Source organism: Streptomyces albus subsp. albus (assembly GCF_000725885.1).
Lineage (GTDB): Bacteria > Actinomycetota > Actinomycetes > Streptomycetales > Streptomycetaceae > Streptomyces > Streptomyces albus.
In genome coordinates, this window is sequence record NZ_JODR01000003.1 from 228939 (window position 1) to 284874 (window position 55936).

The 55936-nt window shown below is 73.2% G+C and carries 51 protein-coding genes, 7 tRNA genes and 1 pseudogene (2 of these 59 only partly in view); 21 read left to right on the top strand and 38 right to left on the bottom strand.

Annotation, left to right across the window (positions count from 1 at the left end):
- Both IO40_RS0104385 and IO40_RS0104390 read left to right on the top strand, forming a co-directional pair.
- On the top strand, positions 1-1503 hold the 3' portion of the coding sequence (locus IO40_RS0104385) for an elongation factor G-like protein EF-G2 (RefSeq protein ID WP_031174901.1). It extends 705 nt beyond the left edge of the window; 1503 of the gene's 2208 nt are visible here — the last part of the coding sequence; its start codon lies beyond the left edge, outside the window; it ends in the stop codon at positions 1501-1503.
- A gap of 128 nt (positions 1504-1631) precedes the next feature.
- Complete coding sequence (locus tag IO40_RS0104390; RefSeq protein WP_016467743.1) at positions 1632-3311, top strand: hypothetical protein; 1680 nt, start codon at positions 1632-1634, stop codon at positions 3309-3311.
- Positions 3312-3336: 25 nt separating this feature from the next.
- Here the strand turns inward: IO40_RS0104390 and IO40_RS0104395 are convergent, their stop codons facing one another.
- From IO40_RS0104395 to IO40_RS33120, 5 genes are all read right to left on the bottom strand, one after another.
- Positions 3337-3876, bottom strand: a complete 540-nt coding sequence (locus tag IO40_RS0104395) for an HIT family protein (protein ID WP_016467744.1) — start codon at positions 3874-3876, stop codon at positions 3337-3339.
- Between the two features lie 88 nt (positions 3877-3964).
- Entirely contained in the window at positions 3965-5947 is a 1983-nt protein-coding gene (gene thrS, locus IO40_RS0104400; RefSeq protein WP_031174902.1) for a threonine--tRNA ligase, read from the bottom strand.
- Between the two features lie 261 nt (positions 5948-6208).
- Positions 6209-6280 (bottom strand) — tRNA-Val (locus IO40_RS0104405).
- Between the two features lie 153 nt (positions 6281-6433).
- Positions 6434-6508, bottom strand: a tRNA-Val gene (locus IO40_RS0104410).
- A gap of 88 nt (positions 6509-6596) precedes the next feature.
- The gene (locus IO40_RS33120; RefSeq protein ID WP_041968492.1) at positions 6597-6941 is read right to left on the bottom strand and encodes a TIGR02611 family protein; all 345 of its coding nucleotides are present in this window, start codon (positions 6939-6941) and stop codon (positions 6597-6599) included.
- 199 nt (positions 6942-7140) lie between these two features.
- On the opposite strand from IO40_RS33120, the gene IO40_RS0104420 reads away from it, so the two are divergent.
- Together IO40_RS0104420 and IO40_RS0104425 are read left to right on the top strand one after the other, a co-directional pair.
- Positions 7141-7554: an SsgA family sporulation/cell division regulator gene (locus IO40_RS0104420; RefSeq protein ID WP_016467747.1), complete on the top strand. Its 414-nt coding sequence runs from the start codon at positions 7141-7143 to the stop codon at positions 7552-7554.
- Between the two features lie 271 nt (positions 7555-7825).
- Positions 7826-8389, top strand: a complete 564-nt coding sequence (locus tag IO40_RS0104425) for a CGNR zinc finger domain-containing protein (protein ID WP_016467748.1) — start codon at positions 7826-7828, stop codon at positions 8387-8389.
- 90 nt (positions 8390-8479) lie between these two features.
- Here the strand turns inward: IO40_RS0104425 and IO40_RS37905 are convergent, their stop codons facing one another.
- Positions 8480-8641, bottom strand: a complete 162-nt coding sequence (locus tag IO40_RS37905; protein ID WP_016467749.1) for a hypothetical protein — start codon at positions 8639-8641, stop codon at positions 8480-8482.
- A gap of 109 nt (positions 8642-8750) precedes the next feature.
- Between IO40_RS37905 and IO40_RS0104435 the strand changes: the two genes are divergently transcribed.
- On the top strand, positions 8751-9353 hold the full coding sequence (locus IO40_RS0104435) for a hypothetical protein (RefSeq protein WP_041968491.1): 603 nt from the start codon (positions 8751-8753) through the stop codon (positions 9351-9353).
- A gap of 84 nt (positions 9354-9437) precedes the next feature.
- Here the strand turns inward: IO40_RS0104435 and IO40_RS0104440 are convergent, their stop codons facing one another.
- Positions 9438-9905 carry a hypothetical protein gene (locus tag IO40_RS0104440; RefSeq protein WP_031174903.1) on the bottom strand — a complete coding sequence of 156 codons (468 nt, stop codon included), beginning with the start codon at positions 9903-9905 and terminating at the stop codon, positions 9438-9440.
- Positions 9906-10009: 104 nt separating this feature from the next.
- Between IO40_RS0104440 and IO40_RS0104445 the strand changes: the two genes are divergently transcribed.
- Positions 10010-10531: a DsbA family protein gene (locus tag IO40_RS0104445; protein ID WP_016467752.1), complete on the top strand. Its 522-nt coding sequence runs from the start codon at positions 10010-10012 to the stop codon at positions 10529-10531.
- Positions 10532-10610: 79 nt separating this feature from the next.
- Here the strand turns inward: IO40_RS0104445 and IO40_RS0104450 are convergent, their stop codons facing one another.
- The 3 genes from IO40_RS0104450 to IO40_RS0104460 are packed head-to-tail and all read right to left on the bottom strand — an operon-like array spanning position 10611 to position 13438.
- On the bottom strand, positions 10611-11456 hold the full coding sequence (locus IO40_RS0104450; protein WP_016467753.1) for a GNAT family N-acetyltransferase: 846 nt from the start codon (positions 11454-11456) through the stop codon (positions 10611-10613).
- A gap of 42 nt (positions 11457-11498) precedes the next feature.
- Positions 11499-12320, bottom strand: a complete 822-nt coding sequence (locus IO40_RS0104455; RefSeq protein ID WP_016467754.1) for an aminotransferase class IV — start codon at positions 12318-12320, stop codon at positions 11499-11501.
- Complete coding sequence (locus tag IO40_RS0104460; RefSeq protein WP_016467755.1) at positions 12317-13438, bottom strand: chorismate-binding protein; 1122 nt, start codon at positions 13436-13438, stop codon at positions 12317-12319. The genes IO40_RS0104455 and IO40_RS0104460 overlap by 4 nt, the downstream gene beginning before the upstream one ends.
- Before the next feature lie 152 nt (positions 13439-13590).
- On the opposite strand from IO40_RS0104460, the gene IO40_RS0104465 reads away from it, so the two are divergent.
- The 5 genes from IO40_RS0104465 (at position 13591) to IO40_RS0104485 (ending at position 14024) form a co-directional block, all read left to right on the top strand.
- A tRNA-Gly gene (locus IO40_RS0104465) sits at positions 13591-13663 on the top strand.
- Positions 13664-13692: 29 nt separating this feature from the next.
- Positions 13693-13766: transfer RNA gene (locus IO40_RS0104470), tRNA-Cys, on the top strand.
- Between the two features lies 1 nt (position 13767).
- Positions 13768-13839 (top strand) — tRNA-Val (locus IO40_RS0104475).
- Between the two features lie 37 nt (positions 13840-13876).
- Positions 13877-13948: transfer RNA gene (locus tag IO40_RS0104480), tRNA-Val, on the top strand.
- Position 13949: 1 nt separating this feature from the next.
- Positions 13950-14024, top strand: a tRNA-Val gene (locus IO40_RS0104485).
- 61 nt (positions 14025-14085) lie between these two features.
- Here the strand turns inward: IO40_RS0104485 and IO40_RS0104490 are convergent.
- The 3 genes from IO40_RS0104490 to IO40_RS0104500 all read right to left on the bottom strand — a co-directional run bounded on the left by IO40_RS0104490 (position 14086) and on the right by IO40_RS0104500 (position 15842).
- Complete coding sequence (locus IO40_RS0104490) at positions 14086-14376, bottom strand: TFIIB-type zinc ribbon-containing protein (RefSeq protein ID WP_016467756.1); 291 nt, start codon at positions 14374-14376, stop codon at positions 14086-14088.
- A gap of 83 nt (positions 14377-14459) precedes the next feature.
- Positions 14460-15446 carry a phosphotransferase family protein gene (locus IO40_RS0104495; protein ID WP_051173447.1) on the bottom strand — a complete coding sequence of 329 codons (987 nt, stop codon included), beginning with the start codon at positions 15444-15446 and terminating at the stop codon, positions 14460-14462.
- A 186-nt stretch (positions 15447-15632) separates the two neighbouring features.
- Positions 15633-15842 (bottom strand): hypothetical protein, encoded by a 210-nt coding sequence (locus IO40_RS0104500; RefSeq protein ID WP_016467758.1) that lies wholly within the window; start codon positions 15840-15842, stop codon positions 15633-15635.
- Positions 15843-16475: 633 nt separating this feature from the next.
- Between IO40_RS0104500 and IO40_RS0104505 the strand changes: the two genes are divergently transcribed.
- A complete protein-coding gene (locus IO40_RS0104505) occupies positions 16476-17972 on the top strand; it encodes a serine/threonine-protein kinase (RefSeq protein ID WP_016467759.1) in 1497 nt (498 codons plus the stop codon).
- 178 nt (positions 17973-18150) lie between these two features.
- On the opposite strand, the gene IO40_RS0104510 is transcribed toward IO40_RS0104505, so the two are convergent.
- The 9 genes and pseudogenes from IO40_RS0104510 to IO40_RS0104545 form a co-directional block, all read right to left on the bottom strand.
- A complete protein-coding gene (locus tag IO40_RS0104510) occupies positions 18151-18945 on the bottom strand; it encodes a TrmH family RNA methyltransferase (protein WP_031025525.1) in 795 nt (264 codons plus the stop codon).
- Positions 18946-19097: 152 nt separating this feature from the next.
- The gene (gene cobA, locus IO40_RS0104515; protein WP_016467761.1) at positions 19098-20354 is read right to left on the bottom strand and encodes a uroporphyrinogen-III C-methyltransferase; all 1257 of its coding nucleotides are present in this window, start codon (positions 20352-20354) and stop codon (positions 19098-19100) included.
- Positions 20355-20597: 243 nt separating this feature from the next.
- Positions 20598-25679: a nicotinate-nucleotide--dimethylbenzimidazole phosphoribosyltransferase gene (gene cobT / locus IO40_RS0104520; RefSeq protein WP_031174905.1), complete on the bottom strand. Its 5082-nt coding sequence runs from the start codon at positions 25677-25679 to the stop codon at positions 20598-20600.
- Positions 25680-25934: 255 nt separating this feature from the next.
- Positions 25935-27179 (bottom strand): precorrin-6y C5,15-methyltransferase (decarboxylating) subunit CbiE, encoded by a 1245-nt coding sequence (gene cbiE / locus IO40_RS0104525; RefSeq protein ID WP_016467763.1) that lies wholly within the window; start codon positions 27177-27179, stop codon positions 25935-25937.
- Positions 27180-27283: 104 nt separating this feature from the next.
- Positions 27284-28006 carry a GNAT family N-acetyltransferase gene (locus IO40_RS0104530; protein WP_016467764.1) on the bottom strand — a complete coding sequence of 241 codons (723 nt, stop codon included), beginning with the start codon at positions 28004-28006 and terminating at the stop codon, positions 27284-27286.
- Positions 28007-28147: 141 nt separating this feature from the next.
- The gene (locus IO40_RS38565) at positions 28148-28957 is read right to left on the bottom strand and encodes a MetQ/NlpA family ABC transporter substrate-binding protein (protein ID WP_374336740.1); all 810 of its coding nucleotides are present in this window, start codon (positions 28955-28957) and stop codon (positions 28148-28150) included.
- Between the two features lie 51 nt (positions 28958-29008).
- A pseudogene (locus tag IO40_RS38570) lies at positions 29009-29677 on the bottom strand (methionine ABC transporter permease); the annotation flags it as partial.
- Entirely contained in the window at positions 29674-30735 is a 1062-nt protein-coding gene (locus tag IO40_RS0104540; RefSeq protein ID WP_016467766.1) for a methionine ABC transporter ATP-binding protein, read from the bottom strand. The gene IO40_RS0104540 and the pseudogene IO40_RS38570, both read right to left, overlap by 4 nt.
- Positions 30736-31170: 435 nt before the next feature.
- Entirely contained in the window at positions 31171-31824 is a 654-nt protein-coding gene (locus IO40_RS0104545) for an HAD family hydrolase (protein ID WP_016467767.1), read from the bottom strand.
- Between the two features lie 70 nt (positions 31825-31894).
- On the opposite strand from IO40_RS0104545, the gene IO40_RS0104550 reads away from it, so the two are divergent.
- Together IO40_RS0104550 and IO40_RS0104555 are read left to right on the top strand one after the other, a co-directional pair.
- The gene (locus IO40_RS0104550) at positions 31895-32266 is read left to right on the top strand and encodes a hypothetical protein (RefSeq protein ID WP_016467768.1); all 372 of its coding nucleotides are present in this window, start codon (positions 31895-31897) and stop codon (positions 32264-32266) included.
- Complete coding sequence (locus IO40_RS0104555) at positions 32259-32705, top strand: hypothetical protein (protein WP_016467769.1); 447 nt, start codon at positions 32259-32261, stop codon at positions 32703-32705. The genes IO40_RS0104550 and IO40_RS0104555 overlap by 8 nt, the downstream gene beginning before the upstream one ends.
- A 6-nt stretch (positions 32706-32711) precedes the next feature.
- Here IO40_RS0104555 and IO40_RS0104560 read toward each other — a convergent pair whose 3' ends face one another.
- Together IO40_RS0104560 and IO40_RS0104565 are read right to left on the bottom strand one after the other, a co-directional pair.
- On the bottom strand, positions 32712-33206 hold the full coding sequence (locus IO40_RS0104560) for a GNAT family N-acetyltransferase (RefSeq protein ID WP_016467770.1): 495 nt from the start codon (positions 33204-33206) through the stop codon (positions 32712-32714).
- A 465-nt stretch (positions 33207-33671) separates the two neighbouring features.
- Entirely contained in the window at positions 33672-34838 is a 1167-nt protein-coding gene (locus tag IO40_RS0104565; protein ID WP_031174906.1) for a glycerophosphodiester phosphodiesterase, read from the bottom strand.
- Between the two features lie 284 nt (positions 34839-35122).
- On the opposite strand from IO40_RS0104565, the gene IO40_RS0104570 reads away from it, so the two are divergent.
- On the top strand, positions 35123-35803 hold the full coding sequence (locus IO40_RS0104570; protein WP_016467772.1) for a lysophospholipid acyltransferase family protein: 681 nt from the start codon (positions 35123-35125) through the stop codon (positions 35801-35803).
- Between the two features lie 82 nt (positions 35804-35885).
- Here IO40_RS0104570 and IO40_RS0104575 read toward each other — a convergent pair whose 3' ends face one another.
- The 7 genes from IO40_RS0104575 to IO40_RS0104605 all read right to left on the bottom strand — a co-directional run bounded on the left by IO40_RS0104575 (position 35886) and on the right by IO40_RS0104605 (position 43707).
- Complete coding sequence (locus tag IO40_RS0104575) at positions 35886-37454, bottom strand: MFS transporter (RefSeq protein ID WP_016467773.1); 1569 nt, start codon at positions 37452-37454, stop codon at positions 35886-35888.
- Positions 37451-38002: a TetR/AcrR family transcriptional regulator gene (locus tag IO40_RS0104580; RefSeq protein ID WP_030407880.1), complete on the bottom strand. Its 552-nt coding sequence runs from the start codon at positions 38000-38002 to the stop codon at positions 37451-37453. Before IO40_RS0104580 ends, IO40_RS0104575 begins: the two co-directional genes overlap by 4 nt.
- 144 nt (positions 38003-38146) lie before the next feature.
- On the bottom strand, positions 38147-39220 hold the full coding sequence (locus tag IO40_RS0104585; protein WP_031174907.1) for an alpha/beta fold hydrolase: 1074 nt from the start codon (positions 39218-39220) through the stop codon (positions 38147-38149).
- Positions 39221-39329: 109 nt separating this feature from the next.
- Positions 39330-40301 (bottom strand): aldo/keto reductase, encoded by a 972-nt coding sequence (locus IO40_RS0104590; RefSeq protein WP_016467776.1) that lies wholly within the window; start codon positions 40299-40301, stop codon positions 39330-39332.
- A gap of 139 nt (positions 40302-40440) precedes the next feature.
- Positions 40441-41877 (bottom strand): argininosuccinate lyase, encoded by a 1437-nt coding sequence (gene argH, locus IO40_RS0104595; protein ID WP_030407878.1) that lies wholly within the window; start codon positions 41875-41877, stop codon positions 40441-40443.
- Between the two features lie 154 nt (positions 41878-42031).
- Complete coding sequence (locus IO40_RS0104600) at positions 42032-43228, bottom strand: argininosuccinate synthase (protein ID WP_016467778.1); 1197 nt, start codon at positions 43226-43228, stop codon at positions 42032-42034.
- 101 nt (positions 43229-43329) lie between these two features.
- Positions 43330-43707, bottom strand: a complete 378-nt coding sequence (locus IO40_RS0104605) for a DUF488 domain-containing protein (RefSeq protein ID WP_031174908.1) — start codon at positions 43705-43707, stop codon at positions 43330-43332.
- A gap of 216 nt (positions 43708-43923) precedes the next feature.
- On the opposite strand from IO40_RS0104605, the gene IO40_RS0104610 reads away from it, so the two are divergent.
- Positions 43924-44907 carry a bile acid:sodium symporter family protein gene (locus tag IO40_RS0104610; RefSeq protein ID WP_394298474.1) on the top strand — a complete coding sequence of 328 codons (984 nt, stop codon included), beginning with the start codon at positions 43924-43926 and terminating at the stop codon, positions 44905-44907.
- Positions 44908-45149: 242 nt separating this feature from the next.
- Here the strand turns inward: IO40_RS0104610 and IO40_RS0104615 are convergent, their stop codons facing one another.
- The 6 genes from IO40_RS0104615 to IO40_RS0104640 all read right to left on the bottom strand — a co-directional run bounded on the left by IO40_RS0104615 (position 45150) and on the right by IO40_RS0104640 (position 51128).
- Positions 45150-45677, bottom strand: coding sequence for an arginine repressor (locus tag IO40_RS0104615; protein ID WP_016467781.1), 528 nt, complete (start codon positions 45675-45677; stop codon positions 45150-45152).
- A gap of 43 nt (positions 45678-45720) precedes the next feature.
- Positions 45721-46932 carry an acetylornithine transaminase gene (locus IO40_RS0104620; RefSeq protein ID WP_016467782.1) on the bottom strand — a complete coding sequence of 404 codons (1212 nt, stop codon included), beginning with the start codon at positions 46930-46932 and terminating at the stop codon, positions 45721-45723.
- Positions 46929-47873: an acetylglutamate kinase gene (gene argB / locus IO40_RS0104625; RefSeq protein WP_030407874.1), complete on the bottom strand. Its 945-nt coding sequence runs from the start codon at positions 47871-47873 to the stop codon at positions 46929-46931. Before argB ends, IO40_RS0104620 begins: the two co-directional genes overlap by 4 nt.
- The gene (argJ, locus tag IO40_RS0104630; RefSeq protein WP_031174910.1) at positions 47870-49042 is read right to left on the bottom strand and encodes a bifunctional glutamate N-acetyltransferase/amino-acid acetyltransferase ArgJ; all 1173 of its coding nucleotides are present in this window, start codon (positions 49040-49042) and stop codon (positions 47870-47872) included. Before argJ ends, argB begins: the two co-directional genes overlap by 4 nt.
- Positions 49039-50067, bottom strand: a complete 1029-nt coding sequence (gene argC, locus IO40_RS0104635; protein WP_031174911.1) for an N-acetyl-gamma-glutamyl-phosphate reductase — start codon at positions 50065-50067, stop codon at positions 49039-49041. Before argC ends, argJ begins: the two co-directional genes overlap by 4 nt.
- 122 nt (positions 50068-50189) lie before the next feature.
- Positions 50190-51128, bottom strand: coding sequence for an alpha/beta hydrolase (locus IO40_RS0104640; protein ID WP_031174912.1), 939 nt, complete (start codon positions 51126-51128; stop codon positions 50190-50192).
- A 99-nt stretch (positions 51129-51227) separates the two neighbouring features.
- Here IO40_RS0104640 and IO40_RS0104645 point away from each other — a divergent pair, with 99 nt between their 5' ends.
- Positions 51228-51926: a TetR/AcrR family transcriptional regulator gene (locus IO40_RS0104645; RefSeq protein ID WP_016467787.1), complete on the top strand. Its 699-nt coding sequence runs from the start codon at positions 51228-51230 to the stop codon at positions 51924-51926.
- A gap of 53 nt (positions 51927-51979) precedes the next feature.
- On the opposite strand, the gene IO40_RS0104650 is transcribed toward IO40_RS0104645, so the two are convergent.
- Positions 51980-52792, bottom strand: coding sequence for a class I SAM-dependent methyltransferase (locus IO40_RS0104650; RefSeq protein ID WP_016467788.1), 813 nt, complete (start codon positions 52790-52792; stop codon positions 51980-51982).
- A 74-nt stretch (positions 52793-52866) separates the two neighbouring features.
- Between IO40_RS0104650 and IO40_RS0104655 the strand changes: the two genes are divergently transcribed.
- The 4 genes from IO40_RS0104655 to IO40_RS0104670 form a co-directional block, all read left to right on the top strand.
- Positions 52867-53511: a TetR/AcrR family transcriptional regulator gene (locus IO40_RS0104655; protein ID WP_016467789.1), complete on the top strand. Its 645-nt coding sequence runs from the start codon at positions 52867-52869 to the stop codon at positions 53509-53511.
- A gap of 173 nt (positions 53512-53684) precedes the next feature.
- Positions 53685-54443 carry a class I SAM-dependent DNA methyltransferase gene (locus IO40_RS0104660; RefSeq protein WP_041968501.1) on the top strand — a complete coding sequence of 253 codons (759 nt, stop codon included), beginning with the start codon at positions 53685-53687 and terminating at the stop codon, positions 54441-54443.
- Between the two features lie 236 nt (positions 54444-54679).
- Positions 54680-55666 (top strand): aldo/keto reductase, encoded by a 987-nt coding sequence (locus tag IO40_RS0104665; RefSeq protein WP_016467791.1) that lies wholly within the window; start codon positions 54680-54682, stop codon positions 55664-55666.
- Between the two features lie 79 nt (positions 55667-55745).
- A protein-coding gene (locus tag IO40_RS0104670) for a hypothetical protein (RefSeq protein ID WP_158706062.1) crosses the window boundary here: on the top strand, positions 55746-55936 show its 5' end (the start). 442 nt of this gene lie beyond the right edge of the window; 191 of the gene's 633 nt are visible here — the first part of the coding sequence; the start codon lies at positions 55746-55748; its stop codon lies beyond the right edge, outside the window.

The following is a 55936-nucleotide window of genomic DNA, read 5'->3' on the forward strand; positions in this document are numbered from 1 at the left end:
ATCGAGTCGATCATCGCCCAGAGCGAGGACGAGGGACTGATGGACCGCTATCTGGGCGGCGAGGACTGTGACGTCAAAACGCTCGTCGAGGACCTGGAGAAGGCCGTCGCCCGCGGGGTCTTCCACCCCGTGCTCGCCGCCGCACCCGCCCCCGAGGGCGCCTCGCAGGGGCTGGGCACCGTGGAACTGCTGGAGCTGATCACCGGCGGGTTCCCCACCCCCGAGGAGCACGGCATCCCCCCGGTCACCAGCCCCGAGGGCGCGCCCCGCCCGGCCCTGGCCTGCGATGCTGCCGGTCCGCTGGCCGCCGAGGTCGTCAAGACCTCCTCCGACCCGTATGTGGGCCGTATCTCCCTCGTACGGGTCTTCTCCGGCACCCTGCGCCCCGACGAGACCGTCCACGTCTCCGGGCACGGTCTGGCGGACCGGGGACACGAGGACCACGACGTGGAGGAACGCGTCGGCGCCCTCTCGGCGCCCCTCGGCACACAGCAGCGGGTCGTGGAGTCGGCCGTCGCGGGTGATCTGGTGTGCGTGGCCAAGCTCGGCCACGCCGAGACGGGCGACACCCTCTCCGCCAGGGACACGCCCTTGCTGATGGCGCCGTGGGAGATGCCCGAGCCGCTGCTCCCCGTCGCCATCGAGGCGCACAGCAAGGCGGACGAGGACAAACTGTCCCAGGGACTGGCCAGACTGGTCGCCGAGGACCCCACGATGCGGCTGGAGCAGAACCCGGACACCCACCAGCTCGTCCTGTGGTGCATGGGAGAGGCGCACCGGGACGTCGCTCTGGAGAGGCTGCGTTCCCGGTTCGGCGTCCAGGTGGACACCGTCGAGCACAAGGTGGCGCTGCGTGAGACGTTCGCCTCCGCGGCGGCCGGGCGGGGCCGGCATGTCAAGCAGTCGGGCGGTCACGGCCAGTACGCCATCTGCGAGATCACCGTCGAGCCGCTGCCGGGCGGCTCCGGCATCGAGTTCGTGGACAAGGTCGTGGGCGGCGCGGTGCCGCGCCAGTTCATCCCTTCGGTGGAGAAAGGCGTCCGCGCCCAGGCCGCCCGCGGGCTCGCCTCCGGCTACCCGCTGGTGGACGTACGGGTCACGCTCGTCGACGGCAAGGCGCACTCCGTGGACTCCTCCGACGCCGCGTTCCAGACGGCCGGTGCGCTGGCCCTGCGCGAGTGTGCGGCGCAGGCCACGCTGCACCTGCTGGAACCGGTCGCGGAGGTGGAGGTCACCGTCCCCGACGACTACGTGGGCGCCGTGATGAGCGATCTGTCCTCCCGGCGCGGCCGGGTGCTGGGCACCGAGCAGGCCGCGGAGGGCAGTACGGCGGTGCGTGCCTGCGTGCCCGAGATCGAGATCAGCCGGTACGCGGTGGACCTCCGGTCGATGTCCCACGGCACCGGCCGCTTCCGCCGCAGCTACGCGCGGCACGAGCCGATGCCGCGGCAGCAGGCGGCCCGTGTCCGGGAAGCGGCGGGCAGCCCGGAGAGCACTCGCTGAGCACACCCGTACTGAGGCAAGATGTGTGCGGACCGCGCCAGTTGGGAAGCCGTCGTGGTCGGCGGCACTCACCGGAACGCACGGGACCGGGGGCGCCGTGAGCCAGAGCCGAACGGAGTGGGGGCCCAGTGGCCGGATTCGACGATCGCAGCAGTCAGCCCGACGCGGCGTCCGACTTCTCCCCGGGCGCCCAAGTACCCCTCTCGGGACCGGGCCAGGGCGGCCAGACGGCGGCGACCCAGGCACTCGCCTCGGCCGCCTACCGTGACGACGAGGTCGAGAAGCTGATCGAGGCCAACCCCGAGGCCGGCTTCAAGAAACCCAAGATCTCCCTGTTCGAACCGAACCTGGGCGAGGCGTTCGCGCGGGCCGTCCAGACCCGGCTGCTGGGCGGCGCCCGCGCCCCGCTCATCCAGTCGTTCGGCATCGAACCGCAGACGGTCGTCGAGCACTGCCTGGCCGCCACCCGGGTCCGCAAGCACCGCGACGCACGGCTGACGCTGGTCATGGTGATCTTCGGGCTGCTGTTCCTGCCCGGCGTGGTGCTGTGGCTGTTCGCCTTCCAGCTGCGGCGCATGCTCGCCGGGTCCAAGGACCGGCGGGCCGGGGCCATCGGCATGGTGGTGCTGGTGGCCGTCGGGGCGCTGGTGGTGCTGTTCGCCGTCAAACTCCCGTTCAACGGCTTCTGGGGCATCTATCTGCGGGCCATGCTGGTCGCACCGCTGATCGGCGGGGTGTGGGCCAAGCAGATCTGCGAGCGATACGCCAAGGATCTGCGGAGCCGCTGGCAGAGCCTGCTGGGCGGCTCCGGGGTCGGCGCCAAGATCCCCGAGGCGGTGCCGCAGGACCCGGGCGACGCGGGCGCCGAACGGATCCGGCTGGGCCTGGCCAAGGTGGCCGCCGAGCAGGCCAGCAACCTCGTCTACTACGCCGGCCCCAAGGGGATACTCGGCATGGGCACCCGCTGGGGAAGCTGGCAGCTCGCGGAGGAGCTCGTCCCCGCCAAGCCCGGCGGGGAGATCAACCCCTTCCGCAGCTGGGACGTCATCCGCGCCATCCACGACCAGCTCCGCATGCTGGAGCGCGGCCCGCTGCACACCGGCGGCTTCCCCACGCCCTCGATACGGCACTGGATCGTCTCCCCCATCGCCGAGGGCGCCAAGGCGGTCAAGCGCCCCGAGGGCCAGGAGGTCGAGGGCTACCGCATCAAGGACTTCGAGATACAGCGGATCTGCAACGAGCAGCAGTTCGGCGCCGGCAACCGGCACTACCTGGGCGTGCAGTTCGTGCTGTGGGACGGCCAGTTGGTCATCACCCTGCTGATCAGCGTCACCGTGCTGCACCACACGCTGCGCATCGAGGTCACCGGGCACGCGCTCGGCCCGGTGGACGGCCTGTTCACCAGCGGGCCCTCCCCGAAGACGAAGCAGGTCTCCAAGAGCATCAAGTTCTGGGAGACCCGCACGGTCAATCTGCCGCTCGTGGAGACGAAGGAGGTCGTGCGGCTGGCCGCGCGCGCCCCCTTCACCTGGTTCCCGCCGGTGCTGGACTTCCTCGGCGGCAAGCTGTCGCTGCCCGAGCCGTTCGGGCTGCGGCACGCCTGGGCCAAGAAGCCGTGGCGGCACCGTTTCATGGCGGACGACGCCATGCGGGCCGCCACGCCCGTGCTGCGGGTCGTGCACTCCGCGGCCATCAAGGTGCTGGAGGAGAACGGCTGCAACGTGGAGAAGTTCGGCAGCCGTTCGCTCAGCCTCAGCGCGGCGGTGCAGGACGCCAAGCCGGGGAAGGCCGACGTCTACGACGCGTAGCGGGCGCCGGGAGCGGTGGGGCTTCTCACCACTCCCGGGCCAGCATCGCCCGGGTGTCCGCCAGCAGCTGCGGCAGCACCCGGGTGTGGCCCACGACCGGCATGAAGTTGGTGTCGCCGCCCCAGCGCGGCACCACGTGCTGGTGCAGGTGCGCGGCGATGCCGGCGCCGGCGACCGAGCCCTGGTTCATGCCGATGTTGAAGCCGTGGGCCCCGGAGACCCGGCGCAGCACCGTCATCGCACGCTTGGTGAGCTCGGCCAGCTCGGCGGTCTCGGCGTCGTCCAGCTCGGTGTAGTCGGCCACGTGCCGGAAGGGCACGGTCATCAGGTGGCCGCCGTTGTAGGGGTAGAGGTTGAGCACTGCGTAGACGTGCTCACCGCGAGCGACGATCAGACCGTCCTCGTCGGACTTCTGCGGGATGGAGCAGAAGGGACAGCCGTCCTCGGCCCCGGGGCCGCTCGGCTTGTTCTCACCCTGGATATAGGCCATCCGGTGGGGGGTCCACAGCCGCTGGAACGCGTCCGGCGCCCCCACTCCGATCTGCTGCTCCGGCTCACTCGTCATACCCGCCAGCTTATTCTCCTGGCAGCGCCTGACACGACGAGGGGGCGGCCCCGGGCCGCCCCCTCCGGTCACGCGCGTGACGCCGCCGTCACACCTGGACGCGGCGCTCCACCACGTCGGCGATCTCGGCGAGCGCCTCCTCCTTCGGGATGCCGTTCTTCTGCGAGCCGTCCCGGTAGCGGAAGGAGACCGCGCCGTTGGCGACGTCCTCGTCACCGGCGATGACCATGAACGGCACCTTGGCCTTCTGCGCGTTGCGGATCTTCTTCTGCATCCGGTCGGAGGAGGAGTCGACCTCCATCCGCAGACCCTTGGCCTTGGCCGCCGCCGCGAACTCCGTCAGATACGGCACGTGGTCGTCGCCGATCGGGATGCCGACGGCCTGCACCGGGGCGAGCCACGCCGGGAACGCCCCGGCGTAGTGCTCCAGCAGGACGGCGAAGAACCGCTCGATGGAGCCGAAGAGCGCACGGTGGATCATCACCGGCCGCTGGCGGGAACCGTCGGCGGCGGTGTACTCCAGCTCGAACCGCTGCGGCTGCTGGAAGTCGACCTGGATCGTGGACATCTGCCAGGTACGGCCGATGGCGTCCCGGGCCTGGACGGAGATCTTCGGCCCGTAGAACGCGGCACCGCCCGGGTCCATGACCAGTTCCAGGCCCTGCTTCCCCGCGGCCTGGCGCAGCGCCTCGGTGGCCTCCTCCCACTCCTCGTCGGTGCCCAGGAACTTGTCCGACTCGGGGTCGCGGGTGGACAGCTCCAGATAGAAGTCGGAGAGGCCGTAGTCGCGGAGCAGACCGAGGACGAAGGTGAGCAGGTTGTCCAGCTCGTCCGGCATCTGCTCCTTGGTGCAGTAGATGTGCGAGTCGTCCTGGGTGAAGCCCCGGGCACGGGTGAGACCGTGCACGACACCGGACTTCTCGTACCGGTAGACGGTGCCGAACTCGAACAGCCGCAGCGGCAGTTCCCGGTAGGACCGCCCCCGCGCCCGGAAGATCAGATTGTGCATCGGGCAGTTCATCGCCTTGAGGCGGTAGTTCTGCTCGTCGAACTCCAGCGGCGGGAACATGCCCTCCGCGTAGTGCGGCAGGTGCCCGGAGATCTCGAACAGCCGCTCCTTGGTGATGTGCGGCGTGTTGACGAAGTCGTAGCCGGACTCCTCGTGCCGCCTGCGCGAGTAGTCCTCCATCACCTTGCGGATGACGCCGCCCTTGGGGTGGAAGACGGCCAGGCCGGAGCCCAGCTCCTCGGGGATGGAGAAGAGGTCCAGTTCGGTGCCCAGCTTGCGGTGGTCGCGCTTCTCGGCCTCGGCGAGGAACTCCAGATACTGCTTGAGCTCGTCCTTGGTCGGCCACGCCGTGCCGTAGATCCGCTGGAGCTGCGGGTTCTTCTCGCTGCCGCGCCAGTAGGCGGCGGCGGACCGCATCAGCTTGAAAGCGGGGATCATCCGGGTGGACGGCAGGTGCGGACCCCGGCACAGGTCCTTCCAGCACAGTTCGCCGGTCTTGGCGTCGAGGTTGTCGTAGATCGTCAGCTCGCCGGCGCCGACCTCCGCAGAAGCGCCCTCGGCGGCGTTGGCCGCGTTGCCCTTGAGGCCGATCAGCTCCAGCTTGTACGGCTCGCCGGCCAGCTCCTGGCGGGCGTCCTCGTCGGTGGTGACCCGGCGGGAGAAGCGCTGCCCCTGCTTCTGGATCTGCTGCATCTTCTTCTCGATGCGCTTGAGATCGTCCGGGGTGAAGGGCTCGGCGACGTCGAAGTCGTAGTAGAAGCCGTCCTTGATGGGCGGGCCGATGCCGAGCTTGGCCTCGGGGAACAGCTCCTGGACGGCCTGCGCCATCACGTGTGCGGTGGAGTGCCGCAGGATGGCGAGTCCGTCATCGCTGGTGATCTCGACGGGCTCGACGACCTGTCCGTCGGCGAGCTCGTAGGCCAGGTCCCTGAGTTCACCGTCGACACGTACGGCGATCACGGAGCGGTCACCCTCGAAGAGCGCGGCGGCCGTAGTGCCCGTCGTCACCACGCGCTCTTCCCGCTCGGAATCGCGTTGGATGGTCACACGGGCATCTGACACCGGTCTCTCCTGACTCTCACCTGGGGTACGCGGCCGTCGCCGCGCGGTCGGCGCGGCTCGGGGCCGCGCCGTCGAATCGTACCGAGCCACGGCCCCCACCCGCGAAACGGAGCCGGAACGGGAACAGCCCCGCGGGCACCGGCGACCGGACCGCGGAGCGGGCGGCCGAGGCCCGGAGGAGATCGAAGAGGGCGGAAACGAGGAAGAGGCCGCCCCGTCGGAATGACGGTGCGGCCTCGGTGATCTCACGCTGGATCGGGGTGGGCGATACTGGGTTCGAACCAGTGACCTCTTCGGTGTGAACGAAGCGCTCTCCCACTGAGCTAATCGCCCCGGGGTCTCCGCCGGTCGCCCGGCGGCACGTGCAGAACCATACAGTGCGTCGCGCCCTTCATCCAAACCCCTTTCCGGCAGCGGCCGGACGGGCGTTCGGGGCGGAAACACGCCGGGGCCCGGAAGCTGATCGCTTCCGGGCCCCGGGTGCGTTGGTGGGCGATACTGGGTTCGAACCAGTGACCTCTTCGGTGTGAACGAAGCGCTCTCCCGCTGAGCTAATCGCCCGCTGGCCGGATCAACATTACCCCATGTCAGAGGGTGCTCATGACCATCGACCGCGGACCGCGGAGCGCCGGCGGCCCCCTGTCGGCCGTCAGCCCTGCCGGCGGGCGAGCTTGCGTTCCTTGCGGGCGGCCCGGCGCTCCTTCATCCACTGGGTGCCCTCGTGGTACTTGCGTTTGGTCCACCGAAGGACGTGCTGCGCCCAGACGAACTCGGTCGCCCACACCGCCATACCGCCGAATATCACCAGCCACCCGGGACCGGGAAGCGGCAGCATGATCACGCCGCCGATCACGATCGCGAGGCCGACCAGGAAGATTCCGGCCCGCCAGCTCACGTGCAGGGTCCGGGACGCCTGGATGAACGCCGGGGCCCGGGAGCCGAGTGGCTTGTCTTCGCGGGTGCCAAGTGGCTTTTCGTCACTCTGCGCACTCATGTGGGACAAGGTACCCGACCCCTTCGTGTTCTGACGGTTCACTCGTTCGGCCCCCTCTCACAAACGTACAAGAGCCGTATGAAGGATTCGATTCCGGGCAAATCCCTCAGAGGGGTTTACAACCGGCGCGTAGGTGGCATGTCGATTGCGCCGACGTGCGAATCCCCGAGCGCACACTGAGCGAAAGGCCCTGGCGCTTATGAACACAACGGTGAGCTGCGAGTTGCACCTGCGCCTCGTTGTTTCGAGCGAGTCCTCACTGCCTGTACCAGCGGGCCTGCGGTACGACACGGCGGACCCCTACGCCGTGCACGCCACCTTCCACACCGGTGCCGAGGAGACCGTGGAGTGGGTCTTCGCCCGCGATCTCCTGGCCGAGGGCCTCCACCGGCCCACGGGCACCGGGGACGTCCGAGTCTGGCCGTCCCGGAGCCACGGACAGGCCGTGGCCTGCATCGCCCTCAGCTCCCCGGAGGGCGAGGCCCTGCTGGAGGCCCCTGCGCGGGCGCTGGAATCCTTCCTGAAGCGAACAGACGCGGCCGTGCCGCCCGGAACCGAGCACCGTCACTTCGACCTCGACACGGAGCTCTCGCACATCCTCGCCGAGAGCTGAGACCGCCGGTTCCCGCCGCCGTCCGACTCGGGGCGACGGCCGGCGGGTCCGGCAGCCGTGTGCCACGGCACCGCTTCGTGTAACGGCACACTGCGACGCCGCCGCCGCGTATCCGTACGCGGCGGCGGCGTCGCTGCGTAGAGGCTCCGCCACCGGGTGCTGCGGCTCCCGAGCCCCACGACCGGGGCGGCGAGGGCGCCGGTGCCCCAGCCACGGGCACCCGGGGTGGAGGGACTACGCTTCGTGCGCACAGACCCTGCAGGAGCGGCCCGTGCGGATCAACCACGACACCCGGTGCGCACTCGACCAGGCGGTCGAATTGCTGAACACCATGCCGGACGGCGACACCCCCGACACGCTGGTGTCCGTGGCGGACCTGCGCGACTACCTCGTACGGAACAAGGTCAGCGGTGTCGGCGCCCTGACGGAGGACGATCTGCGGGCCGTACGCGCGGTACGGGAGCAGTTCTCACGGGTGTTCGCCGCTCCCGATGCACGGACCGCGGCGCAGCTGATCAACACCCTGGTCGCGGGAGCCGGGACCACCCCGCAGCTGACCGATCACGACGGGTACGACTGGCACGTCCACTACTTCGCGCCGGGCGCCTCCGTGGCCCAGCACCTGGCGGCGGACTGCGGGATGGCGCTGGCGTTCGTTCTGGTCGCGGGCGAGCTCGACCGGCTGCGGCGCTGCTCGGCACCGGACTGCCGACGCGCCTTCGTCGACCTGTCCCGCAACCGCTCCCGCCGCTACTGCGACAGCCGCACCTGCGGGAACCGGCTCCACGTCGCCGCCTACCGCGCCCGGCGGCGCGAGTCGGCGGCGGACGGCTGACCCGACGGCACCCGCCCAGCGGTACGCCGGGCACGCACCGTGCCGACGAGGCGCACGGAGAGGCACCGCACGGGTGCCGCGGCGGGGCGGTCACAGCAGCAGCAGGTCGTGCACCCCGGCGACCGCCAGCAGCACGGCGATCACCGTCAGGAACAACATCAGCGGGGGCTGGGAGAGCGCGTACAGGCACCCTTTGCGCTCGGGGGGCGGCAGCTCGTCGAGCTCTACGGTGGAGTTCGGCGTCGTGTCCATCTCGCCGTGATCATGTCGCAGAGCTTCGTCCGGACTGCTCCAACACGCCCCTTTTCTGGTGGAGTTAGCGGGAACATCCGGCATTGACGGCACTGACATGCTAAAGCCCATGGAGCACTTCGCACCGCCGACTGGACAGCACCCCGGCCCCTCACGTATCGACGCGGTCGTCTCGGGAGAGCTGAGCTGGACCGAAGTGGACCTCGTCGACCTCGCGGGCGGCGAGACGGAGGCACTGCGGTCCGTACTGGAGACCTACGGGGTCCGCGTCAACCGCTTCCCCGTCGGGCAGCCGCGTCACCTGGTGGCCGCGCTGGGCGGCGTGCGGCAGGCGGCGCCCTACGTGGTGCTCTCCTGCCACGGTGCGGACGGCGGCATCCTGCTGGACGAGCTGATACCGGAGGTCGCCCGGAACCAGCCGTTCCTGGGATCGGCCGGCCCCGACGAGATCCGCGCCCATCTGCGGTTCCCGGGCAGCGTCGTCATCTCCACCGGGTGCGACACCGGTACCCGAGCGCTGGCCGACGCGGTCTTCGACGCGGGCGGCAGCGCCTATCTGGCACCGGAGAGCGAGCCCTTCGGGCATGCGGCGGTGTTCGCCGTTCTGTACCTGTTCTACGAACTGACCGAGGGCCGCACGCTGGAGCAGGCGGTGGCCACGCTCCGCGAGCACGACGCGGAGCTGGCGAAGTGGCGCCTTTTTCTGCCGTGAGCGGCCCGCCGTGAGCGGCGGCGCCGGCTTCCCGGCCGATGGCGGCGCCCGGGTGACGGGCCGGGCGGCCCGGCCACCCGGTCGTCAGATGCCGTGCTTCTTGAGGATCGCCTCGATGTCCGAGAAGACCTCGTCCGGTGCGCCGGCCGGGCGGGACGCGGCGGGCGCCGGGGAGCCGAGGGCCGGGGTGCCGGCGGCCGGCTCACTGGCGTGGGGCCGCTTGCCCCGCTGCCGCCCACCGGCGGCGCGGCCCTCCTTGCCGCCGCCCCTGCCCGAGGCGAGGCGGGCGGCGATCCACAGGACGACCGCGCAGGCCAGAACGGCGAATCCGCCCCACACGCTGGGCTTGAGGACGAGGTCGGCCGCCCAGCTGCCGAACGCCCTGACGATCTTGCCGCCGAGCCCGACCAGCCCGGACATCGCCAGGCCGACCGGCACCAGGGCGACGGCGGCGATGCGCGTCGCGGCGGCGAAGCGGCGGCGCCAGGCCGTCAGGAAGGCGATGGCGAGGCCCGCGGCGGAGAGCGCGGCGCAGACGGTCGTGGTGAGCATGTCTCCATCGTGGCACCGCGGGGGCGCCGGCGGCCACGGCCGGACCCCGGATCAGGGTCATCTCCGGGTCGGAAGCCCTCCCGGGGGCTGAGAGACTGGGGGCCATGGACAACACCACCGACTCCGGCACCGCCCTCCCCCGTGTCACCCTCGACGTGTGGTGCGAGCTCCAGTGCCCCGACTGCCACCGGGCCCAGGGCGACCTGAGGGCGCTGCACGAGCGGTACGGCGACGCGCTGGAGATCCGGCTGCGGCACTTCCCGCTGGAGAAGCACAAGCACGCCTACGCCGCCGCCCAGGCGTTCGAGGAGGCCTACGCGCAGGGCAAGGGCGCACCGTATGCCCGGGCCGTGCTGGGGCGCACCGCCGAGCTGGGCGAGCGCGGCGAGGAGCTGCTGGTGGAGGTCGCCCGGGAACTGGGCCTGGACGCCGACGAGTTGGAGACGGCGCTGATCGACGGCCGGCATCTGCTGGTGGTGGACGCCGACCAGGCCGAGGGCAAGGCGATCGGGGTGACGGGGACGCCCACGTACGTCATCGACGGTCAGCGGCTGGACGGCGGCAAGAGCCAGGAGGGGCTGCGCGAGCGGATCGAGGAGATCGCCGACCGGCTGCTGGGGCGCTGAGCGGGCCGGACGGCTGCCTCACGGCTTCCGCTCGCGCCGCCACCGCACCTCTGGCGGATGGCCCGGCCGTCGCTCTCCGTCATACGAGCCGCTTGGCGTAGCACAGCTCCACCAGGCGGTAGCCCAGCGAGGTGTAGAGCCGCAGAGCCGGGGTGTTGTCGGAGAACACGTTGAGGCCGAGGAGCCGGGCGCCGCGCTCTGCGCACACCTGCTCGGCCGCCAGCATCAGGGTGCGGCCGTGGCCCTCGCCGCGCCGCTCGGCCTCCACGTGGACGTCGAAGACCCAGGCGTCCACGTCGTCGCGGGGCAGCCCGGCGAAGGCCAGCCATATCGCGCCGACGTCCACGCCGTCACGGGTCAGGACCCGCAGTGCGGCCGTCCGGGTCGCGGCGCCGTCCGGCAGGTGGATCCGTCTGGCGGCTTCGGACCTGACCGCCGCCTCCTGGGGGGTGGCACCGCGGGCGGTCATGCCGTCGATGAAGGTGGCCGCGCTCTTGTCCCACCACTGCTCGAACTCGTCCGCCGTCAGCGGCCGGGGCACACTGCCGGGCGGCAGGGACGGCGGTGCGTCCACGTCCTTGACCATGTGCCGGCTGCGTTCGGTGTAGCCGAGGGACGCCAGCAGGCCGGTGCCCGCCGCGTCCTCCTCGCCCGTCACCGGGACGCTCGTCTCCACGTACACGGCGCCCCAGTCGCGCAGTACCTCCTCGGCGGCGAGCGCCGCCACCGTCCCCCTCCCCCGGCGGCGTTCGCCGGGCTCGACGGTCAGCCCGGCGATCCGCCCGGAGGCGGGGCCGCCCTCGGGAGGCCCGGCCAGGTCGAGGCCGCCGACCGGGCGGGAGTTGACGCAGATCTCGTAGGTGCGGGAGCGCCGGCCGTCGGCGGTGCGGTGCTCGGGTCCGGTGGGGCGCAAAGTCGTCGTCACGGTTGAGGTTCTACCCCTCCGGTGACGGCTGCGGCCACCGGGTTACGGGTCGATGTCGGCGGCCGACCGCTCCTCGAAGACGCGCATCGCCTTGGTGGTCACGGGGCCGGGCGTGCCGGGCAGGGCGCGGCCGTCGATACGGGAGACGGCCTGGACGTCGCGCAGGCTGGAGGTCACGAAGACCTCCTCGGCCCGCTCCAGCACGTCCATGGGCAGCTCGGTCTCCCGCGCGTCCGTCCATTCCAGGACGAGGGCACGGGTGATGCCGGCCAGGCAGCCCGAGGCCAGCGGCGGGGTGTGCAGCTCACCGTCGAGGACGACGAAGACGTTGGAGCCGGTGCCCTCGCACAGCATGCCGTGCGTGTTGGGGAACAGCGCCTCGCTGGCGGCCTGTTGCCGGGCCCGGGCGAGGGCGACGACGTTCTCGGCGTACGAGGTGGTCTTCAGCCCGGTGACCGCGCCGCGTTCGTTGCGGGTCCACGGCACGGTGACGACGGAGGTGACGTCGGGCCTGCGGGTGGCCTCGCCGAGTGCCACGACGAGGGTGGGCTTCGCGTCACCGCGGTCGGAGCCGAGCGGGGACAGCCCCCCGGTGTAGGTGATCCGCAGCCGGCCGTAGGGCATCGGGTTGGCCGCGACGACGGCTTCGCAGGCCCGACGTACCTCGTCCAGGTCGGGCTCGGGCAGGCCGAGGCCCCGGGCCGAGGCGGCCAGCCGGCGCAGGTGCCGGGTGAGGGCGAAGGGGGTGCCCTCGGTGGTCTTGACGGTCTCGAAGACGCCGTCACCGACCGTGAGCCCGTGGTCGAGCACGGAGACGTTCGCGCCGTGTGCGTCCCGTAGTCCGCCGTCGAGCCAGATCTTCACTGTTGCTTCACCTCAGGGAGCCTCTGGGGCCGCTGCGTCACCGGGGGGGTGTGCGCTTCCCGTGTCGCGGTCTCGTCGTTCTCGTACTCCCCCGACGCTACCGCGAGCAGCCGGGCGGCCTTCAGTTCGGTCTCGCGCCACTCCTGCTCCGGGTCGGAGTCCCAGATGATCCCGGCGCCCGCCCCGAACCGCAGCAGGGGCGCGGGGTGGTCGCGTTCGATCCAGAAGGTGCGGATGCCCACGGCCAGCTCCCCCACGCCCCGGTCCGCGTCCACCCAGCCGACGGCTCCGGTGTACGGGCCGCGCGGCGAGGTCTCCAGCTCCGCTATCAGCCGCAGGGCGCTCGATTTGGGGGCGCCGGTTATCGAGCCGGGCGGGAAGGTGTGCTCCAGCAGCCGCGCCCAGCCGTCCTCGGCGCCCGCGGGCAGTTCGCCGCGGACCGTGGAGACGAGGTGGACGAGGCCGCGGTACGGCTCGGCGGCGCAGAGTGCGGGCACGGTGACGGAGCCGGGTTCGCAGACGCGGCCCAGGTCGTTGCGGACCAGATCCGTGATCATCACGTTCTCGGCCCGCTCCTTGGCCCCCAGGTCGGCCGCGGTCCGGCCGGTGCCTTTGATCGGGCCGGACTCGACGGTGCGGCCGTCGCGGCGCAGATAGAGCTCGGGCGAGGCGGTGGCTATCTCCATGCCGTGCGCGGGCAGCCGCACCGTGCCGGCGTAGGCCGCGGGCCCGTCCTGGGCGAGCCGGGCGGTGAGCTGGTCGATGTCGGCCGCCGCCGGGTCGGGCAGCGGCGCGGACAGGACGCGGCAGAGGTTGACCTGGTAGACGTCACCGGCGGCGATGGCCGCCCGGATGCGCCGTACCCCCTCCATGTAGGCGGCCCGGTCCAGGGAACCGGCCCAGCTGTCCGGGGCCGGCCCGCGCCAGCGGCCGGGGACCGGGGCCGGCGGCGGTGCGGGGCGGACGTCGCCGAAGCGGGCGCAGCGCAGCCCTCCCTCGTAGTCGGCGACGACGGCCCACCAGCCCGAGGAGTCGAGGGCCTCGGGGTCGCTGGTGACGTCACGGAGATCGGTGGCGAGGAGCCCGCCCAAGCGGGCGAGGGGGGTCAGATCGGACACGGGTGCGAGTCTATGGAGGCCGCTGAGCGGCCACGCTGCGGAAACGGAATTTGAGCTGGCCCGGGAATCCGCTAAAGTTCAACACGTCGCCGCGGCGCGCAAGCGCTCCGGAGGCGAGGTACCCCCCGGGCTGTCACCCGGAAAGGGCACCTGCGGACGTGGCTCAGTTGGTAGAGCATCACCTTGCCAAGGTGAGGGTCGCGAGTTCGAATCTCGTCGTCCGCTCGACGTGGGGGCTCCCGGCCCCCGCACTCGGTGGAGTGGCCGAGAGGCGAGGCAACGGCCTGCAAAGCCGTCTACACGGGTTCAAATCCCGTCTCCACCTCCAAGGACGATTAGCTCAGCGGGAGAGCGCTTCCCTGACACGGAAGAGGTCACTGGTTCAATCCCAGTATCGTCCACCGGGTCCCACCGGACCCTGGTCCGCAAGGGCCTTGCGCGCGGTTAGCTCAGCGGGAGAGCGCTTCCCTGACACGGAAGAGGTCACTGGTTCAATCCCAGTACCGCGCACGGACGATTAGCTCAGCGGGAGAGCGCTTCCCTGACACGGAAGAGGTCACTGGTTCAATCCCAGTATCGTCCACCATCCTTCGAGGGCCCCGGCCGCACCGGCCGGGGCCCTCGGCGTATGCCGGCCGGTGCGGGGTTCAGGAGGAGAAGAGCATCCGCCCGAAGCCGCCGCGGTGCCCGTGGTGTCCATGGTGCCCGTAGTGGCCGTGCGCACCGTGGTGCGGGGCGCCCCAGGCGGGACCGGACGGGTACGCCTGCGGGCCGGGGGGCGGCGGGGGTGCGGACTGCGCCCACTGGGCCTCCAGCCTCGTGAGGGCCTCCAGTTCCCCGTAGTCGAGGAAGATTCCCCGGCAGTTGTCGCACTGCTCTATCTGCACACCGTTGCGGTTGTACGTGCGCATGGGGGCGCCGCACTTCGGACACACCATCTGTCTGCTTCCTCTCTTCCGGTGCCCGGGGCCGTCGCGGGCCGGCGACGGGTGCCGGCCCGTCCGTGCCGGGCGCATCCACCCTACGGCCCCTGTACGAAGGGCTGTTCGGTGCGGTCATGGAGGCCGGCGATGCGGGCGCAGGCGGCCACGACCGCCTCCTCCGCGTCGTCGAGGCCCCGGTTCCCGGCGGTTGCCTTTGCGACGCCGAGCGCCGCGCTCTGCACCGTCAACGCCCGTGCGGCGGCGTCCAGGTGCGGCCACGGGTCGGCCGCGGCCAGGCCGGTGGTGGTACCGGCCGCGCGGCGGCTGGACGCGTAGGCGCCGAGGAAGCGTGCCCAGGCGGCCGGCTCCAGCAGGCCGGCGGCGTACCAGCAGGCGGGCCGCGCCAGGTCCCAGGCCGGGTCCCCCAGCCCCAGGTCGTCGACGTCTATCAGGTGCCAGGGGCCGGCCGGCGCGGGGTGACGGACGAGCTGGCCCAGGTGGAAGTCGCCGTGACACAGCGTGCCGGTGTACGGCGCCGGCTCCTCGTCGCGGCACCAGGCCGGCAGGGTCGCCCAGGCGCGTTCGACCGTGCGGGCGGCTGCCCGGTGGGCGGTGTGCGGAGCCCCGCGCATCCGGGCCACCGCCCGGGCCGCCTTGGCCGGGCCGCGCATCACCGGGAGGGGGCCGGGGAGTTGGTGGGACAGGGGCAGTTCGTGGAGCCGGGCCAGCAGGGTGCCGGCCGCCTCCCAGGGGGCTTGGGCCGCGTCGTGCGGGTCCACGGGACGGCCGTGCGGCCACAGGCTGGCGACCCGGCCGCCGGGCAGCGGGGCGGGGCACGGGCCTGGCAGCGGCGGCAGCAGGATGCCCCGGCAGACGACGGAGGAGGCCAGGTGCAGGCGGACGGCGAGGGCGGGCACGTCGGTGTCCGGCGCGTGCGCCTTGGCCACCTTGTCCCCCACGCGTACGACGGTCCCGTCGGGCCGGTCGGCCAGCAGCTCGCCGGGGGCGCCCGCCCCGCCCGCGAGGTTCGCCAGCGCACGGCGGAGGGCGGGCGGGGAGGCGGCTGAGGAGCGGGAGGGGGTCACGAGGAGGCAGCGTACGGGGCCGTGCCCAGGGCGGGTGGTGGCGGTGGCGGTGCCCCGGCACGCGCTGAGGCCCGGGCAGCTCCCCAGCTGCCCGGGCCTCGTTGCCGTCCGCCGCACCCCCGTCCCCACGGGGCTGTAACCACCGGAAGTCCCCGACCCGGTCCGCTCCACCGGGCCCGGGGCCGCTCAGGACCCCAGCATTCCGGCAACGGACGACGCCTGTACCAGCACCGTCCTGCCCCAGCCCGAGACCAGGCCGAGGAGGGCGGCGAGCGGCAGCACCATGGCGACTGCCACCAGCGGATGGCGCTGCCCGCCGGGACGGGTGCCGAGGGCGGCGAGAGCCGCCAGCTTTCCCTTCCCTCTGGGCGTCGAACGCCCGGCGGTGTCCGCCATGATCCGCTCCTGTCGTCGTGTGGGGCGGCGGACGTCTGACCTCGGGGGACGAGTGCTGCGTCCGCCGCTTGACCACAACATTAGGCACGGGCGTGCCGGGCTGCGTCATGCGCGCGTACCGACTCGGGGGCCTCCCGCAGGATGACGTGGGACAGCGCGGACTACTCCCCAGGGTGGACGTCCGTCCGGCTTTCCCCGGGTCTTCCCCCAGGGGGCACCGGAACGGTCCGCTCCGGGTGAGTTCGCTCACTCCGCCGGGGCGCGCGCCCCGTTGCCGGACGGCGTCGCGGGCGAGGACGGGCGGTGCCGTCCGGCTGCCGGACGGTGCGGTCGGGGGCCGGGGCCCGGTACGGGTCGCCGTCCGTCGCCCCGTCAATCCCCGCCGGTGACAGGAGCCTTGGGGGCGGCAACAGGGGGCGCGCGGGTGCGTGGGCCCGGCGCGTTGTGCCGATTTCCCGTCGTCTCGAGTGCGCTGACATTCCGTCTGGCGCGGCGTGCGCGGCCTATCGTCGGCTCGTGGCGGCAGTCCGTAAGCTGTGGTCGTCAGACGGACCGGTCAGCGGGTGGGGCAGTCCCCGCCGGGCGCCGGAGGTGGGGCACTCACCCACCGGACACCGGAGGTAGGGAACGGACATGGCGATGATGCGGCTCCGACGCGAGGACCCGCGAGTCGTCGGCTCGTTCAGGCTCCACCGCCGCCTGGGCGCCGGGGGCATGGGAGTGGTCTACCTCGGTTCCGACCGGCGCGGACAGCGGGTGGCCCTCAAGGTGATCCGGCCGGATCTCGCCGAGGACCAGGAGTTCCGCTCCCGTTTCGCCCGCGAGGTGTCGGCCGCGCGGCGGATCCGGGGCGGCTGCACCGCGCGGCTGGTCGCCGCCGATCTGGAGGCGGACCGGCCCTGGTTCGCCACGCAGTACGTGCCCGGACCCTCGCTGCACGACAAGGTGAACGAGGAGGGGCCGCTGCCCGCCGCTCAGGTCGCCTCGATCGGCGCGGCCCTCGCCGAGGGCCTGGTGGCCGTGCACGAGGCGGGGGTCGTGCACCGTGACCTGAAACCGTCGAACATCCTGCTGTCGCCCAAAGGGCCGCGCATCATCGACTTCGGCATCGCGTGGGCGACCGGCGCGAGCACCCTCACCCACGTGGGCACCGCCGTCGGCTCGCCCGGCTATCTGGCGCCCGAGCAGGTGCGGGGTGCGGCGGTCACCCCCGCCACGGACGTGTTCGCGCTGGGCGCCACGCTGGCGTACGCCGCGACTGCCGACTCCCCCTTCGGGCAGGGGAGTTCGGATGTGATGCTCTACCGGGTGGTGCACGAGGAGCCGCAGCTCGACACCGTGCACGCGGCGCTGGCACCGCTCATCCGTGCCTGCCTGGTCAAGTCCCCGGAGGACCGGCCCAGCACGCTCCAGCTGTCCCTGCGGCTCAAGGAGATCGCGGCGCGCGAGGCGCGGGGCCTTCCGGACGGCGGCGAGGGCGCGGTCACGCTCGGCCGGGGCCGGGGTCCTGCGGGGGGCCGGACGGGAGAGCGCTCCGGTGCCGGCCCGCGCCCTGCGGCCGGCAGCCGTCGCGAACCGCTCTCAGGGCAGCGCCGGGCCCGTGACCACGCACAGCAGCGCACCCAGCCGGACGGTACGGGACGCGAGCGGGAGGGCGCGGCGAGCGCGCCCCGCGCCTCGACGCCGCGTACGCCCCGCTCGGCGCCGCCGCACTCGGGCCGCACGCCGCGCCCTTCCCGGGTACCGAGAGAGGGACGGGAGGGCCGTGACGTACGGGAGAGCGGGTACGCCTCCGGGAACGGCTCGCGTCCGAGTGCCGAACGCGCCGCCCGGCGCACCGCCGGGCCGCCCCAGCCCCGCGGCGGTGAACGGTCCGGGAGCGGGCGGCCCGCAGCGGGCCGTTCCGGTCCCCCGCGCCCGGCGCGCGGTGAGGGCGGCCGGCCACGGGCGGGGCTCAGCCCGGCGGCCCGCAAACGGCGGCTGCTGCGGCAGCGGCTGATCGTGTTCGTGACGGTGACACTGCTGGTGGCGCTCGGCATCGCCGCTGCCCAGGGCTGCGAGGGGCCCTCCCGCGGCCTCGGCCGGATGACGGAACGCGTGCCGGTGCACTCCTCCTCCTACGACGGCTGAGTCCCGGCCGCTCGCTGCGGCCCGGGGCCGCTGGGGGCGGCCCGTCGGTGCGCCCGGAGCGGAGTGCGCCGGGACCGTCCGGGGCCCGTCCTCTCCCGTGGAGCGCCCGCGAGGCGGCCACCGGGCCGCCGCGGCGCGCGGGGGGCCTGCGCGGCGGACCGCGGGATGGTGCGTCGGGTCAGCGGGTCACCGCGTAGAACGCGACGGCTGCTGCCGCGCCGACGTTGAGCGAGTCGACCCCGTGGGCCATCGGGATGCGGACCCACTCGTCGGCGGCGCGCAGGGCGCGGGCGGTCAGCCCGTCACCCTCCGCGCCGAGCATCAGGGCGGTGCGCCGCTCGCCGCCGGTGGGCACGGTGTCGAGGGGCACGGCCTTCTCGTCGGGGGTGAGCGCGAGCAGTTGGAAGCCCGCGTCCCGCACCGTCTCCAGCCCGCGCGGCCAGTCGGGCAGACGGGCGTAGGGAACGGCGAAGACCGCCCCCATCGAGACCTTCACCGAGCGGCGGTAGAGGGGGTCGGCACAGTCGGGTGACAGCAGGACGGCGTCCATGCCCAGGGCCGCGGCGCTGCGGAAGATGGCGCCGATGTTGGTGTGGTCGTTGACCGCCTCCATGATCGCCACCCGGCGTGCGGCGGCCAGCAGTTCCGCGGCGTCGGGCAGGGGTTTGCGCTGCATGGAGGCGAGGGCGCCGCGGTGGACGTGGTAGCCGGTGACGCGCTCGGCCAGCTCCGGGCTGACGGCGTAGACGGGTGCGGGCACCTCGTCGATCACGTCGCGCATCACATCCAGCCACTTGGCGGACAGCAGCATCGAGCGCATCTCGTACCCGGCCTGCCGGGCCCGGCGGATGACCTTCTCGCCCTCGGCGATGAACAGTCCTTCGGCGGGCTCACGCCTGCGGCGCAGTTCGACGTCGGTCAGGCCCGTGTAGTCGCTCAGCCGCGGGTCGTCGGGGTCGTCGACGGTGACGATCCCGCCGGCCGGTGCCGTGCGCGGCCTTCCGGACGGGGGCGGGGCGGATGCAGAGGATGGGGTAGCCACGGGCCGATACTGCCTTGTCGTGCTCGAAGTGCCAATGCGTTGCTACCGACGCGTAGGGGCCGGAGCGCTCGGGGACCGGAGCGTCACTCCGCGTCGTCCTGCCGGGGGTTGACGGCCACCACGTCGCCGATCACCACCACGGCGGGCGGGCGCACCCCCTCGGCCGCGGCCCGGTCCGCGACAGTGGCCAGCGTGGCGTCCACCCGGCGCTCGGTGGCCATGGTGCCCTCCTGTACGACGGCGACCGGGGTGTCGTCGGGGCGGCCGTGCGCGCGCAGGGTCGCCGCGATGGCGCCCAGGTTCTCCACGGCCATCAGCAGCACCAGGGTGCCGCGCAGCCGGGCCAGGGCGGGCCAGTCCACCAGCGACCGCGGATCGTCGGGGGCCACATGGCCGCTGACCACCGTGAACTCGTGGGCCACACCCCGGTGCGTGACGGGGATGCCGGCCGAGCCCGGCACGCTGATGGAGCTGGAGATGCCCGGCACCACCGTGACCTCGATGCCCTCGGCCGCCAGCTGCTGGGCCTCCTCCATGCCCCGCCCGAAGACGAACGGGTCACCGCCCTTGAGCCGCACCACGGACCTGCCGGCCTTGGCGTGCTCGACCAGCACCGCGTTGATGGCCTCCTGCGCCATCGCCCGGCCGTAGGGGATCTTCGCCGCATCGATGACCTCGACGTGCGGCGGGAGTTCGGCCAGCAGATCGCGCGGGCCGAGCCGGTCGGCGACGACCACGTCCGCCTGCGCCAGCAGCCGCCGCCCGCGCACGGTGATCAGATCCGGGTCGCCCGGCCCCCCGCCGACGAGCGCGACGCCCGCCCTGCGGGGCCCGTGCGCGCCGGCCGCCAGAGAGCCGTCGCCGAGCCGCGCGACGATGGCGTCACGTATCGCCGCCGCGCGGCGCGGGTCGCGCCCGGCCGCCCCGTGCACCCCGCTGGTGAGGACGGCGACCGTGATGCCGTCGCTGCGGCCGGTCGCCGGGGTCCAGGCGGTGCCCTCGTCCGCGTCGTCCGCCCGTACGCACCACACCCGGCGGGCCTCCGCCTCGGCGGTGACCGCCGCGTTGACGGCGGGGTCGTCGGTGGCCGCGATGGCGTACCAGGCGTCCGCCAGATCGCCCTCCCGCCAGACCCGGCGCTCCCAGGTGATCTCACCGCCGGCCGCCATCGCCTCCACGGACGGCGTGACCCGGGGCGCGACCAGGGTGACCTCGGCGCCGGCCGCCAGCAGCGCGGGCAGCCGGCGCTGTGCGACGGTGCCACCGCCCACCAGCACGACGCGGCGCCCGGCCAGGCGGAGTCCTACGGGGTAGGCGGGGGTGGCGGAGGTTTCCGGCATCGGGGACGGCATCCTTCTCGGGGTGGAACCGGCTCGCGGCACAGCCGGCGACGACGCCGCTGCGGCGGTGGAGCGGCCGGGGACGGTGGGGACGGGGAACGGTGGGGACAGCTTAGGCGGGGGGCGACCGTACGGGCTGTTCCGCAGGTCACGCAGGGCCCGCGATACGGAAGGGCAGGCGCTCCCCATGCCGGTGAGCGCCTGCCCCCAGGTCGCGCGATCGCCCCGAGATGTACGGGCCGCTCAGCCCTTCTCGGTGACGCCCGCGGCGTCGAACGTGGCGACCTCGTGCATGGCGCGGGCGGCGCTCTGCACCATGGGCAGCGCGAGCAGCGCACCCGTGCCCTCGCCCAGCCGCAGGTCGAGATCCACCAGCGGGCGCAGCCCCAGCTTCGTGAGCGCGGCGACATGGCCCGGCTCCGCACTGCGGTGGCCCGCGATGCACGCGGCGAGCGCCTCGGGCGCCACCGCGCGGGCCACCAGGGCGGCGGCCCCGGCACTCACCCCGTCGAGGATGACCGGCGTACGCAGCGACGCCGCACCGAGGATCAGCCCGACCATCGCCGCGTGCTCCAGCCCGCCGAACGCCGCCAGCATGCCGAACGGGTCGGCCGCGTCCGGCTGGTGCAGCTCCAGCGCCCGGCGGACCACCTCGATCTTGCGGGCGTGCGTCTCGTCGTTGATGCCGGTGCCCCGCCCGGTCACCTCCGCGGCGTCCACACCGGTGCAGGCGGCGATCAGCGCGGCGGACGCCGTGGTGTTGGCGATCCCCATCTCCCCGGTGAGCAGCGCCTTGTTGCCGGCCGCCACCAGATCGCGGGCGGTCTCGATGCCGACCTCCACGGCCCGCTCGACCTCTTCGCGGGTGAGCGCCGGGCCCGCCGTCATGTCTGCGGTGCCCGGACGGATCTTGCGGGGCAGCAGACCGGGCTGCGCGGGAAGCTCCGCGGCGACCCCGACGTCCACCACGCACACCTCGGCGCCCACCTGGTTGGCGAACGCGTTGCAGACCGCGCCGCCGCCCAGGAAGTTCCCCACCATCTGGGCGGTGACCTCCTGCGGCCACGGCGTAACCCCCTGCGCGTGCACCCCGTGGTCCCCCGCGAAGACCGCCACGGCGGCCGGCTCCGGGATCGGCGGCGGGCACTTGCGGGAGAGCCCGCACAGCTGCGCGGAGATGATCTCCAGCATGCCGAGCGCACCGGACGGTTTCGTCATCCGCTTCTGCCGCTCCCACGCCTCGCCGAGCGCCTTGGCGTCCAGCGGTCGGATGGTGCCCAGCGTCTCGGCGAGCATGCCGGTGGGCTCCGCGCCCGGCAGCGCACGGCGCCCGTACGACTCGTCGTGCACGACCCACGAGAGGGGACGCCGCTTCGACCAGCCCGCCTGCATCAGCTCCGGCTCGTCAGGAAACTCGTCCACGTACCCGACGCACAGGTACGCCACGACCTCCAGATGCTCGGGCAGCTCCAGCGCCCGCACCAGCTCCCGCTCGTCGAAGAAGCTGACCCAGCCGACGCCCAGCCCCTCGGCCCGCGCCGCCAGCCACAGGTTCTCCACCGCCAGCGCGGCGGAGTACGGCGCCATCTGCGGCTGCGTCTGGCGGCCCAGCGTGTGCCGGCCGCCGCGCGTGCGGTCCGCGGTCACCACGATGTTGACCGGGGTGTCGAGGATCGCCTCGATCTTCATCTTCTTGAACTGCTTCGCCCGGCCCTTGGGCAGCGACTTCGCGTACGCGTCCCGCTGCCGCTCGGCCATCTCATGCATGGCCCGCCGGGTCTCCTCCGAGCGGATCACCACGAAGTCCCACGGCTGGGAGTGCCCGACGCTGGGCGCCGTGTGCGCCGCCTCCAGCACCCGGAGCAGCACCTCGTGCGGGATCGGGTCGGAACGGAAGCCGTTACGGATGTCCCGCCGCTCCCGCATCAGCCGGTGCACGGCCTCCCGTTCGGCCGCCGCGTACCCCGGCGCGGGCTCGCCCACCGGCTCCTCCGAACTCCCGGGGGCGCCTTCCTGGGCGTCGCCGCCCTCGCCCTGCCCGTCCTCGTGCCGGGTGTCGCTGTCCGTTTCCTGTCCGGAGCCGCCCTGGGCGTTGCCGCCTGCCTCCTGGCCGGTGTGCTCGGCGGTTGCGGGGGCCGGTGCCGGTGCGGTGGCCGGTTCCGCTGCCGTCGCCTCGCCGTCGGTGGGGGCGTTGCCGTCGGCCGGTTCGGTGGCCTCCTCCGTGTCGGCCGGGACCTCGGCCGGGGCGTCCGCCCCGGTGGTGGCCGGCTCCGGGGCTGCCGCCTCCTCGGTTGCGGCGTCAGCCGTGGCCGTGTCGGTTGCGGGGGTCTCGGCGGTGGGGGCCTCGCCCGCGGGGGCGTCGGCGCCGGCCGCCGGGGCCTGCTCCTGGTCCGTACGGGTCCCGGTGTCCGCCGTCGAGGCTGCCTCGTCCTCCGCGGGGGCCGTCTCGGCGGCGGCCTGCTCCGCGGCGGGCCCGGTCGGGTCGGCGGGCTCACCGCTCCCGGCGTCGGAGGCGGCGCCCTCGTCCGGAACGCTGCTTCCCTCCGCTCCTTCCTCGGCGCCTGCGGCCTCGGGGGACGGCGCCGTACCGGCCGTCTCACCGGCGCCGCCGGCCTCGGTGGGCTGGGCGGTGCTCGCGGCGGCATCGTCGGCGGGCGCCTCAGCCGTTGCCGGCTCCGCGCCGGATGCCTCGGACACGGTGCTCCCCTCGGCAGCGGACTCCACCGGTCCGGTTTCGGCGCCGGCGACGGCCTCGTCGCCGGCCGATTCGGCGGTGGCGGTTCCGGCTTCTGCGGCTTCGGCGTCTACGGCTTCGGCGCTGTCCGCGGCTTCGGGCGCGGACGGCTCGGTACCGACGGTCTCGGCGGCAACCGTTCCGGCGTCCGCCGCTTCGGCACCCGTGGCTTCCGCGTCGGCGGGCTCAGCGGTGGTGGTGGGCTCAGTGGTGGCGGGCTCCGCCGGTGCGGCCCCCGCCGGTGCGGTCTGCTCGGCGTCGGCGGCGGTGCCGGTCCCGGCCGTGCCGGGTTCCGCGTCGGTGGTCTCCTCGGCGGCGGGCGCGTCACCGACGGGCTCCGGCTGGGCGGGGGCGGCCTCCGCGGCATCCGCCGTCGCAGCCCCCGCGGCGGTCCCGTCGGCGGGAGTCCCGTCGGCGGCGGCCCCGTCGGCAGGGTTGCCCTCAGCGGGGGTCTCCGCGCCTGCGGCTCCGTCAGTGGCCGGCTCGGCGGCGGCCTCGGGGGCGGCGGCCTCGGCCGTGGCGGCCTCGGGTCCGGCCGGCTCGGCGACCGGCTGGGCCGCTCCCTCGGCGGAGGCCTGCGCTGTGGCCGCGTCGGGGGATGCGGGGGCCGTGGCCTGGCCGGGGATGACGGGGGCCTGCGTCCCGGCGCTGTTCTGGTCGTCCGTCGCAGGGTTTATGGGCGGTGCCGTGGACGCCGTCGGCTGCTCCCCGCCCTGCGCCGGGACGGTCGGCAGCGTGCCGGGCTGTGCCTCCTGCCGGGGCGCGGGCACCGCGTCGGTGCCGTCGGCGCCGCTCGCAGCGGGTGCCCCCGCCTGGGCGTCCGGCGTCTGGCCGGGAGCCGGTGCGGTGGTGCCGGTGGTGCCGTCGGGCTGGTCGCCGGACGTGGATTCCTGCGGCCGGACGCCGCCGTCCGCCTCCGGTGCGCCGGGCGCCGGTGCCGCGGGAGCGACCGTTTCTGCCGTGGTGGCGGCTTCCGCCGGCGCCGCCGTGGCGCCCTGGGCGGTCTGCTGGGCGACGCCCTGCGCGGTGCCTTCCGCGGCGGGCTGCGGCTGCTGTTCCGCTGCCACGGGATGCTGCTGGGGCTGCTCGGGCGGGAGTTGGGCCAGCTGCGGCCCGGGCAGTGGTTCCTCGACGGCGACGGGCGCGGCGGCCCCAGGGGCTGCCTCGGCGGTCAGAACGGCCTGGGAGCCCTGCCCGCTCGCCTCCTCCTGCTGGGGTGTGTCGTTCTGCGCGGTCGCGGCTTGCTGTCCGGCCGCCGCCTGCTCCGCCACGGCCTGGTCCGCCACCGGCTGTTGCGTCGCGGTCCGGTCCACCGGCGTGTCCGCCACGGCCTGTTGCGCGGTCTGCTCGGCGACGGCCTGCTCCGGCAGGGGCTGTTCCGTCGCGGCCGGCTCGGAGGCGCCGGTGTTCTGCTGCTGCGGGGCGGCCTGCTGCTCCGGAGCCTGCTGCGCCGCGCTCTGCGGGTCCATGACAGCGGGACCCGCAGACGCCTGCTCGGCGGGCTGCTCTCCGCCCGCGGGGGCGGGAGCCGGGGCCTGCTGGGCGGCGGCTGCCTGCTGGGGCTGCGCGTCGCCCGGCTGGGAGGGCTGCGGCTGAGCACCAGGCTGCTGCGGCTGCTCCGCCGGCAGTGCGCCGTCCGTGGGCGCCGCCGCGGGCTGCACCACGCCGCCCGACCGCCCGGCCGGGGCGCCTTGGACGGGGGCCGCCTGCGGCATGGCCTGCTGCGCGGTGGGGCGCTCGGACAGGGGCCGTACCGTTCCGGACTGCTCGGGCACCGGCGGGCCGAGATGCAGGGGACGGCGGGTGCCATGACTGGGAGTGCTGTGGGTGGAGGTCTGCGCGGGACGCGGCTGCTGCGGCGCGCGTACGGCGGAGGCATCACCGGCGGCCGTGTCCCCGTCGGCCTCGTGCTGTGCAGGTGCAGGTGCCGCGGCCGGTACGGCGTCCGGCTGCGGGGCGGCGGCGCCGGGCTGGGGCTGCGCGCCGTCGGGCTGGGAGGCCGGGGGCTGCGCGCCGGGCTGCGGTTCGGCGGCGGGCATCGCGCCCGGGGTGCCGTTCTGCGCGTAGGCGGCGCCCTCCTGGGGGGCGAATCCGGGTGCGGCGTAGCCGTTGTCGCCCTCGTACCCGGCGGCGCCGTAGGCGTCGGTCGCGGCGTAGGTGCCGTCCTGCGGGTAGGGCGCGGGCTGCTGCGTCAACTGGGCGTCGTGCACGGGCTGCTGGCCGGCCGCCGCCTGTGCGGGGGCCTGCGGGGCGTAGGCGTACGCGTAGCCGCCGGCCTCGGGCATGGGGCCCGGCTGTCCGGGCTGGGGCTGCGGCATCGGCTGGGCCTGCGCCTGTGGTTGCCGGGCGGTGCCGGGAGCCGGCTGCTCGGTCCAGGCGCCCTGGGCGGAGGGCATCAGGAGCAGGTCCTCGTCCTCCTGGAGGTCGGACGCGCCGTGGGGGTCGTGCACGGCGTCGTGCGGCTCCGCACCGCCGGCCGGGTCGGCGAAGGGGTAGGCGCCGGGGGCCGGGACGCCCGGCTGCCCCTCCTGCTGCTGCCCGCCTGCGTTCTCCGGCAGCCCCTCTCCCGGGATCTGACCGGTGTCACTCATGCGTTCCCCTCGCGCATCGCTGGTGCTCCTTCCAACCCGGCGGACGGACCGCCGCGCCCCGTGATGAAGAACGAGCACGCACTCCGTGCGGCACGTGCCTCCGCCTCCACTATTCGGACAAGGACGGACGAAGCGTCAACCCCGAACAGTGGCACAACAGTCCATCAGCCTACCCGCCGCCGGAGTGGCCCGCGGGCCACGGGTGGGAGAGAAACCGCACTTCGCCGGGGTTCGTCCGGGAGGAAACGCGGGGGTTCAGTTCCGGATGCCGGACAGCAGGAAGACCACGGTCCGTTCGGTTTCGGTCCACTCCGCGGGCTCCAGTCCGACGGACTGGAGCAGGGCGCATTCGACGGTGTATCCGCGTTCCGTGAGCGCCCTTCCCAACGCCTCCGCCTCATCCCTGGTGGCCGCGTGGGTGACGATGCGCGCGGGACGCCGGTCGGCCACCGCGGTGACGGTGGCCGCTCCCCCGCCGCCGACGCGGACCACGTCCGGTTCGGGCAGGTCCTCCAGCACGTGCGGGGCGACGCCGTGCACGGTCTCCAGTTGGACGCCGAAGCGGCGGGCGGCGGCGCGCACACGGGCGCAGGCGTCGGCGTCGGCGTCGACGGCGATGACGGCCGCGCCGAAGCGGGCGGCTTCCACGGCGAGCGCTCCGCTGCCGGCGCCGATGTCCCACACCAGGTCGCCGACGCGGGGCCCCAGGCGGGCGAGTTGGGCGACGCGCAGCTGCGGCGCCTCCCCGGCCCGTTGCCCGGCGGCGGCGCCGGGCTCCCCCTCCCCCGCGTACTCGGCGACCGGCAGCCCCCAGCCGCGGACGGCGGGCGGGTAGCCGACCTCGTGCCCGGCGAGCCAGGCGGTGCCCTGGGGCGCGCCGGTGTCGGCTCCGGCGCCGGTGCCGCCGACGACGATGACGACGTTGGGATCGCGCCAGGTGTGGTCGGCGACCTTGTCGGAGGTGAGCACCGTCATCTGCTCGCGGTCGGTGCCCAGCGCCTCGCAGATGACGAAGGTGCGGTGGACGCCGTCGAGCAACAGGGCCAGTTCCGCGGGGCCGGCGCCGGGCGAGGTGAGGACGGCGACCTTCTTGTGGGCGCGGCAGACGTTGACCGCGCGGCGCAGCGTACGGCTGTTGGCGACGACGAGCTGGGCGTCGTCCCAGGGCATTCCGGCGCGGGCGAACGCGGCGGCGATGGCCGAGACGGCGGGGACGACCTCGACCTCCAGGCCGTGCTCGGGGGCGCGCAGGGTGCGTACGACACCGAAGAAGCCGGGGTCGCCGTCGGCGAGGACGACGGCGGAGCCGCGGTGCCGGGCGATGCGGCGTGCCGCGAGGGTGGCGCTGCCGAGCCGGATGCGTTCGGCGTGCGGCGGCACCTCGGGCAGCGCCAGGTGGTGTGCGGCTCCGGCGACGAGGGTGGCCGCTCCGAGCGCCGAGCGGGCGGCGTCCGTCAGCGGCGAGCCGTCCCACCCGATCACGGTGACGCGGTCGGCCATGCTGGGGGTCTCCTGGCTGGTCAGTGCTCATCGCAGGTCGGGGCCCACTGAGGGTACCCCCTCCGGCCAGGGGCAGGGCCGTCAGCACCCGTGCGGCAGGGCCGTCACCAGGCGCGTGGCGTCAGCTGTTCGAAGCTGCCGTCGATGTCCTCGGGGAGCAGGCTCCAGACGATCAGGTCGGTGCGGATCTCGGCCCAGTCGCCGTCCCCGTTCGCGGTGTCCGCCCCGGCGCGGGGAAGGGTGCCGCCTCCGGTGTGCGGGACCGCCCAGTTGCGGGGGTGGGTGCCGGCTCCGGTGTGGGGGATCGCCCAGTTCTCGGTGCGGGTGCGGGCTATCCCCGCGTGGCGCAGCACGCCCTCGCTGATGCAGCCGAGCTTCTGGGCGACCTGCTGGGCGGCGGTGTTGTCGGCGGCGGTGCGGATCTCCAGGCGTTCGAACTTCTGGTCGTGGAAGAGCCACTGGGCGACGGCCTGGAGCGATTCGGAGGCGTAGCCCTCGCCGCGGGCCCAGGAGGCGGTGGCGTAGACGGCCTCGGCCGACAGGACCCGCCAGTCGGCGCCGCGCAGTTCGACGGAGCCGACGAGCCGCTGGGTGAGGAGTTCGGTGACGGCGAAGACGATGCCCTCGCCGCTGGTGCGCCGGCCGGGCGCGTGGCGGGTGACGAAGTCGTGGGCCTCGGTGCGGGTGTAGGGGACGGGCGTGCCCATCCAGGCGGCGATCTGGTCGTCGGCCATCATCTCGGTCAGCGCGGGGACGTCCGCTTCCTCGAACGGGCGCAGCACGAGCCGGTCCGTGCTGATCGTGGTGTCCGGGAAGGTCGAGGTCATGCGCCGCTCCTACACGTCGGGGTGCACAGCATGCAGCATCGGCACCGGGATGTGCAGCGCCGGGCCCCCTCGGCGGGTGGACCCGGCGCTGTTGAGAAGACTTGTCGACACGGGGACTTTCCCCGGTTCAGGCCGAGGGGTTCACGATCCCACAGGCCCGAAAGCGGGTTCGATGGCCCCCTTGTACTTGTCCTCGATGAACTTCTCGACCTGCGGCGAATTGAGCAGCTTCGCCAGCTTCCTGACCCGCGGGTCGTCCTGGTTGCCGTCCTTGACGGCGAGGAAGTTGGCGTACGGGTTGCCCTTGGCCTGCTCGGCGGCCAGCGCGTCCTTGGCCGGGTTGAGCCGGGCGTCCACGGCGTAGTTGCCGTTGACGACGGCGGCGTCCACGTCGTCGAGGGCACGCGGCACCGCGGCGGCCTCCAGCTCCCTGAAGTCCAGGCCCTTCTTGTCGGCGATGTCGCCCAAGGTGGCCTCCGGCCCGGCGCCCGGCTTGAGCTCGATCAGCTTGTGGTCGGCCAGCAGGTGCAGGGCCCGGCCCTCGTTGGTGCTGTCGTTGGGGACGGCGACGGTGTCACCCGGACCCAGGTCCGCGAGCTTGTGGACCTTCTTCGAGTAGAGGCCCAGCGGCTCCAGCTCGACGTTGACGACGGGAACGATGTGGGTGTCGTTCTTCTTGTTGAAGTCGTCCAGGTACGGCTTGTGCTGGAAGAAGTTGGCGTCGACCTCGCCGGACTCGGTGGCGGTGTTGGGCACCACGTAGTCGTTGAACTTGCGGACCTCCAGCTTGAGGCCCTCCTTCTCGGCCAGGTGCTTCTCGACGTACTCCAGGATCTCGGCGTGCGGGGTGGGCGACGCGGCGACCTTGAGGGTGTCCTTGTCGTCGCCGCCGGTGCCGATGCCGTAGCCGATCAGCGCGAGCGGGACGACCACGGCGGCGGCCACGGCCACGGTGCGGCCCCGGCCCAGACGGGCGAGCCGCTTCCCGGCCCCGCCGTCCGCGGCGGCGGCACCCCGGTTGGCGGCCAGCAGCCGCACCACGGCGTCGCCGATGATCTGCACGGCCGTCACGATGACGATCAGGGCGACCACGGTGGCGACCATGACGCTCGTCTCGAACCGCTGGTAGCCGTACTGCACGGCCACCGAGCCCAGCCCGCCGCCGCCGACGGTGCCGGCCATCGCCGAGTAGCCGATCAGCACGATGACGGTGGTGGTCAGCCCGGCGACCAGCGAGGGCAGCGCCTGCGGGAGCAGCGCCTTGAAGACCACGGTGGGGGTGGAGCCGCCCATGGCCTGCACGGCCTCGACCAGGCCGCGGTCCACCTCGCGCACGGCGGTCTCCACCAGCCGCGCGAAGAACGGGATCGCCCCGATGGCCAGCGGGACGATCGCGGCGGTGGAGCCCACGGACTGGCCGACGACGAAGCGGGTGAAGGGGATCAGCGCGATGAGCAGGATGATGAAGGGCAGCGATCTGCCGACGTTCACGATGGCGCCGACGACCTTGTTGACGGGTGCGTTCTGGAGCATCCCGCCCTTGTCGGTGAGGACCAGCAGCACGCCAATGGGCAGCCCGCCGACCAGCGCGACGAGGGTGGACCAGCCGACCATGTAGAGGGTGTCCCAGAAACCCTGGAACAGCAGCGGCTGTATCTCGGACCAGCTCACTTGGCACCCTCCCCGACGAGGCCGCCGGCGGCCTCCCGTTCCTTCGTGTCCCCGGCCGCACCCGCGACCTCGACCGTCAGCCCCTGTTCACGCAGGAAGCCGATCGGCACGACGTTGTCCTCGTAGCTGCCGGGCAGCTCGATGCGCATCCTGCCGACCTGCTTGCCGGCCACGGTGTCCATGGCGGCGCCCAGGATGGAGATGTCCACGTTGTAGGTGCGCGACAGCTTGGAGATCACCGGCTCGGTGGTGGTCTCGCCGTGGAAGGTGACGTCCACGACGGTACGGCCGTCCGCGGAGGGCACCCCGCCGACCGGGAACAGTTCGCGGGCCAGCTCGGAGCCGGGCGTGGCCAGCAGCTCGGGCACGGTGCCGGACTCGGTGATCCGGCCGGCCCGCATCAGCGCGGCCGAGTCGCAGACCGCCTTGACGACGTCCATCTCGTGCGTGATGAGCAGCACGGTGAGCCCGAGCTGTTCCTTCAGGTCGCGCAGCAGTTGCAGCACGGAGCGGGTGGTCTCCGGGTCGAGCGCGGAGGTGGCCTCGTCGGAGAGGAGCACCTTGGGGTCGCCGGCCAGGGCGCGGGCGATGCCGACGCGCTGCTTCTGGCCGCCGGAGAGCTGCGCCGGGTGGGCCTTGGCCTTGTCGGCGAGGCCGACCAGGTCGAGCAGCTCGTGCGCCTTGCGGGTGCGCTCCTGCCCGGAGTGGCCCAGGATCTCCAGCGGCAGCTCGACGTTGCCGAGCACGGTCCGCGAGGAGAGCAGGTTGAAGTGCTGGAAGACCATGCCGATCCGGCCGCGCGCCTTGCGGAGCTCCTTGCCGGCGCGCTTGCCGTTCCCGGCCAGCGCCGTCAGCTCCTGCCCGTCCACGGTGACGGTGCCGGAGGTGGGGCGCTCCAGGAGGTTGATGCAGCGGATGAGGGACGACTTGCCGGCGCCGCTCTGGCCGACGACGCCGAAGACCTCGCCCTCGGGGACGTGGAGGTCGACGCCGTCCAGTGCGGTGACCTCGCGGTCCCGCGTGCGGTAGACCTTCGTGAGGCCCTTGGTCGTGATCACAGGAATGTCCGTGGGTGTCGGTGGGATGAACGCTTACGGGTGCCGTCGAGGGGCGCCCCGGCGCGGTCCGCGGCGGTGCGGGCGGAGCGGTGCCCGTGCCGTGGCGTCGCGGCACGGGAGGACGGCCACGGGACGGTGGGCGGAACGGCTCTGCCGGCGGGGGCGGAACGCGCGGGCTCGTGACTCGCTTCGGGGCGCGAGTCGCCTCGGTCAGCTCAGGCGGGGGCCCTCAGCGGGCACACATTCGCCGCGTGGTGCGCGGGGCAGGCGTACGCATACAACGAGCACCGGGCGTCCAGGTCGCCTCGGTCGCAAACGTGCGGCAGCTCGTCGTGTTCATGGTGGTCAGTAAACCAGATGGGTCAGCTCGCACGGAGAGTGCTGTCCACATGGCGGACAGCGTTATGGACAGCCCCGGAACCCCGGCGGGCCGTCTCAGTCCTCCGCGACGACCGTCACGCCCTCCGCCGTGACCTGCGCCGTCACCGAGCCCAGGTGCTCGACGACCACATCCGCGCGCAGCTGGTCGCGGGTGTGCGTTGTGGCCAAGCCCACGGTCCGCATACCGGCCCGGCGCCCCGCCTCGAGACCCGCGGGGGCGTCCTCGAAGACCACGCACCGTGCCGGATCGGCGCCCAGCTTGCGGGCGGCCAGCAGGTAGGGCTCGGGGTCCGGCTTGCCCCGGACGATGTCGTCGGCACAGATGACCAGCGGCGCCTCGATCCCGACGGCCCGCAGCCGGGCCTCGGCCAGCTCGCGGGTGGCGGAGGTGACCACGGCCCAGCTGCCCTCGGGCAGCGAGGCCAGCAGTTCGGCGGTGCCCGGCAGCGGTACGACACCGCCGTTCGCCACGTCCTCGACCTCCAGCCGCTCGATCCGGGCCAGCGCGGCCGGCACCCGCTCGGCGGGCAGCAGGTCGGCCACGATCTCCGCGGCGGGCCTGCCGTGCAGTTCGACGGCGGCGAACTCCTCCTCGCCGATCCCGTGCTCCCGGGCCCAGGCGGTCCAGCAGCGGACCACGGACTCCAGGGACGACAGCAGGGTGCCGTCGTTGTCGAACAGCAGGGTCGCGGGGGCGTCGAACTTCATGCCGGGCAGCGTACGCGGGCGTCCGGGGGCGCGCGTCGGCGGGCCCGGGTGCCCTTTTAGACTCCTTCACATGCTCACCCCGCTCACCGTCACGCTCGCCGTGGCCGCGCTCCTGCTGGCCGCGTGGTGCGGCTGGGCGGCGTACCGCGACCAGCCGACCAAGGACTGGCACTTCATCGGCATGGCCGTGGTGACGCTGCTCGCCCTGGTCCAGCTGGTGGTGGGGATCGTGCAGCTCGCGCAGGGCCGGGACCCGGCGGACGGCGCGGTGATCTTCATCTCGTACCTGATCGGCGTCGTCGCGTGCGTGCCCGTGGTGGGGCTCGTCTCGCTGACCGAGCGCACCAAGTGGGGCTCACTGACGGTCGTCGCCGGCGCCGTGGTGCTCGCGGTGCTCCAGGTACGGCTCTACGACATCTGGGGAGGCGGCACCGGTGCCTGAACCGACCACGGTCGACGTCGAGACGGCCCCCGCGCCCCGGCGCGGCGGCATCAACACCGGACCGGGCAAACTGCTGGTCACGCTCTACGGCATCTTCACCGTGGGCGCCGCCTCACGCTCCGCCGTCCAGCTGTCCACGCGCTTCCACGAGGCGCCGCTGGCCTACATCCTCTCCGCCGTCGCCGCCGTGGTGTACGCCTTCATCACGCTCTCCCTCGTCCGCGGTGGTGAGGGCGCCCGCAAGGCCGCCCTCACCTGCTGTGCGCTGGAGCTCGCCGGCGTACTGGCGGTGGGCACCTGGACCCTGGTGGAGCCCTCGGCCTTCCCGGACGCCACCGTCTGGTCCGACTACGGGATGGGCTACCTGTTCATCCCGGTGTTCCTCCCGCTGACCGGCCTGTGGTGGCTGCGCCGCGGACACCGCGAGCCCCGGCCCTGAGCGCGGCTAGGCGCTGGTGGCGTACTCGGCGGCGTCCTTCGCGAGGGCGATCAGGGTGACCTGCCGGTCGCGTTCGGTACCGACGGGTGCGTAGCCGGAGCGCCGGTACAGTCGCAGGTTGCCCTCGCTGCGACCGCCGGTGACCAGGTGGTACCGCCTGGGGGCGTGCTCGGCGGCGAGCCGGTCCTCGATCGCGGCGAGCAGCCGTCCGCCCAGCCCGTGGCCCTGGAGGCGGGGGTGCACACAGAGCCGGCCGATACGGGCGGTGCCCTCCGCGTCCACCTTGCCGCGGACGGTGCCGACGACCTCCTCGCCGAGGCGGGCGACGAGCACGCAGGACGCGGCCAGTTCGGCGCGCAGGTCGTCCAGCGTCTGGACCAGTGGCTCGATGCGGTAGTCGCCGTAGAGCTCCGCCTCGCTCTGGAAACACAGGTACTGGAGTTTCAGTATCTGTTCGGCGTCACGCTCGTCCGCCGCAGAGATGGTCACGCTCATGCCCATGTGCGCATGCCTCCCCAAAGTGTGTGCGCACGGACGCGCGAGAGTGAGGGTGCCGCGCCCGTACTGTCTGCCCTGGTGACGCCGGTTGCCTCTGCACCCTTCCCGCCGGGCCGGGTGGCGGAACCTTTGTCGCGAGCATTCTGCGCAGGCATTGCGGACAGCGGGAACGCAGCGGTCCGACCGCACCCTGTGATATTCCCAACTCTTGGGCGATTTGCGGGCATGTGGACTGATCGTCCGCCGGCGGTACGCACAGCGACGCGGGACGGCGCGCACGCAACCGCGCCCCCAGCCGCGGGGTTTCCGCCATACCGCGCTGAACGCGCGCCGCCCGCCGCACGGTTGCGCGGCGGGCGTGCGCCTCACTCGCCGGCTCGTCGGGGCGGCACCAGGTGCCGTGCCGGGGAGCCCGGCAGACAACGCCTGCCGACGGCTCACAGGCCGCTCGCCCCTCCCAGCCGCCGGTCAGCCGTCGCCGCGGAAGTCCGCCGCGGCCAGCAGGGCGGTGTCGCAGTTGCCGGAGAAGAGCCCGTCGATGCCGGTCTCGAAGTACCTCTTGAACGCCCCGAAGGCGTCACCGTAGGCGTTGGGGTCCTGGCCCCTGCGGAAGTCGGCGGGCAGGAAGGTGTTCTCGTTGCGCATGGTGTACGGGTGCACCACCAGCCGCCGCGCGTGCGCGTCCCGCACCAGGGTGGTCGGCTCGCCCAGAGTGCCGGACGAGGTGCGCGGGATCACCAGGTCGAGGGTGGGGCCGATGCCCTGGGCGAAGCCCGCGATCCACTTCAGCCCCTCGGGCTCGACCAGATCGGCGACGGTGCGCGGGTCGCCCGCCTCCACGAAGTCCCAGGGGCGCGAGGTGGGGCCCGAGAGCAGCACCACGCCGGGGCAGTCCACGAGTCCGCTCAGCCGCCGGATGCTGCTGGGCTCGAAGGACTGGACGAAGTTGGGCGAGTGCGCCTTGTGCCGCCCGTACCGGCGCAGCAGCCGGGCCAGCGGCTTCTCCAGGCCGAGGCCCAGTTTGCGGAAGTAGGTGGGGTGCTTGGTCTCGATGTGGAGCCAGACGCGGCGGCCCCGGCGCCTGCCCTCCTGCTCGGCCCACCGGAGGACCTCCTCGAAGGTGGGCACGTCCCAGCGGCCGTCGTAGAGCGTGTTGTGCTGCCGCTGCTTGGGGATGCGCTCCTTGGCGCGGAGCGTCTTGAGCTCCTTGAGGGTGAAGTCCTCGGTGAACCAGCCGGTGAGCTTCACCCCGTCGACGGTCTTGGTGGTCTTCCGGGAGGCGAATTCGGGGTGGTCGGCCACGTCGGTGGTGGCCGTGATGTCGTCCTCGTGCCGGCACACCAGGTGCCCGTCCTTGGTGGGGACCAGGTCCTGCTCGATGATGTCGGCGCCCATGTCGAGGGCCAGCTGGTAGGAGCCCATGGTGTGCTCGGGGCGGTAGCCGCTGGTGCCGCGGTGCGCGATGACGCAGGGGGTGGGCAGCTCACCCCTGTGTGCCCGCCCGCCCGAGTCCGCCGGCCGCCGCTGGGCGGCCTGCGCGGCCGGGCCCGCGCCCAGCGTGACGGCGCCCGCGGCGCTCAGCGCCGCCGCCGCGCCGAGTACGGCTCTGCGGCCCGGCTGCTGCTCCTGTCCCATGCGCTCTCCTCCGTCTCGGTGGCACCGTTGTCCGGGTCCTGCCACATGTCGGGCCGATCGTAGGACCGGGCACTCGGCCGCGGGGAGACATGAGTACGAACGGATGGGAAACACGGGCCGGCACAGGGGGGCCGTGCGGCACGGTCCCGGCCCGGCGCGTCAACTTGGCGTAAGGGAACATCCGGCCCGGTGTGCCCGCTGCCCTCCGCTGCGAGTATCGTCCTCATCTGCGCGTCCGTGCGCACATCAGGCGCACGGCCATAACCGACTAGGCGGAGGGTCCGTTGTCCCGTTTCCGGCTGATCAAGGCAGTGCTCGGCCCGCTTCTTCGCGTGCTGTTCCGGCCGAAGGTCGAAGGGGCCGACCGTATCCCCGGCTCCGGTCCGGTGATCCTGGCGGGCAACCATCTGACGTTCATCGACTCGATGATCCTGCCGCTGGTCACCACCCGCCAGGTGTTCTTCATCGGCAAGGACGAGTACGTCACGGGCAAGTCCTTCAAGGGCCGCCTGATGGCGTGGTTCTTCACCGGCGTCGGCATGATCCCGGTGGACCGGGACGGCGGACGCGGCGGGGTGGCGGCCCTGATGACCGGCCGCCGGGTGCTGGAGGAGGGCAACCTCTTCGCGATCTACCCGGAGGGCACCCGCTCCCCCGACGGCCGCCTCTACCGGGGCCGTACCGGCATCGCGCGGCTGGCGCTGATGACGGGGGCCCCGGTGGTGCCGTTCGCCATGATCGGCACCGACGCCGTGCAGCCGGGCGGCAAGGGGCTGCCGAAGATCGGCGGCGGACGCCGGATCACCGTCCGCTTCGGTGAGCCGCTCGACTTCTCCCGCTACGAGGGCATGGACCGCGACCGGTACGTGCTGCGCGCGGTGACCGACGAGGTCATGAGCGAGGTCATGGAGCTGTCGGGCCAGGAGTACGTGGACATCTACGCCACCAAGGCGAAGGCCGCCTGACCCGGACTTCTCACCCCAGGCACCCCTCCCCACCCCCGCACACCACCGGCGCCGCCGGGCACCACCGCCCCGGCGGCGCCGCTCAGTGCGCGTCCTCGGCCGGGGTCTCGCCCAGCGTCTGTCCGCGCAGCAGCCGCCAGGCCAGTACGGCCGCCGCCAGCAGGATGACGGCCCCCGCCCCGGCGCCGTACCGCAGCCCCTCGGTGAAGCTGTCGCGTGCGGTCTCCAGCAGGGTGTGCCCCTCCGGGCCGGCCAGTCCGCGTGCCGTCTCCACGGCCTCGCCCAGGGAGTGGCGGGCGTGCTCGGCGGCGCTCTCGGGCACCCCGTCCGGGGTGGCGAAGGAGCGGTAGACGCCGGTGACGACGGAGCCGAGCAGGGCGATGCCGAGCGCGGCGCCCAGTTCGTAGGCGGTCTCGGAGACGGCCGAGGCGGCGCCCGCCTGTTCCTTGGGGACGGTGGAGAGGATGACGTCGGCGGTCACGGTGAACGCCAGTCCGGCGCCGACGCCGACGACCAGCAGCACCCCGCCCAGCAGCAGATAGCCGGAGTGGGCCTGGAGCCACAGGCAGGCGCCCAGTGCCAGTCCGACGGCCGTCAGTCCGCCCGAGACGGCGCCGCGCACGGAGGTGCGGCGGGCCACCGAGCCTGCCAGGAGCCCGGCGACGACGGACCCGATGGCGGCGGGCAGTTCGGCCACGCCGGCCTGGAGGGGGGTGCGGCCCTGGACCATCTGGAAGAACTGGGACAGGAAGAAGACCAGTCCGGAGAGGCCGAGAATGGTCAGCAGGTCGGCGAGGACCGCTCCGGTGAAGCCGCGGTGGGTGAACAGCCGCATGTCCAGCAGCGGGGTGGGCAGCCGCAACTGGCGGCGGACGAACGCCCACAGCCCGGCCACGCCGACCACGGCGGTCACCGCCACGTCCCACCGGATGCCGTAGGCCGCCGCCTCCTTGACGGCGTAGACGAGCGCGATGATGCCCACCATGGACAGGCCGACGCTCGGCAGGTCCCACGGCCCCGGGGAGGGGTTGCGGGACTCGGGCAGCAGTTTGCTGCCGACCGCCACGAGCACGGCCATCACCGGCAGGTTGATCAGGAAGACCGAACCCCACCAGTAGTGCTCCAGCAGGAAACCGCCGACGACGGGGCCGACGGCGGTGCCCGCCGCCGTCATGGCGCCCCAGATGCCGACGGCGAAGCTGCGTTCCTTGGGGTCGGGGAAGATGTTGCGGATCAGCGCCAGGGTGGAGGGCATCAAGGTGGCGCCCGCGACACCCATCAGCGCCCGCCACACGATCATGGCCTCGGCGCTGTGCGCGTAGGCGGTCAGCACGGACAGCGCGCCGAACGCCACCGATCCGGTGAGCAGCAGCTTCTTGCGGCCGATACGGTCACCGAGGCTGCCCATGGACACCAGCAGACCGGCGATGACGAACGAGTAGACGTCGCCGATCCACAGCAGTTGGGTGCTGGAGGGGCGCAGGTCCTCGCTGAGGAACGGCGCCGCCAGGCCGAGGACGGTGACGTCGATGCCGACCAGCAGCACGGCCAGCACCAGCACCGCGAGCGCCACCCAGCGCAGCCGGGAGGGGTCGTCCGGATGCCGGGTGCGGCGGGATCCGGTGCCGGGTCCTGTGGTTTCGCTGCTCATCTCTCACTGCTCCGTCGTGCGCCGCCGAGCAACAGCTCGACGGTCATCCGTACCGCGTCGCGGGCCGCGACCCGGCCGTCCTGGACCGCCCAGGCCGACGCGGTGATCAGCGCGTAGAGCGCTTCGGTCAGCCAGGCGGGGGTCAGATCGATGCGGAAGGTGCCTTCGTGCTGGCCGCGCCGGAACAGGGCGCTGATCCGCTCGTCGATCCTGGTCCAGCCCGGGTGCTGTTCCCCGGGCTCGAAGAGCTGGTTCTCGGTGACGAGGAAGCCGAGGAACCCGGCGAGGGGTTCGGCCTCGGCGATGACGCGCCGGAGTGCTTCGTCGGCGTTCCCCTCGTCGGGGCGGGCGGCGTCGAGGGCCGCCTCCAGACGGCTGAGGCCCAGCTGTTCGAGCGCGCGTATGAGTGCGTCGCGCCCGGCGAAGTGCCGGTGCAAGGTGGCGCGGCTGATGCCGGCGGCCTTGGCGATGTCGTCCATGGAGGAGGTCGGCCGGCGCGTCAGTACGTCCGCCGCCGTGGCCAGCAGCGCGTCACGATTCACACTCATGCGACGAGGTTACGTCAATTGAGACATGAGTGTCGCAACAGAGACAGGAAAACAGCCGAGACGGAAAAGCAGCCGGGGCAGGAAAGCGCCCCGCCGCGCGGGGCGGCGGGGCGCTCGGCCTGCGGAGTCGGCCGGAGGGCCGGCTCAGCGCCAGGCGCAGCTGCCCGGCGTGGCGCCCTTCTCCAGTGCGCGTTCGGCCTTCTCGTGCGGCAGCACCCGCGTCGTGCGGCCGGTGCACACGGCCGTCCGGTCGGCGTAGCCCGCCATGTCCAGCAGGATCTGGTCCCAGTGCCGGTACTGCACGTCGTGGCCGCTGTCGTCGTAGCTGCGCACGGTCGGCGCGGCGGCGAACGCCTTCTTCCAGCGGGCCTGGGTGGCCGGCGGCACGGTGGTGTCCTTCGTCCCGGTGTAGACGAAGACGGGGGCCCGGAAATCCGACAGGTCGGGGCCGGGACGCTCGCAGTACAGCTTCTCTTCGTGGACCTGCGCCGAGGGGTCGCCCTTCTGGCCGCGCAGGTAGTACGAGCGCCCGCCGTCCTCCTCGGCCGTGTCGGTGAAGCCGGGGATCTTGTGCATCGGGCTGTCCGCGGGGAAGCCCCACCAGCTGCGCGGGTCGCGGATCTGCTCGCCGAAGTACTCCCTCAGCTCCGCGTCGCTCTTGCCGCAGTAGTCCGCCTTCTCGCCGTACGGCGGCAGGGCCGCGGCCAGATGGAGGGAGGAGATCCGCTCGGGCGTGTCGGCGGCGAAGTGCGCGGCGTAGGGGCCGCCGCCGGAGATGGCGACGACGGCGGCCTTGCGGATGCCGAGTTCGTCCAGGACCGCCCGCACGTCCGCGGTGTAGTCGTCGAACCCGAGCTTCGCGTCGTACTCGGTGTCGCCGAAGCCGTTGCGCTCCACCGATATCAGCCGCAGGCCCAGCTTCTGACGGGTGGTGCGCAGGAATTCCGTCATTCCGGAGGCGCGCGCGGTGGTGCCGGTGCCGCCCATGAAGACGACGGGTGTGGCGTCCTTCTCGCCGGTGTCGCTGTAGTGCACGGTGCGGCCGGCGTGCTCGGTGCTGTGCATCGGCGGGCCGAGCGGATCGAAGGTGTTCTGCACGACGGGCCGCGGCTTCTTCTCCGCCTCGGCCTGCGAGGCCCCGGCGGTGAATCCGATACCGCCGGCGACCGCGGCCACGAAGAGGGTGAACGCCACGGCGACTGTCGATGCCTTTTTCATTTTTTGGTCTCCCAGGTGGTCAACGTGCCAGGACCACCTGCCCCGGAACCGATGTGTCATGCACGCGTTTGCGCGCGGCGGCACCGGGCGCCCCCGCCGGCCGGTGCCGTCACTGCCAGGGCAGCTCCGCGCGCCGCCGCCAGTACACCTCGGGCTCCTCCGCCAGCTGGTCCAGGGCGGCGAGCCGGTCCTCGTCCAGCTCCACGGCCGTGGCCAGCAGATTGGAGTGCAGCGCCCCCACCGTCGCCGCCCCCGAGAGGACGACCCCCGCCCACGGCCGGCGCAGCACCGCCGCGAGGGCGACCGCGTCCGGCGTGGTGCCCGCGGCCTGGGCCGCCATGTGCAGATCGCGCGGCTCCTGACCGCCCGCCAGCCGGCCGTTGGCCATCGCCTCCTTGACGATGACCGTCAGCCCCGCCTCGTGCGCCTCGGCCAGTGCGTCGGCCGCCGAGGGCTCCAGCAGGTTGTAGGTGCTCTGGACGGTACGGAAGAGCGGCCGGCCCGCGACGGTGATGCCCAGGGCGGCCCGGATGGTGTCGGCCTGCGCGGGACCGCTGGTGCTGAACCCGGCGGTGACCCCCTCCTCGGCGAGCTGGGCCAGCCGCTCGTGCAGCGCGCTGTCGGTCAGCGCCGGGCTGTCCGGGGTCAGCGAGTGGATCTGGTACAGGTCCAGCCGGTCGCCGAGCAGTTCGCGGGACTCGGCGAGCTGACGGGTGAACGCCGCCGCCGAATGGTCCTTGACCTCGTGCACCTCGGCGTCCATGCGCCACTCGCCCACGTAGGTGTAGCCCCACTTGCTGCCGACGGTCACATCGTCGGCCTCCGGGTGCTCACGCAGCCACTCCGCGAGGAACTCCTCCGCCCGTCCGTAGGAGCGTGCCGCATCGAAGTACCGCACGCCCTGCGCGTACGCGGCGTCGAGGAGTTCGTGCGTGCGGGCGCGCATCGCCTCCGGGGTGCGCTGCACCGGCAGTTCGGCCTCCCGGCCCAGCGTCAGATAGGCGGGACGGCCGACAGCGGCGAGCCCGAGGCCGAGGTGGGCCGTCGGGGTGGTGGCGGTGGCGAGACGGTCGAAAGGCATGGCATCTCCCGGCCGGGTGCGTTACGGGGGTGACGGCTCGATGTGCCGCACCACCGTACCGGCAGCATGCCGCAGGGCCCCGCACCGGCCTGCGGTGCGGGGCCCCGGGTGTCGGTCCGCCCTCCGGCGGGCGGGCGGCTCAGCGCTTGGCGCCGGCCCACTCCCGCTGCCGCTCCAGATCGGTGCGGAAGGCGGCGAGCTGGGCGGCGACGGCCGAGGGCGCGGTGCCGCCCTTGCCGTCGCGGGCCGCCAGGGCGCCGGGCACGTTCAGCACCTCGCGGACCTCGGGCGTCAGATGCGGGGAGATCGCGGCGAACTGCTCGTCCGTCAGCTCGTCCAGTTCGATGCCGGCGCGCTCGCACTCCTTGACGCAGGCGCCCGCCACCTCGTGCGCCACCCGGAACGGGACACCCCGCTTGACCAGCCATTCGGCCACGTCGGTGGCCAGCGAGAAGCCCGCCGGGGCCAGTGCGGCCATCCGGTCCCCGTGCACGGTGAGGGTGGCCATCATGCCGGTGAAGGCGGGCAGCAGCAGCTCCAGTTGGTCGATGGAGTCGAAGACCGGCTCCTTGTCCTCCTGGAGGTCGCGGTTGTAGGCCAGCGGCAGGGCCTTGAGGGTGGCCAGCAGGCCCGTCAGATTCCCGATCAGCCGCCCGGACTTGCCGCGGGCCAGCTCCGCGATGTCCGGGTTCTTCTTCTGCGGCATGATCGAGGAACCGGTCGAGAAGGCGTCGTGCAGGGTGACGAAGGAGAACTCCTTCGTGTTCCAGATGATGACCTCTTCGGCGATCTTCGAGATGTCCACGCCGATCATCGCGGTGACGAAGGCGAACTCGGCCACGAAGTCGCGCGAGGCCGTCCCGTCGATGGAGTTGGCGGCGCTGCCGCCCTCGAAGCCGAGGTCGGCGGCGACGGCTTCCGGGTCAAGCCCCAGGGAGGAGCCGGCGAGCGCCCCCGACCCGTACGGTGAGACGGCCGTGCGCGCGTCCCACTGGCGCAGCCGCTCCGCGTCCCGGGCCAGGGCCTGGGCGTGGGCCAGCACATGGTGGGCGAAGAGCACCGGCTGGGCGTGCTGGAGGTGTGTGCGGCCCGGCATCGCCACGTCGGGGTGCGCCTCGGCCAGGCCCACCAGCGCCTCCTGGAGATCGGCGAGGAGACCGCCGATGACCCGGGCGTGGTCGCGCAGATACATCCGGAAGAGCGTCGCCACCTGGTCGTTGCGGGAGCGCCCGGCGCGCAGTTTGCCGCCCAGGTCCTTGCCGAGGCGCTCCAGCAGGCCGCGTTCCAGCGCGGTGTGGACGTCCTCGTCGGCGATGGTGCCCTGGAAGGCGCCGGAGGCCACGTCCCGCTCCAGCGCGTCCAGACCGGCGAGCATCTGGTGCAGCTCGTCCTCGGTGAGCAGGCCCGCCTTGTGCAGGACCCGGGCGTGGGCGCGGGAGCCCGCGATGTCGTACGGCGCCAGGCGCCAGTCGAAGTGGACCGATGCGGAGAGCTTTTCGAGGGCTTCGGCCGGGCCGTCCGCGAAACGGCCGCCCCAGAGGCGGATGTCGCCCTTGTCGCTGGTGTCGCTGCTCACTGGTTGGGTGCCTGTTCGTGTGGTGGTGGAAAGAGCCGCTGCCCCTGCCCGGGTGCCGGTGAGGGCTCCGCCCCGGCCCGCCCGGCGGGAGGCCGGACGGGAGTGCTCGGGTGCGGAGCCCTCACGGGAAGGGACCGGGAAGGGACCGGGAAGGTTACGCCTGCTGGTCGCGCTTCGCAGCGATCTTGGAGGAGAGACCGAAGATCTCGATGAACCCCTTCGACATCGACTGGTCGAAGGTGTCGCCCGTGTCGTACGTGGCCAGGTTGAAGTCGTACAGCGACTGCTCCGAGCGCCGGCCGGTCACCACGGCGCGCCCGCCGTGCAGGGTCATCCGGACGTCGCCGGAGACGTGCTGGTTGGCCTCGGTGATGAACCCGTCCAGGGCGCGCTTGAGCGGGGAGAACCACATGCCGTCGTACACCAGCTCGGTCCACCGCTGCTCGACCTGCCGCTTGTAGCGGGCCAGCTCGCGCTCGACGGTGACGTTCTCCAGCTCCTGGTGCGCGGTGATCAGCGCGATGGCACCGGGGGCCTCGTAGACCTCGCGGGACTTGATGCCGACCAGCCGGTCCTCGACCATGTCGATCCGGCCGATGCCCTGGGCGCCGGCCCGCTCGTTGAGCTGCTGGATGGCCTGGAGGACGGTGACGGGCTTGCCGTCGATGGCGACGGGGACGCCGGCCTCGAAGGTGATGACGACCTCGTCGGCCTCCCGGGGGGTGGCCGGGTTGGAGGTGTACTCGTACACGTCCTCGATCGGGGCGTTCCAGATGTCCTCCAGGAAGCCCGTCTCCACGGCGCGGCCGAAGACGTTCTGGTCGATGGAGTAGGGCGACTTCTTGGTGGTCGCGATCGGGAGGCCCTTCTCCTCGCAGAAGGCGATGGCCTTGTCCCGCGTCATCGCGTAGTCACGGACGGGCGCGATGCACTTGAGGTCGGGGGCCAGCGAGGAGATGCCCGCCTCGAACCGCACCTGGTCGTTGCCCTTGCCGGTGCAGCCGTGGGCGACCGTGTCGGCGCCGTGCTTCTCGGCGGCGGCCACCAGGTGCTTGACGATGGTGGGGCGGGACAGCGCGGAGACCAGCGGGTAGCGGTCCATGTAGAGGGCGTTGGCCTTGATCGCCGGGAGGCAGTACTCCTCGGCGAACTCGTTCTTGGCGTCGGCGACCTCCGCCTCGACAGCACCGCAGGCCAGCGCGCGCTTGCGGATCACGTCCAGGTCCTCGCCGCCCTGGCCGACATCGACGGCGACGGCGACGACCTCGGCACCGGTCTCTTCGGCGATCCAGCCGATGCAGACTGAGGTGTCCAGACCGCCGGAGTAGGCGAGTACGACGCGCTCGGTCACTGGCTTCTCCTTACGTGCATGCGCTGACTGGTATAAGTATGCACTCCCTCGTATGTTTCGTCAACGCACGCCCGACCAGCGCGGACACCCCGGAAACGGCCTCAGATCCGGTTGCCGAGCTCCTCCTCCAGCACCCGGGTGTGGGCGAGCGCCAGATCCTTGTTGGCGGTCAGCAGGGTGAGGGTGCCGGACCCGGAAGCGGTGCGCAGCAGCCGGTCCAGCCCCCGCTCGCCCTCCTCGGTGGCCAGCTCGGCGCGGTACCGCTCCGCGAACTCGTCGAAGAGCTCCGGATCGTGCCGGTACCACTTGCGCAGCTCCGTGCTGGGGGCGACGTCCTTGTTCCAGTCGTCGAGTGCCGCCCGCTCCTTCGACTCGCCACGCGGCCACACCCGGTCCACCAGGACCCGCGCCCCGTCGTCCGGCCGGGGCTCCTCGTAGACGCGGCGGACCTGGACCTTCAGCTTCTTCTTCGCAGCCATGCCGCCAGCGTGCGGGCCGGGCCCCCCACCACGCATGGTGACAGTGTTCACATCGCCGGGCGCGCCGCCCGCGCCCCGTGCGGGCCGGCCCGCACACAGACGCCGCGCGCCGCATGCGAGAGCGCCCCCGGACACGCCCCGGCGCAGCGCCCATCAGGCCGATCACATCGCGAGACGCCCTTGCGCGGCGGCTCCGTCCGGGCGTTTTCTTCCCCGGTGCGAACCGAACAGCAGAACGCCCCGGACTCCCCGGACGTGCCCGACCCGTCCGGCACCGCCGCCGAGCAGCGCGGCGCGCGCCGGGCGGTGACCGTCTTCCCCGTCCTCGTCCTCCTCGCCGGTGCCGTCGGCCTGCTGGCGCCGGGCACCTTCAAGGGCGGCGGCGAGGCGGTGCCCTACCTCCTCGGGATCGTCATGTTCTGCATGGGCGTGACCATGACCCCGCAGGACTTCAAGGGCGTGGCCAAACGCCCCTGGGCGGTCGGCCTGGGGCTGGTCGCCCACTATGTGTTCATGCCTGGCCTGGGCTGGCTGATCGCGCACGCCCTCGACCTGTCGCCGCAGCTCGCCGCCGGGGTCATCCTGGTGGGCTGCGCGCCCAGCGGCACCGCGTCCAACGTCGTCACCTATCTGGCACGCGGCGACGTGGCCCTGTCGGTGTCCGTGGCCACCGTCTCCACGGTGCTCGCGCCGCTGGTGACGCCGCCGCTGACGCTGCTGCTCGCGGGCGAGTACCTGCCCGTGGACGCCGGCTCGATGGTGACCGACATCCTCAAGACGGTGCTGCTGCCGGTGTTCGCCGGGCTGGTGGTGCGGCTGCTGGCCGGACGGCTGGTGACGCGCGCCCTGCCGGTGCTGCCGTGGCTGTCCGCGCTGACGATCGCGGTGATCGTCGCCGTCGTGGTGGCCGGCAGCGCGGAGGCCATCAAGTCGGCCGCGGCCATGGTGATGCTGGCGGTCGTCCTGCACAACGGACTCGGCCTCGCCCTCGGGTACGGCGCCGGGCGGGTGGCCCGCCTCGGCGAACCCGCGAGCCGGGCGATGGCCTTCGAGGTCGGCATGCAGAACTCCGGGCTCGCCGCCTCCTTGGCCACCGCACACTTCAGCCCGCTGGCAGCGCTGCCGGCCGCGGTCTTCTCCGTCTGGCACAACGTCTCCGGCGCCCTGGCCGCGGCCTGGCTCTCCCGCCGCAACCGCTGACCGCGCCGCGGAGGACCACATACATCCCCTGCTGCTCCGGGACAGGCCCCGGCGGCCGGCGAGGGGATGCCCACGGAGATGCCCTGTGGTGGCACGCGGGGCCACGTGCCGGACCGGAGGGCGCAGGTGTGGTGGGCCCGGAGCCGTACGCGTACCGGCCCGCACGGCGACGGCGCCGCTCGCCCCGTGACGGGGGCCGAGCGGCGCCGTGTCGTTTGTGCTCCGCGCCGTGCCGGCGCCCCTCAGCGCTCCTTCTGGGCCAGGGCCAGCAGGTGGTCGGCCAGCGCCTGCCCGCCGTCCGGGGCCCGGCTGATGAGCAGCAGCGTGTCGTCGCCCGCGATGGTGCCGATGATCTCGTGCACCCCGGCCTGGTCGATGGCCGAGGCGAAGAACTGGGCGGCGCCCGGCGGGGTGCGCAGCACCACCAGGTTCGCGGACGCCTCCGCGCTGATCAGCAGTTCCCCGGCGAGCCGGGCCATCCGCGCCTCGCTTGCCGACTCGCCCAGCGGGGCCCGGGGGGTGGGGTCCCCGCCCTCGGCGGGCACCGCGTAGATCAGCTCTCCCCCGGTGTTGCGGATCTTGACGGCGCCCAGTTCGTCGAGGTCACGGGAGAGGGTCGCCTGGGTGACCGTGAGCCCGTCGTCGGCCAGCAGCTTGGCGAGCTGGCTCTGGGACCGCACCGGCTGCCGGTTGAGGATGTCGACGATCCGGCGGTGACGGGCCATCCGCGTCTGCGGGACGGCCTGTCCCCCCTGGTACTCCTCGGTCATCGTGCGCGTACCCCTCTTCATCTGTTCATCATCGTCTTCCGGCTCAGCGCTCCCGGTCGGCGTCGGCACCCGCGGCTGCCGCGTCCAGTACGGCGGGCAGGGCCCGCACGAGAGCGTCGGCCTCCGTCTCGCGGAGGATCAGCGGTGGAGCGAGCCGGACGACGTCCGCGGCGACGGCGTTCACCAGGAAGCCCGCTTCCTGGGCGGCCTGCTGCACACGGGCTGCGACCGGCTCGGTCAGCACGATACCCAGCAGCAGCCCGGCACCGCGGACCTGAGCGACCGCCGGGTGCGCCAGCTGCGCGATCCCGTCCCGCAGACGGGTGCCGACGCTCTTGACGTGGTCGAGGAGGCCGTCGGCCGCGATGGTCTCCACCACGGCGAGCCCGGCGGCGCAGGCGACCGGATTGCCGCCGAACGTGGAGCCGTGCTGGCCGGGCTCCAGCAGCCCGGCGGCGTCACCGAAGGCGAGGGTGGCGCCCAGGGGCAGTCCGCCGCCGAGGCCCTTGGCGAGGGTGAGGACGTCCGGCTCGACGCCCTCCGCCTGGCAGGCGAACCAGTGGCCCGTGCGGCCGATGCCGGTCTGGATCTCGTCCAGTACCAGCAGGGTGCCGGTGGCGGCGGTGATCTGGCGGGCGGCGGCCAGATAGCCGGGGGGCGGCACGACGACGCCGTTCTCACCCTGCACGGGCTCGATGATGACGAACGCCGTACGGTCGGTGACGGCCGCGCGGAGCGCCTCCACATCGCCGTACGGCACATGGGTCACCTCGCCCGGCAGCGGGCGGAAGGGGTCCTGCTTGCCCGGCTGTCCGGTCAGTGCGAGGGCTCCCATGGTGCGGCCGTGGAATCCGCCCTGCGTGGCGACCATGTGGGTGCGTCCGGTGCGCCGGCCGATCTTGAACGCCGCTTCGACGGCCTCGGCGCCGGAGTTGCAGAAGAACACCTTGCCGGGGCGGCCGGCGATCTCCAGCAGCTTCTCGGCGAGCGCGACGGGCGGCTCGGCCACGAACAGGTTGGAGACGTGCCCGAGGGTGGCGATCTGGTCGGAGACCGCCCGCACCACGGCGGGGTGCGCGGTGCCGAGCGCGTTGACGGCGATGCCGCCGACGAAGTCGGTGTACTGGTTGCCCTCCGCGTCCCACAGCTGGGTGCCCTCGCCGTGCGTGAGCGGCAGCCGGGGGGTGCCGTAGTTGTTCATCAGCGCGCCCTCCCACCGGCCGGTGAGCGCGGAGTTGTCGTGGACGATGGTCATGCGGGGCCCTCCGCGTTCCGTTGGTCGGGCACGGCGTCCGGCACGACCATCGTGCCGATGCCCTCGTCGGTGAAGATCTCCAGCAGGATGGCGTGCGGTACGCGCCCGTCCAGCACGCGGGCGGTGTGCACCCCGTTGCGGACGGCGTACAGGCAGCCCTCCATCTTGGGCACCATGCCGCTGGCCAGTTCGGGCAGCAGCTTCTCCAGCTCGGTGGCCGTCAGCTCGCTGATGACGTCATCGCTGTGCGGCCAGTCCGCGTACAGGCCCTCCACATCCGTGAGGACGATCAGCGTCTCGGCGTCCAGTGCCGCGGCCAGCGCGGCGGCGGCCGTGTCGGCGTTGACGTTGTAGACCTCGCCGGGGCCGGTGCCGTCGGCGCTGCGCGCGATGGACGAGACGACGGGGATGCGGCCGTCGTCCAGCAGCGCCTCGATCGCGCCGGTGTCCACGGCGCTGACGGCGCCGACCTGTCCCAGGTCGATCTGCTGCCCGTCCACCTCGGCCAGGTGCTTGGTCGCCGCCATGATGTGCGCGTCCTCGCCGGTCATGCCGACGGCGAGCGGGCCGTGCTGGTTGAGCAGGTTGACCAGCTCGCGCTGCACCTGCCCGGCCAGCACCATGCGGACGACGTCCATCGTCTCGGGCGTGGTGACCCGCAGCCCGGCACGGAACTCCGACTCCAGGCCGAGCCGGTCGAGCTGTCTGCTGATCTGCGGGCCGCCGCCGTGCACCACCACGGGGCGCAGGCCCGCGTGGCGGAGGAAGACGACGTCCTGGGCGAAGGCCGCCTTCAGCTCCTCGTCCACCATCGCGTTCCCGCCGAACTTGATGACGACGGTCCTGCCGTGGTGCCGGGTCAGCCAGGGCAGCGCCTCGACGAGGATCTGTGCCTTGGGCAGCGCGGTGTGTTTGCGGGTGCTCGACTTCGGGGCGCTCATGACGAGTACGCGCTGTTCTCGTGGACGTAGTCGGCCGTCAGGTCGTTGGTCCAGATGACGGCCGACGCGGAACCGGCGTGCAGGTCCGCGGTGACCCGCACCTCGCGGAAGCGCATGTCCACCTTGTCGCGGTCCTCGCCGACGGCGCCGCCCCGGCACACCTGGACACCGTTGATGGCCACGTCCAGCTCGTCGGGGTCGAAGGCGGCGTCGGTGGTGCCGATCGCGGCCAGCACCCGGCCCCAGTTGGGATCCTCGCCGTGCACCGCGCACTTGAAGAGGTTGTTGCGGGCGATGGTGCGGCCCACGCCGACGGCCTCCTCCTCGCTGGCCGCACCCACCACCTCGATGCGGATGTCCTTGGAGGCGCCCTCCGCGTCGTGGATGAGCTGCTGACCCAGGTCGTCGCAGACCGCGCGGACCGCGTCGGCGAACTCCGCGGCCTCGGGGCGGACCCCGCTGGCGCCGGACGCCATCAGCAGCACCATGTCGTTGGTGGACATGGCACCGTCGGAGTCGATCCGGTCGAAGGTGACGCGGGTGGCACCGCGCAGCGCCGCGTCCAGCTCCTGCGCCGGGACGTCGGCGTCCGTGGTGATGACGACGAGCATGGTGGCCAGGCCCGGCGCCAGCATGCCCGCGCCCTTGGCCATACCGCCGACCGTCCAGCCCGCCGGATGGGAGACGACCGCCGTCTTGTGCACGGTGTCGGTGGTCTTGATGGCGAGGGCGGCCTTCTCGCCGCCGTGCTCGGAAAGCGCCGCCGCGGCCTTCTCCACGCCGGGCAGCAGCTTGTCCATGGGCAGCCGCGTCCCGATCAGCCCGGTGGAGGCGACGGCGATCTCCGCGGCGCTGTGCTCGGTGCCGGTCGCGGCGGACAGCGCCTCGGCGGCCTTCTCCGCGGTGGCGTGCGCGTCCTGGAAGCCGGGCGCGCCCGTGCAGGCGTTGGCGCCGCCGGAGTTCAGGACCACAGCCGAGAGCTGCCCGTTCTTGAGGACCTGCTGGGACCAGAGCACCGGCGCCGCCTTGACGCGGTTGGCGGTGAACACCGCGGCTGCGGCCTGGCGCGGTCCCGTGTTGACGACGAGCGCGAGGTCGGGGGCCCCGCTCTCCTTGATCCCGGCGGCGATCCCCGCCGCCGTGAACCCGCTGGCCGCTGTCACGCTCATGGTGCGACTCCGATCGTGGAAAGTCCCAGCCCCTCGTCCATCCCGAGGGCGATGTTCATGCTCTGGATGGCACCGCCGGCGGTGCCCTTGGTGAGGTTGTCGACGGCGCCGACGACGATGAGGCGGTCCGCGTCCGCGTCGTGGGCCACCTGGAGGTGCACCGCGTTCGACCCCTGCACCGAGGCGGTGGCCGGCCACTGGCCCTCCGGCAGCAGGGTGACGAACGGCTCGTCCTGGTACGCCTTCTCGTAGCAGGCCCGCAGCTGCTCGGCCGTGGTGCCGGGCGCGGCCTTGGCGCTGCACGTGGCCAGGATGCCGCGGGACATGGGGGCCAGCGTCGGGGTGAAGGAGACGCTGACCCGCCGTCCGGCCGCCGCGGAGAGGTTCTGCACCATCTCGGGCGTGTGCCGGTGGACCCCGCCGACGCCGTAGGGGCTCATGGAGCCCATGACCTCGCTGCCCAGCAGATGCGGCTTGAGGGCCTTGCCGGCGCCGGAGGTGCCCGTCGCCGCGACGATCAGGGCCTCCGGTTCGGCGAGGCCGGCGGCGTACGCGGGGACGAGGGCGAGGGAGACGGCGGTGGGGAAGCAGCCGGGGACCGCGACGCGCTTGCTGCCGCGCAGTGCCGCGCGGGCCCCGGGCAGCTCGGGCAGTCCGTAGGGCCAGGTGCCGGCGTGCGGGGTGCCGTAGAAGCGCTCCCAGTCGGCGGCGTCGGACAGCCGGAAGTCGGCGCCGCAGTCGATCACCAGGACGCCGTCGCCGAGCTGCTCGGCGACGGCTGCGGACTGGCCGTGCGGGAGGGCGAGGAACACCACGTCGTGGCCGCGCAGCACGTCCGCGCTCGTCTCCTCCAGGACGCGGTCGGCGAACGGCACGAGGTGCGGCTGGAGCGCGCCGAACCGCTGCCCGGCGTTGCTGTTGCCGGTCAGCGCCCCGACCTCGACCTCGGGGTGCCCGGCGAGCAGCCGCAGGAGTTCACCCCCCGCGTACCCGCTCGCTCCCGCCACCGCTGTGCGCACTGTCATGGGACTCCTCCTCCTCGGAGGCATGACTATACGCAGCGCAGCAGTTTTATGCAATGAATCGTGTGATCAACTGCGCACCCACGGCACCCGCCCGCGCGAGACCCCGCCGGCCCCGCGCGCCGTCAGTCGCGCCGGGCGGCGGCCGGGCCGGGAGCGGAGGTGTCGGCCAGCGCGCGGACCTCGGCCGCGATGCGGTCCCACGCCGGCTCGGGGATCTCGTGCCCGACCCGCGGCAGGAGGACCAGCCGCGCACCCGGCACCCGGCGCGCGATCACCCGCCCCGCAACGGGCTTGATGAGGGGGTCGTCCTCACCGTGCAGCACCAGAGCGGGCCGGGACAGCGCCTCGATCGGCGGGCCGTGCCACTGGGCGCCGATCTGCCGGCTCTGCGCCTGCTGGTCGTGCATCCCGCGATCGGGGTTGCGCCCGGCCGCCTCGCGGGCCGCCGCCTCGTCGAACGGACGGCGCGGCGAGGCCAGCAGCCGGGAGACGGCCACGCCCGCCTCGACCGCGCCCTCGGGGGTGTCGGGGAACCGCAGCCGGGCGAACCGCGCCAGGGTCGAGGTCCGGATGTAGCGCAGCGTGCGCAGGCCGTGGACGTCCCCCGGGACCGCCGCCATGGTGGTGAGCGTACGGACCCGCCGCGGGTGCCGCAGCGCGACCCGTTGCGCGACGGCCCCGCCGAGGGAGACGCCCAGCAGATGCGCCGACTCCCACCCGAGGGCCGCCATCACGGCCACCGCGTCGTCCGCCATGTCCTCGGCCGTGTACGCCTCCCCCCGCCTGCGGAACAGCGCGGCGACCGGGTTGCGGGTGGCCGTCGGCGGCAGATGCGTCGACTCGCCGCCGTCCCGCTGGTCGTACCGGGCCACCGCGAAGCCCCGCCGGGCCAGCAGCCGGCAGAAGCCTTCCGGGATCCAGAGCCGGTTGGCGCCCAGACCCGTGAGCACCAGCAGCGGCTCGCCGTCGGCCCGCTCTTGCAGCCGGTCGTACGCCAGCCGCACGGCACCGTTCTCGGCCCGGCCGACAGGGCTCCACAGCGGTGTGGGCGAGGGGGACACAGGACCTCCCGGTAACTGCGATCACTGTTCGCGGTTTTAGGGTAAGGGCTGCATCCCGCAGCACGGAAGGCGGGCCGCAGACGGAAAGCGGGTGGAGACATGGAGCAGGAGCCGGCAATCGTCTGGACGCGGCCCGAGCGCGGCACCCGCGGCCCCGCCGCCGCGCACAGCCGCACGGAACTGGCCGCCATCGCCGTCGCGCTGGCCGACCGCGGCGGCCTGTCCGCGGTCTCCATGCGTCAGGTCGCCAGGGAACTGGGCACCGGCCAGGCGTCCCTCTACCGCTACATCTCGGGCCGGGACGATCTGCTCGACCTGATGACGGACACGGTGACGGGCGAGGTGGACCTCGACGCCCCCCTCAGCGGCGACCCGGTCACCGACCTGCTGGCCCTCGCCACCCGGACCAGGGCCGTGCACCTGCGCCATCCCTGGCTGCCCGAGATCCCGCCCGAGCCGCTGCGTCTGGGCCCGCGCGGACTCGACTACCTCGAACACGCGCTGCGGGCCATGGCACCGGTGCGGCTGCCGGGCGGGACCAAGACGGAGATCGTCGCCCTGATGAACGCCCTCGTCGCACAGTTCGCGCGCACCGAACTCCAGGGCGGTCGCACGGCCACCGGCCGGCAGGCCGCGCAGGCCGCCTACTTGAGCGAGGCCGCCGCCCGCGGGGACCGTCCGCACCTCGCGGCGGCCCTGCACGGCGAGCCCGCGGCTCCCCCGGCACCCCCGGGAAATCTGTTCGAGCGCGCCATGCACCGGATGCTGACCGGTCTCCTCGCCCCCGGCCTCGGCTGAGCACCCGAGCGCCCTCCCGGACGCATGGCGCGGGAGGGCGCGAGTCCCCGCTCTCAGGCCGTGCCGGTCCGTACAGCGGTGAGCACCACCGCGACGTAGTGCATGGTGAAGCTGCCGCCCGCCGCGTCCACCGCATCGCCGAGACCGGCCAGCAGATCGCGCAGCGTGTCCGGCGGCACCTGGTTGTGCCCGCCGAACGTGGGCACCTGGTCGAGCCAGGCGTCACGGGTGTAGACGCGGTCCCAGCCGAAGCGCCACTGTTCGGGCGCGCCGAAGGCTCCCGTCCGCTCGACCTCCTCGGACGCGGCGCCGCACAGAGGCGCGTAGGCGTCCGGCCCGGTCGCGTTTTTCCACCGCACCGGCGCGTCCGGCACCACCCGGCGGTAGACGGCGGAGAAGGCGTCGGCGATCTCCTGCGGGGCGTGGAAGGCGTTCCAGAAGACCGCGAGCCGCCCTCCGGGGCGCAGCACCCGGGCCGCCTTGGCCGCGCCGGCCTCCGGATCGACCCAGTGCCAGGACTGTCCGGCGACGACGGCGTCGAAGGTGCGGCCGGCGCTGTCCCACTTCTCGAACGTGCCCTCCTCGACGTCGAGTCCGGTGGTCCGGGCGAACTCAGCCATACGCGGGTCGGGTTCGACGCCGAGCACGCGGCAGCCCGCGGCCCGGAACTGCCGGGCGGCGATGCCGGTGCCGCAGCCGACGTCGAGGACGTCGGGGGCGCCGGTGGTGGCGGTGCCGTCGAGGACGGCCGTCACCAGGGCGTCGGGGTAGCCCGGGCGGGTGCGGTCGTAGCGGACGGCGTCGACGCCGAAGGACTCCGCGATCTCGCGGTTGCGGTGAATCCCGTCAGGGGATGGAGTGGGCATGTGCCCACTATGAATGGGCAAGTGCCCACTCGTCAACGGGTAGGGTCCGGCACAGAAACCGAGGAGGGATGCGCGTGCCGACAGGAATGGCCATGCGCGATGCGCGGGAGCAGCTGTTCGCCGCGGCCGAGCGGGTACTGCTGCGGGACGGCGCCAGCGCCCTGACCAGCCGGGCCGTCACCACGGAGGCGGGCTGCGCCAAAGGCGTGCTGCACCGGCATTTCAGCGACTTCGACGCGTTCCTCGCCGAACTGGTCGAGGACCGTATCGCCCGGCTCGGCGCCCGGGGCGCCGCCCTGCACGAGAGCGTCGGCACCGGCACCGTCGCCGGGAACCTGACCCGCGCCCTGACGGACCTGTTCGAGTCGGTGGCCGTGGCCGTCGTCGGACTCGTCACCTCCCGCGACACCCTGCGCGCCAGGCTGCGCCGGACCACCCCCACCGGCGTGCCGCTGCTGACCGAGGCCACGACGATGATCGCCGCCTATCTGGCCGCCGAGCGCACCGCGGGCCGCATCGCCGCGGAAGCCGACGCCGACACCCTCGCCCCCACCCTCGTCGGCGCCGCCCACCTGCTCTTCGCCGACCGCACCGGCACCCCGCCGGCCCCCGAGGACCTGCACCGGGTCGTCACCACGGTCCTCGCCGGCGCCGCTGGGGCCGCAGCCACACCGGAACCGTCCGCCGGGCAGGCGGATCCGGCCGGTGCCGGACGGTGAAGGGCGGGCACCCGAGGCCGGTGGCGGCCCCCGCTTCCGCACCGCGTCCCCAAGGGCCCCGGCCGAGGACCGAATGAGCCCCGGCAGACCCGTCGCCCCCTCCCGGCACCGTGCCCGTCCACGGCGCGAAATCCCGTCGCCGCAGGGTGGAGACGGCCGTGATACTCCGGCCCATGGTTGACTTCTCCGACTTCGACACACGCGGCTACCGCACCGTGGACGTGGCCACCGGATACGGACGGTGGGTCAGCACCTACGAGGAGACCGTCGAGGACGTCATGGACCTCGCGCTGCTGGATGAGCTGACCGAACCGCCCTGGCAGAAGCTCCGCCGGACTGCCGACCTGGGCTGCGGCACCGGCCGGACCGGCGCCTGGCTGCGCGGACGCGGGGTGACCGGCACGCTCGACGGGGTGGACCTGACGCCGCAGATGCTCGCGGTGGCCCGGGAGAAAGGCGTACACGACCGGCTCGTCGAGGGCGACGTCCGCGCCACCGGGCTGGAGAGCGGCGCCTACGACCTGGTGATCTCCTCCCTCATCGACGAGCACCTGCCCGACCTGACGCCGTACTACGCGGAGACCTGGCGGCTGGCGGCCGACGGAGCGCACTGCGTCGTCGTCGCCTTCCATCCGCACTTCATCATGGCCTCCGGCATGCCGACCCACTTCACCGACGCCTCGGGCGAACACATCGCCATCAGCACCCACATCCACCTCTTCAGCGACCATGTGACGGCGGCACTGGCCGCAGCCTGGCGGCTCGTGGAGATGCGTGAGGGCATCGTCGACGCACGCTGGCTGGCCCGTAAACCCAAGTGGGAGAAGTACCGGGGACACCCCGTCTCGGCGGCGCTCGTGTGGCGGAAGGAGACCGGCGCCACGGGCGGAGCGGCGATGAACGGTTGCGTTGGAGCGCGCTCCAACACCTAGCGTCCACGTCCATCAGGCCACCGCGGCACCAGCCGTCCGGCACCGGACCGGACGGCCGGTGCCGGACGGCCGAGACCGAACCAGTCGGCCGACGCCGGACCGGTCGGTCGGAACCGAACCAGTCGGTCCGTGCCGGACCGGCCGTCCGGCACCAAACCGGCCGGCCGCCACCGAACCGGCCGACCGGCCGCCACCGCGCAACCGGCCGAACAGCCGCACCGTACCGAGGAGTCGACATGACCACCCTTCCCACCCGCCGTCTGGGCGCCCTCACCGTCTCCGCCCAGGGCCTCGGCTGCATGGGCATGAGCCACGGCTACGGCTCGTCCGACGACGCCACCTCCCTCGCCACCCTCCACCACGCCCTCGACCTCGGCGTCACCCTGCTGGACACCGCCGACTTCTACGGCGCGGGCCGCAACGAGGAACTGGTCGGCCGCGCCCTCGCCGGCCGGCGCGACCAGGTCGTGCTCGCCACGAAGTTCGGCTTCGCCAACAAGCTGGGCGAGCCCACGGTCGTCCGGGGCGACCCCGCCTACGTGCGCCAGGCGTGCGAGGCCTCACTGCGCCGACTGGGCACCGACCACATCGACCTGTACTACCAGCACCGGGTGGACCCCTCGGTGCCGATCGAGGAGACGGTCGGCGCCATGGCCGAACTCGTCGCCGAGGGCAAGGTCCGCTACCTGGGCCTCTCGGAGGCCGGCGCGGCCACCTTGCGCAGGGCGCACGCGGTGCACCCGATCACCGCCCTCCAGAGCGAATGGTCGCTGTGGTCCCGTGACCTGGAGGACGAGATCGCGCCCGTCTGCCGGGAGTTGGGCATCGGTCTGGTGCCCTTCTCCCCGCTGGGGCGGGGCTTCCTGACGGGGCGCTACACCTCCACGGACACCATGGAGGAGTCCGACGCCCGGCGGAACATGCCCCGGTTCGCCGACGGCAACTTCGAGCGCAACCTGGCCATCGTCCGGCGCCTTACCGAACTCGCCGAGCAGCGCGGGGTGACCGCGGGACAGCTGGCGCTGGCCTGGGTCCAGCACCGGGGCGACGACGTGGTGCCGATCCCCGGAACGCGCCGGCGCCAGTACCTGGAGGAGAACCTGGCTGCGCTCGACCTCAGCCTCACCGACGAGGAGCTGGCCGCCATCGAGGCGGCGGCACCGCGCGAGGGGGTCGCCGGCGAGCGCTACGACGCGGGCGCGCTCGCCTACGTCAACCGCTGACCCCGCCGGCCGGCCCGGACGGTCGCGCTCCACCGCACGACCGGCCCGGGCACCGGCCGCCGGGGCGATACTCGACGCCATGGCAGACGGCACGGAACTCGACGCCGCGGCAGACGGCACGGACATCGGCGCCGCGGCAGACGGCACCGACGCAGGGACAAGGACAGGCACAGGCACAGGCACCGATCCGGTCACCGGTACGCCGCGATCCAGCGCAGGGGCCGGCACGGCGGGCGAGGGAACACCCGCCGTGCCACTGCCCCCGGAATG

Coding starts and splice junctions, on each gene's coding strand:
- IO40_RS0104420 (WP_016467747.1), top strand. CDS start 7,141: ATGAACACAACGGTGAGCTGCGAGTTGCACCTGCGCCTCGTTGTTTCG.
- argB (WP_030407874.1), bottom strand. CDS start 47,873: ATGAGCGCCCCGAAGTCGAGCACCCGCAAACACACCGCGCTGCCCAAG.
- IO40_RS0104620 (WP_016467782.1), bottom strand. CDS start 46,932: ATGACCATCGTCCACGACAACTCCGCGCTCACCGGCCGGTGGGAGGGC.
- IO40_RS0104445 (WP_016467752.1), top strand. CDS start 10,010: ATGGACAACACCACCGACTCCGGCACCGCCCTCCCCCGTGTCACCCTC.
- IO40_RS0104605 (WP_031174908.1), bottom strand. CDS start 43,707: ATGGCTGCGAAGAAGAAGCTGAAGGTCCAGGTCCGCCGCGTCTACGAG.
- cbiE (WP_016467763.1), bottom strand. CDS start 27,179: ATGGCCGACCGCGTCACCGTGATCGGGTGGGACGGCTCGCCGCTGACG.
- IO40_RS0104395 (WP_016467744.1), bottom strand. CDS start 3,876: ATGACGAGTGAGCCGGAGCAGCAGATCGGAGTGGGGGCGCCGGACGCG.
- IO40_RS0104545 (WP_016467767.1), bottom strand. CDS start 31,824: ATGAAGTTCGACGCCCCCGCGACCCTGCTGTTCGACAACGACGGCACC.
- cobT (WP_031174905.1), bottom strand. CDS start 25,679: ATGAGTGACACCGGTCAGATCCCGGGAGAGGGGCTGCCGGAGAACGCA.
- IO40_RS0104645 (WP_016467787.1), top strand. CDS start 51,228: ATGGAGCAGGAGCCGGCAATCGTCTGGACGCGGCCCGAGCGCGGCACC.
- IO40_RS0104550 (WP_016467768.1), top strand. CDS start 31,895: ATGCTCACCCCGCTCACCGTCACGCTCGCCGTGGCCGCGCTCCTGCTG.
- IO40_RS0104590 (WP_016467776.1), bottom strand. CDS start 40,301: ATGCCTTTCGACCGTCTCGCCACCGCCACCACCCCGACGGCCCACCTC.
- IO40_RS33120 (WP_041968492.1), bottom strand. CDS start 6,941: ATGAGTGCGCAGAGTGACGAAAAGCCACTTGGCACCCGCGAAGACAAG.
- IO40_RS0104580 (WP_030407880.1), bottom strand. CDS start 38,002: ATGAGTGTGAATCGTGACGCGCTGCTGGCCACGGCGGCGGACGTACTG.
- IO40_RS0104660 (WP_041968501.1), top strand. CDS start 53,685: ATGGTTGACTTCTCCGACTTCGACACACGCGGCTACCGCACCGTGGAC.
- IO40_RS0104435 (WP_041968491.1), top strand. CDS start 8,751: ATGGAGCACTTCGCACCGCCGACTGGACAGCACCCCGGCCCCTCACGT.
- IO40_RS0104560 (WP_016467770.1), bottom strand. CDS start 33,206: ATGGGCATGAGCGTGACCATCTCTGCGGCGGACGAGCGTGACGCCGAA.
- IO40_RS0104500 (WP_016467758.1), bottom strand. CDS start 15,842: ATGGCGGACACCGCCGGGCGTTCGACGCCCAGAGGGAAGGGAAAGCTG.
- cobA (WP_016467761.1), bottom strand. CDS start 20,354: ATGCCGGAAACCTCCGCCACCCCCGCCTACCCCGTAGGACTCCGCCTG.
- IO40_RS0104530 (WP_016467764.1), bottom strand. CDS start 28,006: ATGACCTCGACCTTCCCGGACACCACGATCAGCACGGACCGGCTCGTG.
- argJ (WP_031174910.1), bottom strand. CDS start 49,042: ATGAGCGTGACAGCGGCCAGCGGGTTCACGGCGGCGGGGATCGCCGCC.
- IO40_RS37905 (WP_016467749.1), bottom strand. CDS start 8,641: ATGGACACGACGCCGAACTCCACCGTAGAGCTCGACGAGCTGCCGCCC.
- IO40_RS0104665 (WP_016467791.1), top strand. CDS start 54,680: ATGACCACCCTTCCCACCCGCCGTCTGGGCGCCCTCACCGTCTCCGCC.
- IO40_RS0104565 (WP_031174906.1), bottom strand. CDS start 34,838: ATGGGACAGGAGCAGCAGCCGGGCCGCAGAGCCGTACTCGGCGCGGCG.
- IO40_RS0104505 (WP_016467759.1), top strand. CDS start 16,476: ATGGCGATGATGCGGCTCCGACGCGAGGACCCGCGAGTCGTCGGCTCG.
- argC (WP_031174911.1), bottom strand. CDS start 50,067: ATGACAGTGCGCACAGCGGTGGCGGGAGCGAGCGGGTACGCGGGGGGT.
- IO40_RS0104650 (WP_016467788.1), bottom strand. CDS start 52,792: ATGCCCACTCCATCCCCTGACGGGATTCACCGCAACCGCGAGATCGCG.
- IO40_RS0104615 (WP_016467781.1), bottom strand. CDS start 45,677: ATGACCGAGGAGTACCAGGGGGGACAGGCCGTCCCGCAGACGCGGATG.
- IO40_RS0104440 (WP_031174903.1), bottom strand. CDS start 9,905: ATGCTCACCACGACCGTCTGCGCCGCGCTCTCCGCCGCGGGCCTCGCC.
- IO40_RS0104575 (WP_016467773.1), bottom strand. CDS start 37,454: ATGAGCAGCGAAACCACAGGACCCGGCACCGGATCCCGCCGCACCCGG.
- IO40_RS0104490 (WP_016467756.1), bottom strand. CDS start 14,376: ATGGTGTGTCCGAAGTGCGGCGCCCCCATGCGCACGTACAACCGCAAC.
- IO40_RS0104585 (WP_031174907.1), bottom strand. CDS start 39,220: ATGAAAAAGGCATCGACAGTCGCCGTGGCGTTCACCCTCTTCGTGGCC.